Source organism: Kribbella rubisoli (assembly GCF_004217145.1).
In the GTDB taxonomy this organism is placed as follows: domain Bacteria; phylum Actinomycetota; class Actinomycetes; order Propionibacteriales; family Kribbellaceae; genus Kribbella; species Kribbella rubisoli.
Genome location: NZ_SHKR01000019.1, coordinates 169,193 through 225,807 on the forward strand (window position 1 = coordinate 169,193; position 56,615 = coordinate 225,807).

Here is a 56,615-nt window from a genome sequence, read left to right on the forward strand (position 1 = left end):
CCTGCTCCGCGGCGAACGGACCGTCGGCGATCCCGACCCGGCTGCCCGGCACGTCGAACGTCTCCAGCCGGTCGAGCAGCTTCTCCGCCGCCCGCTCCTCGCTGCCGTAGAACCGGGCCGGACCGCGTGCCTTCAACGCGCACATGCCCGGGCGGATCGCCTGCACGCCCGGCGTGATCGCCTCCAGGCACGCGATCACCGGGTCGAACGCGCGCGCGTCGATCACCGGGTCGTACTTCAGCACGACCAGCTCCGGGCACCGCGACTGCGCGTCCCGGGCCCGCTGCCCGCGTCGCACCCCTTCGGCCCGCGCGGCCGCCGAGGTGGCGAGCACCTTCCCCTTCTCCAGCACGACGATCGGCTCGTCCGGCGAGCGTCCGGTCGCCACCGCGGCCGCCGTCACCGGCCAGTCGGGCACCCAGATCACCATCGTGCGGGTGAGTCCGCGGCCGCCCATCAGCCCACCGCGCCGATCTGGTCCGCCCACTCTTCCTGCCAGCCCGGAGCTTCCTCACGCGCCGGCTCCGCGGGCCGGACAGCGCCGTCAGGGCCGGGAAGCCAGAGCTCATGACGACGAGCGCGCACGCCTGCCCGTCGACCGGTCACCGCGACCGTTGCCCGGCGGGCGGTGATCAGCCCCTCGCCGTCGCCGAGACCGGTCCAGGTGTTGCTCTCGATCTCGAACCGGGCCTCGCTGCCGGGCCACGACCCGTACGCGATCAGCATCGCGCCGCGGGTCCGGAGCCGGGCGGCGAGCCGGGACGCCTCCCCCGGTGTCACCTCCCCGGGCGGCCGGACGACCACCACCGTCAGCGCGTCCACCAACGCGGCGACGACGCTGAGCCATTCGCGGCCCGGATCCGGGACCAGCACGAGCCGCTCCAGATCGACCCCGAGCCCACGCGCCGCCTCGGCGCCGAACGACGGCACCCCGACGACGCCGCACCAGGCACCCTCCGCGGACGGACCGGCCATCAACGCCATCACCAGGGCGGCGCTGCCGCGCACGGAGTACACCGAGCCGCCGCGCAGGCTCGCCCCCGCCAGCAACTCACTCACCGCCGGATGCGTCGGCAGCTCCCGATCCACCCCCGCCGTATCCAACGCCTGCTGCACCCGCGCAACCGACGGCACCCGGCCGGTGACAGGAGCCAGCCGGGCACCCTCCTCATCGTCGTCCTCAGCCGCCTTCCGAGCCTTGACCTGGGCGAGGAGCAGGCGTGCCTGATCGAGCGCCGTGACCCGGCTCGCCGCTGCTTCGATCCCCGTCATGAATCCATGTTCGAACACCTGTTCGAACATGTCAATCCGGTCGTCCACACCCCCGCAGGGAGCTCCGGGCGGACGCATAGGGTGGGGCCTATGCCGAGGACTATTGCTACCAACACCAAGGTCGACATCGAGGGGCTGCTGGAGTTTGTGCGGCCTCGTCATCACATGTTGCTGATCACGTACCGGGCGGACGGGACGGCGCAGGCGTCGCCGGTGTCCGGGGGTGTGGACACCGAGGGCCGCATCGTCATCTCGTCGTACCCGGAGCGGGCCAAGAGCACCAACGTGAAGCGGACCGGCAAGGCCGGTGTGCTCGTGCTGTCGGACGAGTGGAGCGGCGCGTGGGTGCAGGTGGACGGTACTGGCGAGGTGATCGAGCTGCCGGACGCGGTGGAGCCGCTGGTCGACTACTACCGTGCGATCTCCGGCGAGCACCCGGACTGGGACGAGTACCGCGAGGCGATGGTGAAGCAGGGCAAGTGCCTGATCCGCATCGCCCCGGAGCGCTGGGGTCCGCTCGCCACCGGCGGCTTCCCGGCCCGCCTGGCCGACTGAACAGCTCATGCGTACGGCGCTCGTCGTCCACGCACACCCTGACGACGAGGTGTTCGCCACCGGCGCCGCGACCGCTGTGCTGCACGAGCAGGGTTGGCACGTCGTACTGCGTGTTGCCACCGCCGGGATGCACGGAGCCGCGGACCACCTCACCAACTCGTGCGCGCTGCTCGGGATCGACGAATGGGGCTGGCTCGGCGCTGCGAACCAGTGGATCGACGACGGCGGTCACAAAGGCCCGCAGACGCCGGCAGCCGCCGATCCGGCCGAGCTGGCCGCAGAGGTCGAGAAGGCAGTCCACGAGCTCCAGCCGGAGCTCATCCTCACCGTCGGACGGGACGGACTCACCGGGCATCCGGACCACATCGCCATCTCACAAGCAGTCCAGCGAGCACTCCGGCACGTCCCCTGCCGCACGCTCGGTGCACGCGTACGAGCACAGGACGTGCGTGCAGGTGAGCAACTGGTCCAGCAGCTAGCCCCAGGACAGCAGATCGGCTCAGGCCACCTCACCGGATGCGCCACACCGCTCGAGGAGATGAGCGGAGGGTCCGAGCAGCGCAGGCGGCAAGCACTGGACGAGTACTACGAAGGTTTGGGCAGCAAGCCGCTCGAAGAGCTCATCCGGGTCCACCGCGCGAGCAGCGACGGCCTGCTGCTTCGCGCGGTCTTCGACGCAACGGGCTGGCAGCACGACCGGTTCGAAGAGCTCACGGCTTGGCCGAGCGACGCTCCATCGTCTCGGTGATGCGCTGCATCGCACCTTCCAGGTGTTCGCGCAACGCGGCCTCGGCGCCTGCCTCGTCGTGTGCGACGCAGGCGTCGAGGATCGCCTGGTGCTCCCGCCGGGTCTGCTCGATCCGAGCCTTGGTCTGCCGGGAGCCGAACCGGTAGCGCTCGCTGTTCTGCCAGACCGGCTCGATCGCTCGCGGCAGCCACCGCGAACCGCCGGCCCGGTAGATGGCGAAGTGGAACTCGGTGTGCGCCTGCCGGGACGCGATGTTGTCACCCAGCTTCGACAACCGGACATGCTCGGCCAGTGCGTCCCGCGCGGTCGAGGCGTCCGTGTCGGAGAACCGCGTCGCGGCCGCACGCACCGCAAGAGACTCCAGCGCCAACCGGGTCGCGTGGGTGTCGCGCAGGTCCTCCATCGACAGCTCACGGACCCAGGCGCCCTTGTGCGGGACGATTTCCACCAGTCCGAGCGCAGCCATCCGGCGCAGCCCTTCCCGGATCGGCATCTGGCTCATGTCCAGCCGTTTGGCGAGCTCCTCGAGCCGCAGCGCCGTACCACTGGGGAGCTCACCGGACAGGATCAGTTCGTGCAGTTCGGCGGCGGCTTCCTCGGCGAGCGTACGACGGCCGGTAGGCCCCCCAGGCGTGAGCTCGAGTCGTCGGATCATCAGTAGCGGGCTGCCTCTCTCCTATTCAGCTCTGGAGGTACCGTAGCCGCCGCTCGGGTATCTGCGGGCCTTCGACGACGGATTGCTCAGCCCAGGACCCCACAAAGACAAGTGGTCTAGGCCAGCCGGAGAGTGTCAGCGCAACACGGTCAGATCCAGCAACACCCGCCCGGCCTGCCGATCCAGCGCGTCACCGGCCCGGTCCGCGGGCACCACGTCGTACTCCGCTCGCCAGGAAGCCGGTGCGATATCTGCGAGTGCCTGACCGACCGCATCCGGTGCCAGAGCAGTGCGCTGCAGGTTCACCGGCAGCACCCGGAGGTCGCGGCCGATCAACTGATGCAGATCGATCGTGGTGAACTCACCGGCCTTATAACCCAGTACGGCGATCCGCCCGCCCGGAGCGATGTGCCCCAGCACCCCGCCGGCCACCGGACCGCCCATAGTGTCGATCGCCGCGTCACACCACTGCAGCTCCCGGCCAACCTGTCCGAGTCCGTCTACGCGAACGATCTGGTCCACCAGGGCGGTCGCGGCATCAGCAGACGCCTCCATCGACACCAGACCAATCACCCGCTCCGCACCGGCCGACCGTGCGATCGCAGCGCACATCCGCCCGAGCACACTGGTCACGCCGGTGACGACAACGGTCTCGCCCTTCAGTACGTCGGCCACCCGCCGTACTGCGGTGTGCGCAGTCAACGCCTGCGACAGCAACGTCAGCGCCGCTCCCGGCTCCAACGACGACGGCAGCCGATGTACGGCGGCATCCGGCACGACGGCGTACTGACCCCACACGCCCGCTCTCGTGACGCCGACGCCCTCGCCGCGGACGAGCACAGCCGTCCCGGCCTCGACCGCATCTGAACTGACGACCACACCCGTGCCCTCGGAGCCCGGTACGAACGGCACCGACGGCTGCTTGCCGGCCAGCGTCGACCGGTCCTGCGAAGTCACGGCGGCCAGCCGCATCTCCACCAACGTCTCACCCGGACCGGCGGCCAGCTCGACCTCTTCGGCCTTCAGCTGCTCACCCGGCCCGTGACTGTGCAAGACAGTCCCCCGTGTACTCACGCCTCATCCCCGTTCACGATTTGATATCTGATCACAACCTCGACCAGACAGAACACCCGTCTCACCACGCGGCGACCTCCTTCGCCAGCGGCCGGGTCAGCACCTCGGCCGTCGCGGACCGCGCGGGGGAAAGCCCGTCACTGCCCATCGGGAACGGCCAGTCACTCCCGGCCAGCACCCGCTCGGCACCGAACGTCGAAGCCAGCAGTTCCAGTACGGCGTCGTCGTGCACCAGGTCGTCGACATAGAACCGGCGCAACGCCTCCGCGACCGGCAACGACACCGGCTCGATCCCGGGCCGTTCGGTGTCGATGCCACGCTGCCACCGGCCGGCAACGGCCGCCGTCACACCACCCCCATGGCACAAGCAGAACCGGATCCCTGGAAACCGCCCCGGCACGTCGGCGAAGACGAGCGAAGCGGCGGCCACCCCGGTCTCGTACGGATTCCCCAACAGGTTCGACAAGTAGAACGAATCAAGCCGCTTGTCGTCACTGCTGCCGGGGTGAATCAGCGTGAACGCCTCCAGCGCGTCCAGCACCCGCCAGACCGGATCCAGCCCGGCATAGCTCGGCGTACCCACTGCGAACCCGCCGAACACGCCTTCACCGGCCAGACCGGCAGCCACGGCCGGCGCTGCCGGGTCCAGCAGCGGCAGATGCGCCAAGACGCGCAGTTGCGGTGTGGCGAGCTCCCGGAGCCCCTGGTTGACCAGCTCGGACCACTCGACGCCGGCGTCGTACCGGAAGAGCGCGGGCGGCACGGAGACGACAGCACCGTCCAGCGACTGCTCGGTGATCCAGTGCAGCAGTGCGGCCGGGTCAGCGAGCCGACGCAGCGGCAGTCGCTGTCCGTCGATCACCAGGAAACCGCTGTCGACGGACAGCCCGAACTCACCCCGGTGCGCCGCCGACAGTACGGTCGGCGGGATCAGGTGCGTGTGGATGTCCCAACCGGCCATGTCAGCGGGCGTCCTCGTCGTTGTCGTAGAAGTCCGGCCGCTCCGGGTAGTGCGGCCCGTCGTACACCTCCAGCAGGACAGAGATCTCCTCTGCCCGCGTCGGTCCGTGCGTTACGCCCTTCGGGTTCCAGTAGAAGCTGCCCTTGGTCAGCGTGGTCCCGGTCGGCAGGTACACGTACCGGCCCGACAGGCAGAACATGAACTGGTTCGACGCGTGCTTGTGCACGGACGGAATGCCGGAGCCCTTCTCGAAACGCACCAGTGCGATCGAGGCCTCGGTCTCCGGGTCCCGCCACAGCATCTTGTGGGACAAGCCGTCCAGCGACTTCTCCACCCACTCCAGGTCGTCCGTCTGCAGCAGGATCTCCCGCAGCGGCTGGTCAAACCCGGTCATGGCACCTCCCGACCAGTAATGCGGCTGTAGAGCTCCTCGGCAACACCAGTACCCATCGGAGCGACAGCAGCCACGTGTCCGTCCGGACGGAGCAGTACGACGGTCTCCGGCGGTACGCCGTACCGCTTGGTGGCAACGCTTCCCGGGTCGAACAGCGCACGGTCCCGCAGACCGGAGTCGTGCGGCGCGTCCCACCGGGACACCGCATAGTGCTGCAGCGCAGGCGATCCGTTCACCGGGATCTCCGGGCGCCGGCGGACATCTGTGAAGTACAAGGCAACGAACGAGTCCCGGCACAGGTCGTGGATCGTCACCCGGCCCGTCGGGCTCTGCAGCACCAGGTCGGGCGCCCGGTCGCCGGCGCGCACCGTGGGCGGTTCGGCCGAGGTGGCAACCATCGACCAGTCACCGGAGCCGTCCACATCCAGCCGCACACTGAGCAGTGTCCGCGTGTACGCCGTTGCCCAGTCGCTCGTTCCCGCTGTGACAGCACCCTGCTGGAACGACATGTACTTCCGCGCAGCCTCGGCCATCTCGCCGGAGCCCTCGATCGCCACCGGACGCTGCTCCTGCTCGTACCCGTCCAGCAACGACGGCTCGGCCCAGCCGCGCAGTACCCAGGCCAGCCGCCACGGCAGGTTCGACGCGTCCAGCGCTCCGGTGTTCAGACCGAGCGCCCACATCGGCGTGATCAGGTGGGCCGCATCGCCCATCAGGAACACCCTGCGGTCCTTGGTCCACTGCTCCGCGACCCGGTGGTGCACGTTGTAGACGACCGAGCCCAGCAGCTCGATCCGGTCCACCTCGCCGATGAACTGCTTCACCTTCACCAGCAGGTCCTCGTCGTCCGGTGCGTCGGCGCCCGGCGCCAGCGGGAACAGGAACCGCCAGTTGTCGGGCTGCCGGATCAGGACCATCCACTCGGACTTGTCCGCGAAGTACGCGAGGTACGGGTAGTCCCTGGCGTTGTTGACGTCCAGGTCCACCACGACATCGATCAGCATGTACCGCTCAGGCAGGGTCTCCCCCACCACCTTTACCCCGAGTGCATCGCGGATCCGCGAACGCCCGCCGTCACAGGCCAGCAGGTACGACGCCTCAAGCTCCTGCGGTCCGTCCGGCGTCTCCACCTGCAGTACGACGCGGTCGTCGCGTACGTCGAACGACGTCATCCGGTGCTGCGTCCGCACCGGCGTGGACAGAGCGGCGGCGAGCAGCGGCTCCATCTTCTGCTGCGGCAGGTTGATGACGAACGGGAACTGCGTGTCGTTCGCCAGCTCGGCCAGCTGCACCGAGGCGCGGGGCGTGTTGGTGGCCCGGTCGATGTCACCGATCTCGTCGATCCGCAGGGCCGCGCCGAGGATGCGGTCCACCGCACCGTACCGGTTCCAGATCTCCAGGGTCCGGCTGAGCGTCGTACCGGCCTTGGTGTCGGAGGAGAGCGTGGCGTCCTCCTCCAGCAGCACATACGGGATGCCGTAGTGCTCCAGGCCGAGGGCCGCGGTCAGACCGATCGGTCCGGCACCGACTACCACAACAGGAAGTTGAGTCACTCCATGCTCCTAGATGAAGCTCGTGAGCTTGGCAAAGGCACGTTCCCGGGCCAGCACCGACCCGGTCATCGCGGCCGCGTCGGACAGCAGGAACAGCAACGGCCCGACCACGTCGTCGGTGTCGCCGATACCTATGGTGTCGTGCCAGTGCTCCCGGTCCGCACCGCCGTTCGCAGCACGGAACTGTTCGGTGTCGATCACACCTGGCGCGACCACGTTCACCCGGACCCGGTCGCCGGCCACCTCAACCGCCAGCGACTTGGCGAACGCCACCAGCGCCGCCTTGCTCGCCGCGTACGCCGACGCGCCCGCGTACCCGGTCGACGCCAGCCCCGACGTGAACACCACTACCGAACCGGACTGCCGCTCGACCATCTGCGGTACGACGGCCTGACACGCCCAGACCACGCCGTCGAGGTTCACCTGGAGCGTGCGGGTCCACTCGGCCGGATCCATCCCCAGCACGGTCGACCGCGGCTGCACGGCCGCACCGGCGACCAGGCCGTCGATCCGCCCGTGCCGCTCCAGCACACCGGCAACCGCAGCCTGTACGGCGGACCTGTCCGCTACGTCGACCTCGATGTACTCGACACCGTCGGCCGGGGGCGTGACGTCGAAGACGACCGCAGTACCGCCGGCGGCGTTGAAGGCATGTGCGAGTGCCGCACCGATGCCCCGTGCGCCGCCTGTGATCACCAAGACCTCACCGGTCGCGTCGAAGCTCACCTTCATGACGTCTCCTTCTGCTTCGACGTCATCGTCTCGGTGATCCGCTGGAACGCGCCGGCCAGGTGGCTGCGCAACGCCTGCTCAGCCGCATCAGGGTCCTGCGCGACGCACGCGTCCAGGATCGCCTGGTGCTCCTGCCGGCTCTTCTCGATCAGGAACGCTGTCGGCCGGCTCCCGAACCGGTAGCGCTCGCTGTTCTGCCACACCGGCTCGATTGCTCGCGGCAGCCACTGTGAACCGCTCGCCCGGTAGATCGCGAAGTGGAAGTCCGCATGGGCCTCACGGGCCCCCGCCGAGTCCTCTGCCCGCGACAGACGCAGATGCTCAGCCAGCGCGGCCCCTGCCTTCGTCAGGTCGTCGCCGGTGAACCGGGCCGCAGCCGCCCGTACGGCGAGGCTCTCCAACGCCAGCCGGGTCTCGTGCGTGTCGCGCAGATCGGACAGTGACAGGTCGCGGACCCATGCGCCGCGGTGCGGGATGATCTCGACCAGCCCGAGCGCCTCCAGCCGACGGAGTCCCTCGCGCACGGGCATCTGGCTCATCTCGAGCCGGCTGGCCAGCTCGACGAGACGCAGCGGCGTACCGCTCGGCAGTTCGCCGGACAGGATCAGCTGGTGCAACTCAGCGGCAGCGTGCTCGGCGAGGGTACGGCGTCCGCTCTTGCCGCTACCTGGCAGCAGTTCCAGGGGCCCGCTCATGCGCGTGCCACTGTGTTGCGCAGCTCGCCGAGTTTGTCGGAGCGGGTGACGACCAAGTCGCCATCCTGGAGGAACACCTGTGGCTCACGGGCGTTGCCGATGCCGGCCGGCGTACCGGTCAGCAGCAGGTCGCCCGGACGCAGGGTCATGCCGAACGAGAGCTCACTGATCAGCGTGGCGACGTCGAACGCCATCTGCCGCGTGGACGCGTCCTGGCGTACCTCACCGTTCACCAAGCACTGCAGGTGGATGTCCTGCGGGTCGCCCACCTCGTCGGCGGTCACGATCCACGGACCCAGCGGCATGGTGCCGTCGATGCTCTTGCCCTTCAACCACTGGCCGCCGTGCGCGCGCTGCAGGTCCCGCTGCGACACGTCGTTCGCCAGCGTGTAGCCCCAGACGTGGTCCAGTGCGTCGGCGACAGCGATGTTCTTGCCGGTCTTGCCGATCACCAGCGCGACCTCGGCCTCGTAGTCCCACTTGGCGGAGATCGCCGGATCCCAGGCGATATCGTCGTAGGGACCGATCACGACGTCCGGGCCCTTGGTGAAGAACGTCGGGTGCTTGGGCCGGTCGACATCCTGGCCCTCGCGCTTGCCCTTGCTCTCCTCGAAGTGGTCCCAGTAGTTCCACCCGGTACACAGGATGTCCCGCCGGAACCGCCGCAGCGGAGCCCGCAAGATCCCTTCGTCATAAGGGATCTTGTCCACCACCGAGGCCTCACCAGAGATCACCCCGGTCAGGTCGGTTGCTGATAGCAACAGAACCGAATCCCCGTCGAGTACGCCGGGCACCTCGCGCCCGGCGTACTCCACCATCGCGTACTTCATCTCAGGTCCACTCGACACCGCGCATGGCTTCACCCCCGGTCATGCGACCACAGCGATCGCGTTGATCTCGATCAGGTAGTCGGGATGTGCGAGCTTGCTGACCTCGACCATCGTCGATGCCGGCAGCGGCTCGGTGAAGTACTGCGCCCGGATCTCGTGGATCTTGGCGAAGTCCTCCATGTTGCGCACGTACACATCGACCCGGCAGACATCCGCGAGCGTGCCGCCGGCGGCCTCGACCGCCGCCTTCACGTTCTCGCACACCTGCCTGGTCTGTTCCCGGACGTCCCCGACCCCGACGATCTCGCCGTCCGGCCGCCGGGCGGTCATCCCGGAAACGAACACCAGCCGCCCGGTCGCTTCGATCGTCGTGGCCTGCGAGAACACCCCGTTCGGGCTCCGCAGCGCCTCCGTCGACACCTGTGTCTTTCCCATCAGCTCAACACCCCTCCCGCCGGTACGACGGCGCCGACCGCGCGCGCCGCCTCCAGCAGCCCGTCCAGTCCGGACCGCTCGATCAGCACGCCGTGCCGGCGCTGGTACGCCGCACGCTCGGCCTCGATCTCACCCGGCAGATGCAGCCGGCTCACGCCGGGAGCCGTCGCGCTCCCCCGGACCCGCGCGGCCAGCCCGGACGAGCGCAGGCGGAAGCTCTCCACGCCGCCCATCAACTCCGGGTCGATCGCCAGGAACAGGTGCGCGCAGTCGTTCGGCCGGTCCGGCTCGCGGTACAGCGGGCGGACCTGGTCGCCCCAGCCGCCGCCGCTCAGCACACCGGTGAGTACGTCGATCATCAGCGCCAGCCCGAAGCCCTTGTGACCGGCCGCCGGCAACAGCATGCCGAGCACGGCCTCCTCCGGGTCCGTGGTCGGCGTACCCGACGGATCGGTCGCCCAGGTGTCGGGGATCGATCGCCCGGCCGAGGCCGCCAGCCGGATCTTGCCCAGGGCAACAGCCGACAACGCCATGTCCAGCACGATCTCCACGCCGGCCTTGGTCGGGACCGCGATCGCGAGCGGGTTGTTGCCGACGATCCGCTCGGCACCGCCCGGAGCGGGCATCAACGGGGTGGTGTTCGACATCGCGATACCGATACACCCGGCCTGACCGGCTTGCATGGCCCAGCGGCTGGCCGCGCCGAAATGGTGCGCATTGCGGACCGAGACCAGGCCGATGCCGTACCGGCCGGCGCGCTCGATCGCGTGCCCCATCGCCTGCGGGCTGGACAGTTGGCCCATCCCGCCGCGGGCGTCCGCGACCATCGCCGCGCCGGCGTCGTACAGGACGTCGAGCTCGCGCTCGCGGGTCACACCGTCGGCGTTCAGGCGTTCGACGTACATCGGAACCAGCATCACGCCGTGCGAACTCACCCCGCGCAGATCCGCCTCGACCAACGCAGTGGCGATCTTGCCCGCGTCCGCAGGGTCGAAGCCGACCGCCGTGAAGACAGCCGAGACAGTGGCCTGAAGCCAGTCCGGCCGGACCAGCACGCGTCGGTCCGCGTCGGAAGCTTGTGCGGTCATCGGGCCTCCCGTCCTGGACTGAGGAGCGGAAGGAGCGAAGCGACCGGAGCGACGAGGGAAGGACGGGAGCAAAAGCCCGATGACTCGCCGCGCCGGAGGCGTGGCATCAGTAGAGTCACCGCTTCTCCTGGGCCCATGGGAGCAGTAGGTGCTCGAGTAGCACCAAGCCGTAGAACAAAACGATGCTCATCACGCTGAGCAGCATGATCGCGGCGAACGCCAGCGTGGTGTCGGCGCTCGCGCCGGACTGCTGGATCACGTACCCGAGTCCCTTGGTGGCGCCAACGAACTCGCCGATCACCGCACCGATCACCGCCAGCGAGATCGCCACCTTGAACCCGGTGAAGATCTGCGGCATCGCGTACCGCAGCCGGAGCTTGAAGAACTCCTGCGCCCGGGTCGCGTTCAGCGACCGCATCAGCTCGACCAGCTCGGTCGGCGTCGACTTCATCCCCTGCGCGGTCGAGATCACGATCGGGAAGAAGCACATCAGCAGCACCATCACGATTTTCGGCCACTGACCGAAGCCCATCCACACCACCAGCAGCGGGGCGATGGCGACCTTGGGGATCGAGTTCACCATCAGCAGCAGCGGGTAGACCAGCCGCTCGAGGACCACCGAGCGGACGATCAGCAGCGCGATCGGTACGCCGATCACGATCGCGAGCAGGAAGCCCTCGATCGTCTCGAGCAGCGACGTACCGGTCTCCGACAGCAGGGCACCGGGCTGGTCGAAGAACTTGACCACCACGTCCCACGGCGTCGGCAGCAGGTACGGCTGGATCGAGAACACGACCGTCGCGAGCCACCACAGCGCGATCGCGGCCGCCAGCCCGATGATCGGGAGGATGACGGCGGCCGCCGGCGAACCGGTCAGCCAGGAACGCTTGGTCATCGCCGGTCCTCGCTGTCCTTCTCCGAGAGCAGCGCGTGCAACCGAGCGCTGATCTTGGCCACCTCGGTGACGTACGCGTTCTGGGCCAGGCTGCGCGGCCGCGGGATGTCGATGTCGACGACCTCGCGCATCCGCCCCGGCCGCGGCGTCAGTACGACGACCCGGTCCGCGAGGACAACGGCCTCCTCGATCGAGTGCGTGACGAACACGATCGTGGTGGCCAGCTCCATCTTGATCCGCTGCAGCTCCTCGGACAGCTCGGTCCGGGTGAGCGCGTCGAGTGCGGAGAACGGCTCGTCCATCAGCATCACCTGCGGATCGCGGATCAGCGACCGGCACAGCGACACCCGCTGCTGCATGCCGCCGGACAGCTCGTGCGGCAGCCGCCGTTCGAAACCTTGCAGACCGACCAGCTCGAGCAGCTGGTGAGCCCGGTCCCGATACGCCGCCTTGCCGCGGTCGCTGCCCTTGTCGATCTCGACCGGCAGCATCACGTTCGACAGCACCGAGCGCCACGGCAGCAGGGCCGGACGCTGGAACATGAACGAGACGTCCCGGCGCGGTCCGGTGACGGGTTCCTCCGCCACCTGGACCGAGCCGGAGGTCGGCGGCAACAGTCCCGCGATCAGCCGGAGCAGAGTGGACTTGCCACATCCGGACCGGCCGATCAGCGTGACGAACTCACCGCCGCGGACGTGCAGGTCGATCTTCTCGAGGGCGGTCACCCGGCCCTCGCGTCCGTCGAAGACCTGCCCTACGCCGTCCAGGCGAATCATCAGTGGTCAGACGCCCCTAGCTCTTCGGAGCCAGGCTCATCGTGACGACGTCGTCGGGGGTGACGGATCCCTTCGGCATCGCGTTGGACTGCTCCAGCAAGCCGATGATCGTCTTGACCCGCTCTAGGTCGACGTCACCGAGCGGACCCTTGAAGGTGTCCGGCTTCGTGTACTTCTTCATGATCTCCAGCTCGCTGGTGGCAACCGCGAGATCGGTGTCAGGCACGTACTTCTTCAGGATCGCGGCGGACCCGGCCGGGTCGTCGACGGTGTCCTGCAGGCCCTTGAGCAGCGCGCCGGTGAACTTCTTCACCTGATCGGGGTGGTCCTTGGCCAGGTCCGACCGGGTGATGATCGCGTTGCCGTACAGCTGCGGCAGCACGTCGCCGTAGGCCAGCGTGACGGGATCGCGGTGGCTCGGGTCGGCCTTCTTGATCAGCGGTTCACCGACCACGAACTGGCCGATGCCCTTGACCTTGCCGGAGGCAAGCAGCTTCGGCAGCGCCGGCGGCGGCGACGGGAGGAACGTGACCGACTTCGGGTCGATGTTCACGGCCTTGGCGTAGACCGGGAACATCACCGTGTTGGTGGAACCCGGCTGGTCGGCGATGGTCTGGCCGACCAGGTCCTGCGGCTTCTCGATGCCGTAGCCCTTGAGCGACATGATGGCCGCCAGCGACCGCTGGTGGATCATGCCCACGGTGGTGACCGGCAGCTTCTGCTTGCCGAGGGTGATCACGATCGCCGTGAAGTCGCCGATGCCGTAGTCGGCCTGGCCACCGGCCACCAGCTTCATCACGTCGACGGTGCCGCTGCCCGGGGTGATCTTGACGTCGAAGCCGGCGTCCTTGAAGTACCCCTTGTCCAGCGCGACGTACGCGTACGCCTCGCGGCCGAAGGTGTTGAACGACGTCAGGTAGTTGACCTTCGTCAGGCCATTGTCGGCCTGACCGCCTTTGTCGTCACCGTTACATGCACTGACCAGGGCGAGCCCCAGGACCGCCATCAACGCGATGACGGAACGCCTCAACCTCATATCGACCTCTCTCGTCCCGATATTTGATCAAACATCAAATATGGAAAGGTGGTCAATCCGCCCGCGGGGTCTTCACGGGGACTTAACGTCCGCCGTGCCGGGTCCTCGCAGAGCATGCTGGCCACCCGTCCTGGAGCCGTTCCCCATACCTGTCCGTAGCCGAACGGGCACCCGCCCCGACCACAGACCGTACCTGCCTGAGCAGCAGATCGCGACGCCCGCGAGGGCACAACCCGGCCGCACAGCGTCAAATTTGCGTAAACCCTCAACTTTCTTGGTGAGGCATGCCACTTCCGGGTACGGAGACGCAGGGGTTTCCCCGCACTCACTCCGCCGAGGGAGGTGACTCCGGCCCGGCTTTGACACGATGTGACTGTGAAAGCAGTGGCACACGCGATCGGGAGCCTGTGGCGTACGTCGACGTACCTGCGCTGGGTGTACCTGCTGCTCGGTTCGGCGCTGGTGCTGGCGTTCATCCTGGTGGACAGCGCGCTCGGCGCGGTGGTCACCGATCTCGGCCTGCCGAAAGTTGCCACCGGCATCATCTGGGTGCTGATGGGGCTGGTGCCGCCGGTCGTGCTCGGGCTGCTGCCCGCGGTCCGCGAGGTGGAGGGCATCGCGGTCGAGTCGCTGCTCGCGGTGCGGTTCGACGAGCGGCCGCTCGGTCCGGCGCGGACCTGGCCGCAGCGACGGCGGACCGTCGCCTGGTTCTGCCTGCACCTGGTCGCCGGCGGGGTGATCGGGATCCTCAGCACAATCGTGTTCGGCGTCGGCGCGATCTGGCTGGCCGCGCCGTTCCGCTCGGCCGGATCGCGCGACATCGTGCCCGGCTGGTCGTACGACATCCGCGGCAACTGGACCGACCTCTGGATGCCGGCGGCCGCGATCGGCGGTCTCGCCGGGCTGTTCCTGCTGTCGGCCGCGGTCGGCGCACTGCTGGCGTACCTCGCGCCGCGCGTCCTCGGACCGACCGCGGCGGAGCGGATCGAACTGCTCGAGCAACAGACCGCAACGCTTGCCGAGCGCAACCGTCTCGCCAGGGAACTGCACGACAGCGTCGGGCACGCACTCAGCCTGGTCACCATCCAGGCCGCGGCAGCACGCCGAGTACTTGCCAGCGACCCCGACTTCGCCGAGAACGCGCTGGCCGCGATGGAGACCTCCGCACGGGCAGCACTCGCGGATCTCGACCATGTGCTCGGCCTGCTCCGCGACGACCGTCGGCCGGGCTCCCGGACCACGCCGCAAGCCACGCTCGGCGGTCTGGACCGTCTCGTCGAGGCCACCCGAGCCGGCGGCATCACGATCGAGGTCGATCGGTCAGGTGATCTGGACCAACTGCCGGCCGCGGTCTCCCGGGAGGCGTACCGCATCGTGCAGGAAGGTCTGACCAACGCGATCAGGCACGCCGGTCGTCCGGCCGGTGAGCTGGCCGTGGATCTGTCGATCCGGCTGGACACGTCCGGGCTGCGGCTCGCGGTCACCAATCCGATGAACGGCAAGTCCGATCAGTCCGGCGGCGGCCGGGGCCTGGCCGGGATCCGTGAAAGAGTCGCCGTACTGCGCGGCACCGTTGACGCCGGCCCGGTCCCGGAAACCGAGGGCCGGTCCTGGCGCCTCGCGGTCCGGTTGCCGGTCAGCATGACGAAGGGATGACATGAATCTGTCGGTGGTCGTGGTCGACGACGAGCCGCTGATCCGGAGCGGGCTGCGCGCGATCATCAACGCCGAGCCCGATCTCACGGTAGTCGGTGAGGCCGGTGACGGCGCGGAGGTCCTGCCGCTCGTTCGTCGTACCGGGGCCGACGTCGTACTGATGGATGTCCGGATGCCTGCGGTCGACGGCATCCAGGCCACCCGGCTGCTGCTGGACAACCTCGACCCGGCTCCGCGCGTACTGGTCGTCACCACGTTCGAGAACGACGACTACGTGTATGACGCGTTGCGCGCCGGCGCGTCCGGGTTCTTGCTGAAGCGGACTCCCCCGGACGACATCATCGCGGCGATCCGGACCGTCGCGCGGAGCGAGTCACTGCTGTTCCCGGAAGCGATCCGGGCGTTGGCGCTGGCCCATGCCGGACCGCAGACTCCGAGCGGCCTGGACGAGTTCCAACTGACCGAGCGGGAGCAGGAGGTGCTTCGCTTGATGGCGCGCGGTCTGTCGAACGCCGAGATCGCCACGGAGCTCATCCTCGGCCTGCAGACGGTCAAGACCCACGTCGCGAACGTGCTGTCCAAGCTCAACGCCCGGGACCGGACCCAGGCGGTCATCCGCGCCTACGAGTCAGGCTTCGTGCCGCTGCACTAGGTGCTGGCGGGGTCGTCCGCCTCGGCCAAGGTGCATGCGTTGTGCAGCGGGTCGATCGCATTGGCCTTCATCGCCACGCGCTGTAGGAGCATCCGGAAGCTGGCGCGCTCCGACTCCTCCAGGATGCCCAGCACCTCCTCCTCGGTGCTGCGCAGGCGGCGCTCCAGGTCGCACAGGGCCTCGACGCCCTCGTCGGTCGGCGCGATCAGCCGCGCGCGACGGTCGGCCGGGTCAGGCCGGCGCTGCACAAGCCCCGCCTTCTCCAGGTCGTCGAGCAGATAGGTCATCACGGTCCGGTCGACGCCGAGCTGTGCAGCCAGGTCGAGCTGCCGCTTCGGTCCCTCGGAGTTCGTCGTCGCGAGCACCTGGTACCCGCGCGGGCCGCCGGGAAGACCCTCGAGCGCCGCCGCGGACGCCTTGACGTACCGCCGGAAGACGACGCCCAGCGCCCAGCCGAGGTCCGACTCCACCGGCGCGGCACTGGCGCCCGACGGCTCGATCCCACGGGTGGCCCGGGTCGCGACCTCAGGCGAAGTACTGGACATGTCCCCATCGTACGTGGTGTACGCCACCCGGAATACGATCTGACTTGAATATGTTCTGCTCAACAGATTATCTTCAGTACAGCTCAACACGAGCACGCCCCCTCAACTCGATGGAGACAGAACCTATGAGCACCCTGCTACGCGTCGACGCCAGCATCCGGCTGGACGGTTCGGTGTCCCGCGCGCTGGCGGACAGCGCCGAGGCCGCCTGGAAGGCGGAGCACCCGGACGGTGTCGTGGTACGGCGGGACCTCGGACAGCACCCGCTGCCCGCGACCGTGTGGCCGACGCTGGCCGCCGCCCAGGTGGGCCAGGAGCCCGTCGCCGATTCCGACCGGATGCCGCTCGCCGAGGCGCAGGCCATCGCCGCCGACCTGGCGGCCGAGGCCCGGAACGCCGACGCGATCCTGCTCGCCGTCCCGCTCTACAACTACGGCATCGCGCAGAACGTGAAGACCTGGATCGACCTGCTGCTGATGGACCGGGACCTCGCCTTCGGCTCACGCCCGCTGGTCGGCCGCCCGGCCATCTTCGCCATCGCCCGCGGTGGCGGCTACGCCCCCGGTACGCCGAAGCACGGCTGGGACCACGCCACGCCGTACCTCGAGCGGGTCTTCGCCGACCTCTTCGGGATGAACATCCGCACGGCCGCCGCCGAGCTCACCCTGGCCCCGGTAACCCCGGGCATGGAAGAGCTGATCGACGCCTCCAAGGTCTCGGAGTCCGAGGCGCACGTCGAGGCCGAGAACCACGGCACCGTCGTCGCCCGCGAACTGATCGGCCACGCGGCCTGATCGACCGCTGAGGCGGTCAGTGGTGCCGAGCTCGAGCCGGCATCACCGCGGCCGCCAGGTCGAGAGCGTGACCGACAACGTCGCGATCGCCGGCTCCCGCAGTACGGCGATCTGCTGCAGGAGCTCGCGGTAGTTCACGTGCCGCGCGCTCGGCGTCATCAGCACCAACTGCTCCACGGCCGTCTTGTCGAGCCGCATCGTCTCCTCGACGACCTCGCTGCTGACCCGGTCGAACTTCCCCGCCAGCGACTCCTGCAGCCGCCGTTCTTTGTCCTGGTCCACGCTGACCATCCCGAGCACGTGGACCAGCTCGGACAGATGTTGCTGGTTCGGTGTGACCACGAGCAGGCGGCCGTCCGGCGCGAGGACCCGGGCCATCTCCGCTGCGTTGCGCGGCGCGAACACGTTCAGCATCAGTCGGGCCGATCCGTCGACGAGCGGCAGTTCATGCCACGCGTCGCACACCACGGACGCGATCCGTGGATCCACTTTCGCCGCGCGACGGGCGGCGAACTTCGACACGTCCAGGGCGATCCCACGACGTCGCGGACCGAGGCCGAGGACTCCGGCCAGGTAGTAGCCGGTGCCTGCGCCGACCTCCACGACCAGGTCTTCCTCGCCGAGCTCGGACGCCAGGATCAGCGCATCCCGGATCGCCGCGTAATGCCCGGTACCGAGAAAGACCGTACGGGCGCCGACCATCGCGGCCGAATCGCCCTCGATACCGTTCGATGCCGCAGGCAACAGATTCAGGTAGCCCTGCTTCGCCAGGTCGTACGAGTGCCCGCGCGGACAGCGCGCCGTACGGTCGGCCAGCAGCAGCCCGTCGGCACAGACCGGGCAGCGCAGCGCGGTGACGAGATCGGCTCTCACTCGGCCTAGGTTATGTCGCGGCTCGTGATCCGTGCCCAGGCGGCGGTGTAGAACACGGCGACATATCCCGCTTGCAGGAGCAGGTTGCGGCCGATGTCGTGCCAGTACGGCGGGTCACGGAGCACGTCGGCGAACGACTGCCAGCGGTACATCAGCAACCACGGGTGGATCGCGTGCAGCTGCGGGATCGCGGTCATGATCCCGAGCACGATGAACGTGCCGAACGTCGCCGCCATCGCCGCCAGCGGGGTCGAGGTCAGCGACGAGACGAACAGGCCGATCGCGGCCAGCCCGAGCAGTGACAGCGAGATCACCACTGCGATCACGAGGGCCCGGAGCAGCCCCTCGCCGAGAGAGACGGTCGAGCCGGAGAGCAGGAGCACGTCGCCGACCGGGAACAGGATGAAGCCGACGATCAGCCCGGAGACCCAGATCGTCATCGTCGCGACCAGGCAGAAGACCGTGAGCGCGACCATCTTGGCCGCGAGCAGCCGGGACCGGCCGGCCGGTGCCGTCAGCAGGTTGCGCAGCGTGCCGAGACTGGCCTCGCCGGCCAGCGACTCCCCCGAGATGACGGTCACCGCGGTCGGCAGGAAGAACGGCAGCGACAGGCCGAGGCTGGCCACGATCAGGAACAGTCCGTTGCCGGCAACCTGGCCGATGAACCCCTCGGTGCCCCCGTCATTCCCGGAGAGCTTGATCGCGATCCCGATCAGCAGTGGGACGGCGGCCAGCACCCCGAGACCCACCTGCGTCCGGGCGCGGCCGAACACCAGCCTGAGCTCGGAGATGAACAGCGCCACCGCGTGCCGCCCGGCACTCGGCCTGACCTCTGTGACCTCTGTGACCTCTGCGGTCGCTTCACTCGGCGACATCGAAGCCCTCCCCGGTGAGTGCCACGAACGTGTCCTCCAGGCTCGGGCGTTCCAGTCCGAACCCGTGGATGCGTACGTCGGCCGCGACCAGCGCAGCCGCGAACTTCTCGATCGGCAGCTCGCCGGGATCGCCCTCGACAGTCTCCTCGGTCGTCTTCAGCTCGGTCACGCCCAGGCCTTGCAGCGTGTCGGCCGCCGCGCCGAGGTCCGGCGTACGCACGACCAGTCGTGGGCGGAGCTCGGCGCGGAGATCCGCCACCGTCGACTGTCTGAGCAGCTTGCCGCGGTTCATGATCGCGGCGTGCGTGCAGACCTGCTCGACCTCGGCGAGCAGGTGGGTCGACGTGAAGACCGTCGTCCCGTCACTGGCCAGGTCGCGGATCAGGTGCCGGACCTCGCGGGTGCCCTGCGGGTCGAGACCGTTGGTCGGCTCGTCCAGCACGAGCAGCTCGCGCCGTTGCATCAGAGCGACCGCGATCGCGAGCCGCTGGCGCATACCCAACGAGTACGCGCGGACCTTCTTACCGGCTGCGTTCGAGAGACCGACCCGCTCCAGCGCCTCGCCGGCCCTGGCCTTGCGGGTCTTCGGGTCGGCGGTGCGGTCGGCGGCGTCGAAGCGGAGCAGGTTCGCCTGGCCGGTCCAGAACGGGTAGAACGCCGGGCCTTCGACCAGCGCACCGACGCGCGGCAGGACCCGCAGGTGCGCCTTCGGCATCGGCTCGCCGAGCAACTCAACCTCACCGGAGGTCGGCGCGATCAGGCCGAGCAGCATCCGGATCGTCGTCGTCTTCCCCGACCCGTTCGGGCCGAGGAAGCCGTACACACTCCCGGCCGGCACCTCGAGGTCGACCGCATCCACCGCCACCTGCCCGCCGTGGAAACGTTTGGTCAGCCCGCGGGTGACGACCGGAGCGCTCGCCAGGTGGCTGTTCAGCGGGGGGCCTTCGCTGCAGCGGCCTGCAGGGTGTCCGGGGTGACCAGGCCGACGAAGACCCTGCCGTCGTCGGTGATCAGTGCGTTCACCATCTTGGTGGTCAGCACCTTGCCCTTACCCCACGAGCCCTGCACGGTCGGAGCCTTCGCCAGCAGTTGGGCGAGCGGACCGGCGGCCGGGTTCGACGCCAGGCCGGCGGTGTCGGCTCCGCGGATCATTGCGACGCTGTCCCAGCCCTGGCCGATGATGGTCGGCTCGTCCGCCTGCGCCGCACCGGGCTTGGCCGGCTTGACCAGCTTCGGCGGGACGCTGTGCGGACGCTCGCGCGTGGCCGGCACCTTCTGGTCGGTGACCTTCACGCCCTTCGGCGGCGTGAAGGTGAAGGAGCTCGCCGACGGTACGTCGAACGACACCGAGGTGAAGCCCAGCTCGACCGCCGGGTCGTTGCCGGTCCGCGGCATCACAGTCACGTCCAGCGGGACCCAGGTCTTGGAGTCGATCGCCAAGGTCACCGAACCGACGGTGGTCTTGTCGGTCTTCGGCACCAGGCGAAGCTTGTAGGCGTCGCGGCCGGCGACCTTCTCGGTGCCGCTGACCTGGACAGCCGTCGTCGGGTCGATCGCGTCGAGGAACTGCTTGGCGACCGCCTGCGGGTCGTAGGACTCCGGCAGCGCCTTCTCAGGCTTTGTGGTCTTGTGCGCCGGAAGGGTCAGCTTCGTGGCCTCACGCTTGGACGAGTCGTACGCCCACGCCGACTTGCCGTCGGTGGTCCAGAGCTGCTCAGCCTGGTTGTCGATCAGTGAGACCTTGGCCTTGTCCGGGCTGGCGAACGCGACCCGCGCGGTGTGCTGTCCGCCGAGCAGGTCGGTGAGCTCCCGGCTGCCGGGCGCCATGCCGGGGATCGAGGGCAGGCCGAGATCCGCGTTCGAGCGGACGGTGCCGCTCAGGCCGTCCACCTTCGCGGTCTGCACCTTGGCCAGCAGATCCTGCGCGGTGATGGTCGGCAGCTTCGGAGACGCATCCGCGACCACTGGCCCGAGTGCCCCCACACCTGCCACCACCGCGACCGTCGTCACCGGAACCAACCACCGTCGACTGCGCTGTGCTACGCCCATGAATACAGCCTCGCATCCGGTGCGGTGGGAACCAAGTGCTCTCCGTGGTCTCAGGGTAGGTTCACCCGAAAGAGTGAGTCCGGCGTACGACCCAGGTCGTACGCCGACGACTCAGCGTGACTGTAGGGCGTCGAGGGCGACCGTCATCGCCGCCGCGACGCGGAAGTCCAGGCGCTGATCCTGGACGGTGATCCGGTAGCGGTCCCGGACCGAGATCCTCCGCTCCACCGACAGCACCGGCTGACCGGAGCCGGCCTCGGTGAAGTCGAAGTGGAAGATGAACGGCAGCGGGATCTCGCCGACGAACGGGACGAACTCCCAGACCCGGCGGACGATCGCGATCGTCGGGTTCCGCTCGGTGCCGCTCGCGTCCACGCCGGGCGCGCTCAGCTGCCAGCTGGACCGGAGCAGGCTCTTGCCGAACTCCTTCTTGAACCAGCCGATCGTCTGCCCGTTCGCGTCGAACACGTCGTACCCGGAGCCCAGGTCGATCGTCTTGCGGGCCTTGAACGAGAACACCGGCTGGGTCTTGGTGTCGTCGGTGTAGAACGTCACCTGCTCCTTGAACGCCATCCGCTTCTGCTGCGCGAACGCGAGCAGCGCCCCGTCACTCCCGTCCGGGTTGGTGGCGATCAACTCGTACTTGTTCGCCATCAGCGTCACACGCTGCTTCATCGAGAAGGCGGGCACGTACATGGGCGGTTCGGCTGTCATGCGGAGGAGTGTGTCAGACCACAGGCCGACGCACCGACCTTCAGCCCGCGAGCCAGTGCCTCCGCGCGCTCCGAGGGTTCTTCGATCTGTACGACGAGTTGGCCGACGCCCTGGAGCGCCAAGTCGCGGGCGATCTCGACACCGAACTCGACGGCCTCTGCAGGCGTCCGCGCCGGCCGCCACAGCACGCCGAAGTCAGCTCTTGGCTTTTGGTCTCGGAGGTCAACGACCAGTGCATCTGCCTGGCGCAGATCTGTAGCGTCACCGCCGACGATCACCCGGACACGTTGTCCAGTTGCCGGTACTGCGTTCTGCCCGGCGTGGATCGCGTCGTCGACGATCGATGCGTCGCGGCGGCCCCATTCCTCGTGGTGGATCGCCCACTCGAGCGGTCGGCGCTTGGCCCATCCCGAACGCACCAGCTCCGGTGCGGCGGCGAACTCGTCGACGTACCCTACGCAGAGATAGCCGACGAGCTCGATGTGTGCTGGCAGGTCGAGGATGTCGGCGACCTCGACCGGTTCGAAGAACGAGACCCAGCCGACGCCGAGGCCTTCGGCGCGGGCGGCCAGCCAGAGGTTCTGGATCGCGATCGCGGCGGAGAACCAGGTCGTCCGCGGATCCGCGTGCCGCCCGAGTACGTGCCGTCCGCCGCGGCCGGGGTCGCAGGTCACCGCGATGTTCACCGGGGTGTCGAGGATCGCCTCGATCTTCAGCCCGTCGAACTTCGCTCGGCGGTCGTCTGGGAGCGAGGCGGCGAACGCGTCCCGCTGCGCGGTGGCGAGGTCATGCACCTTCCGCCGGGTCGCGAGGTCCCGGATCACCAGGAAGTCCCACGGCTGGCTCAGTCCGACACTCGGCGCTCGGTGTGCTGCTTCGAGGACTCTGGTGAGGAGCTCGTTGTCGATCGGGAGGTTCAGGAAACCTCGACGTACGTCGCGGCGCTCGGCGATCACGCGGTGGACGACGTCGCGGTCCGCCGGTTCGTAGCCAGGTGCAGGGAGACGGCCGACGGCCGCGGTTGCGTTGGCCGAGCGGCGTTTAGGGACGAGGAGCTCGGCGCCGGCGGCTAGGACGGCGGCTTCGGCGACGCTCGGCGTACCTGCCAGGTGTTCGACGCGCCGGCTCGGGTTGGGCGCCGGCTGCTCGGCCAGCTCGCTGGGCGAGATCGCTCGGAGCTCGGCATTCAGGTCGTCGGCGAGACGGTGCAGCTGGGCTTCTTTGTTGGCCACGGTGACGATCAGTTGCACGGTGCCCTGGCCGGCTTCCTCCAGGGCGCTGTCCACCAGGGCGCGGAGTTCGGCGTACGGCGTGTTTGCTCGGAGGCCTACTCCTACGACGAGGTTCATCGCTTCCGCGCGGCTTTCACGAGACGAGCTGCGACGTCGGGGGTGGCAGTCCAGTGCAGGTGCAGGTATGACGCGTGGACATGCGGTTGGGCGACGCCTTCTGTTCCGGTTGGGAGGTGCCAGGCCGGGCGTACGTCGGCGTCGAGGTCGACTGTGGTGCGGTGGAACTCGTGACCGCGTACGCGTCGCCCTTCGTCGAAGAAGTCGGTCGTGGTTGCGGCGATCGCGGTTCGGTAGCCGAGGGTGAGGCGGCTGGTCATGCGGCCGGTTGCCGGCAGTACGCCGGTCATCGGGTGGCCGTCGAGCTCGCGGCAGAGGTAGAGGAGGCCGGCGCATTCGGCGATCACGGGCAGGCCGGCGGCTACTTCGGCGGCGACCTGTTCGCGGAGTTTGGTGTTGACCGACAGGGCCTCCGCATGTAGCTCCGGGAAGCCTCCGCCGAGGTAGAGCGCGGAAGTTGCCTCTGGCAACATGTCGGTGAGCGGGTCGAAGGTCGCGACGTCGGCGCCCGCGGCCGTGAGGAGCTCCGTGGTCTCCGTGTAGCGGAAGGAGAAGACGGGCCCACTCGCAACCGCAACCACCGGTCGCCGGCCCCGAGCGGGCTCTCCGGCTCCGAGGCCAGTCGACCCGGCGCTCGGCGCCTCGAGGCCGGCGAGCTCGTTGGTCGGGTCCCAGGGTGTCGCCGCGTGGGACACGGCACCTCTGGCTGCGGCTACGAAGGCTGCTAGGTCTACGCCTTGGTGGACCAGCTCTGCGGCTGCTTCTACTGCTTGTTCGGCCTGTTCGCGTTGTTCCGCAGCGGGGACGAGGCCCAGGTGACGGCTGGGGACGGTCAGACGTGAGTCGCGGCGGAGGACGCCCAGGACGGGTACGCCGGTAGGCGCGATGCCCGCGCGTACCTCGGTTTCGTGGCGGTCGGAGCCGACCTTGTTGAGGATCACACCGACGATCCGCACTTCGGTGTCGAAGGCAACGAAACCTTGGACGACAGCGCCGACGCTCCGGCCCGCGGCGGATGCGTCCACCACGAGGACGACCGGCGCCTTCAGCAACTTCGCGACGTGGGCCGTCGACGAGAACCCTTCCGTGCCGAGCGCCCCGTCGTACAGGCCCATCACGCCCTCGACCACGGCGATGTCCGCGCCCTCGGACCCGTGCGCGAACAGCGGCTCGACGAGCTCCTCCCCCGACAGCATCGGGTCGAGGTTGCGCCCCGGCCGCCCGGTCGCGACGGCGTGAAACCCGGGGTCGATGTAGTCGGGACCGACCTTGAAGGCGGCCACGACATGCCCTGCCCGCCGCAACGCCGCCATCAGCCCGACCGCGACCGTCGTCTTGCCCGCGCCGGAGGACGGGGCCGCGACCACCACCCGCGGGATCAGGCTCACCACTCGATGCCCTTCTGACCCTTCTGGCCGGCGTCCATCGGGTGCTTCAGCTTGGTCATCTCGGCGGCGAGGTCGGCGGCCTCGACGAGATTCGGATGGGCGTCGCGGCCGGTGATCACGACGTACTGATGACCGGGCCGGTTGACGAGCGTGTCGACGACCTCGTCCACGTCGACCCAGCCCCACTTCATCGGGTAGGTGAACTCGTCCAGGACATACAGGTCATGCGTCTGAGCGGCCAGCCGGCGCTGGATCTCGCGCCAGCCTTCGAGGGCGTCGGCGGCGTGGTCCTCCTCGGTGCCGGCCTTGCGCGACCAGCTCCAGCCCTCGCCCATCTTGTGCCACTCGACCGGTCCACCCTGACCAGTTGCCTCATGCAACTGACCGAGGGCCTTGAACGCGCCCTCCTCGCCGACCTTCCACTTCGCGCTCTTGACGAACTGGAACACGCCGATGTTCCAGCCCTGGTTCCAGGCCCGCAACGCCATCCCGAACGCGGCGGTCGACTTCCCCTTCATCTCGCCGGTGTGCACCATCAGCAGCGGACGGTTGCGGCGCTGGCGCGTGGTCAGGCCGTCCTCCGGTACGGCGACAGGCTGCCCCTTCGGCATCTCAGGCCACCTTCCGCTCGGTCACCGTCCGGACAAGGTTGCCAGCAGCAACGTCTCCGAGGTCGAGGTACTCCGCGCCGAGGTCGGCCGCGAGCTCCCCCGCCAGACCGAGCCGGACACCACGATGCGGCTCGCAGTCCACCACCACGGTCGCGATCCCGTGCTGGGCCAGCCATCCGGCGGCCTGGCGGGCGCGGGCGAACGCGTTGTCGCCGTAGGTGGCGCGGCCGTCGGTGACGAGTACGAGGAGCGGGCGACGACGGGGATCGCGGATCGCGGCAATCCGCAGTGCCTCTGCTGCTTGGAGGAGCCCTTCGGCGAGCGGGGTGCGACCGCCGGTCGGGAGGGATTCGAGCCGTCGTACGGCGGTCTCCACGCTGCCCGTCGGCGGGAGGACGACCGTGGCCGTCGCGCCGCCGAACGTGACCAGGCCGACGGTGTCACGCCGCTGGTACGCATCGAGCAGCAGCGAGACGATCGCAGTCTTCACCTCGCCCATCCGCTTCTTCGTCCCCATCGAACCGGACGCATCGACGCAGAACAGCACGAGGTTGCCCTCACGCCCTTCGCGTACGGCGAGTCGCACGTCGGACGACCGTACGGTGAGCCCAGCGCCGACCCGCCCCCGAGCACGCTGATGCGGCGCCGCAGACCGAATAGTCGCGAGCAAGTGCGGCCGCCCGGACTCCCGTCCGGCGCGCGCCCGATCACCCACCACACGCCCAACCTCAGTAATAGCCCGAGACCGCCGCCCGGCCACTCCCGCACCAGCCGACTGAACACTCAGCAACCGCGCCTTGTACGGAGACGAACTCCCGACCACATCGCCCACAGGCGCAGCCCCCGGCCGCTCGCCCGACTCCGAGTCGCCCGACCGATCCTCCGCCGAGCCCGGCTGGCCCGCCGAGTCCGCCAGGTCGCGGTCAGCCGAGTCCTGCGCGAGATCGCGATCCGGCGAGTCCGCCGCCGGGTCTCCGGCGTCCGCCTCTCCACCCGACCCGCCTGGCCCGCCAGGGCCGGGCGGGTTGTCGTCGGGATCAGTCGGCGGGGGCGTGCTGTTGTTGATTGCTTCTTCCAGTTGGTCGTCGTCCAGGCCCGGGGCGTCGAACGGGTTGCGGCGTTTGCGGTGCGGGAGCGCCAGCTTGGCAGCGGCCCGCACGTCTTCGACCTCGACGACAGTGCGCCCGGACCAGGCCGCGTGTGCCACCGCCGTACGCGCCGTGACGAGATCCGCACGCATCCCATCGACATCGAACGACGCGCAGATCTCGGCGATCTGCCGAAGCGCCGAGTCGGTCAGGATCACCTCGGAGAGCAGGTCGCGCGCCTTGACGATGCGCTCGGCGAGCTTCCGCTGCGGACCGTCGTACCGCGCGACAAAGCCCTCCGGACCAGCCTCGTACGTGAGCCGCGCCCGCATCACCTCAACGCGCACCGCGGGATCCCGACTGGCAACCACGTCCACCGTCAGACCGAACCGGTCGAGCAGCTGCGGCCGCAGCTCGCCCTCCTCCGGGTTCATCGTCCCAACCAGCACGAACCGCGCCGGGTGGGTCACCGAGACGCCATCCCGCTCAACGGTCGCCCGCCCCATCGCAGCAGCATCGAGCAGTACGTCAACCAGATGGTCATGCAACAGATTGACCTCATCGACATACAGCAACCCACGATTGGCCGCCGCAAGCAGACCAGGCTCGTACGCCGTAACGCCTTCGGCCAAAGCCTTCTCCAAGTGCAGCGAACCGAGCACCCGATCCTCGGTCGCTCCCACCGGCAACTCGACCAGCCGCGCCGGCCGCACCGTCCCCTCACCCGTATGCGGACCATCCAGACAATCCGCGTCCGGCCGCTCGGGATCGCACGAGAAGCGGCACCCGGGTACGACGTCCACCGGCGGCAGGATCTCGGTCAGCGCGCGGACCGCGGTCGACTTCGCCGTACCCTTCTCGCCCCGGATCAGCACGCCGCCGATCGCCGGTGAGATCGCGGCCAGGATCAGCGCGAGCTGGAGGTCCTCCATGCCGACCACGGCGGTGAACGGGAAACCGGTGGAAGCTGCAGGCCGCATCGGCGGTGGGTCCCTTCGTCGAGCGGGTGTCCACGCCCGCTACGGCTGGTACGCCGTACCGCGGAGACCGCGACCCGGCGGACGACCGCGGATGTCCTGGCTTCCGGGAGGCAGCGAACTGCCTCCCGGTCACAGTGGCGGGACCGCCCCGGACTCCCAGCCTCAGCCAGTCACCGGTGTTCCTCCACAGCCGTCGCGCCGATCATGGCACACCTGGCCGACCGCCCGGGGCGCGGGTGATCAGCTGGGCCGTACTGCGTTCCACAGGTAGGTGTCGCGGCCGAACATGCCGCCGCCCGGTGTCAGTTGCTTGTCGTCGGACTCGAACGCCACGTGCTGGCCGTCGGCCGAGATGGCCGGGCCGACGCTGCCGATCCTGCCTCCGAACGGGTCGGTCTGGTCCTGGGCATGGGTGATCCAGACCAGGGAGCCGGTCTTGCGGTCGAGCCGGAACACGTCCGCGAGGATGCCTGAATCTCCACTCGTCAGGAGCGCGGGTGTCGAGAACGTCACATACCGCCCGTCAGCGGAGACGCCACTGCGGAAGACCGGACCGACGGCCGTCGAGGGATTGCCCTGGGAGTCGGCAGAGATCAGTTGCAGCCGGTTGGTCCGCAGATCACGCAGCCAGACGTTCGGGATCGGGTCGATGCCGACGCCGAGCCAGGAGATCTGGGTGAAGACGACGTACCGGCCGTCGTTCGAGAAGCTCGGATAGGCGGCCTCGACGATGATGGACCGCGGGTCGTGCGTCGCACCCAGCGAGACGGGTCGGGTCTTGTCCGCCGTGCGATCGCGGACGTACAGGATGATGTCGGTGATCGGCGGCGCCGGCGGGACGGGCACCAGCTCGGCCGGCGTTCCGAAGGCCACCCGGCGACCGTCGCCCGAGATCGCGGACAGGTTCGAGAAGGTGTTGAGCTGACCTCCGTCCGAGCTCACCGAGACCCGCTCGGTCCGCTGGGTCCGGAGGTCGCGGACGAACACGTCCTGCGTGTCGTTGGTGTCGCCAACGACGAGGTTGGTCGCGGCCGACGTGAACGCCACGTGGCTGCCGTCGGCCGAGATCTCCGACCCGACCGAGCTCAGGTTTCCCTGACCCTGGCTGCCCACCGAGACAAGCGTCGTACGCCCGGTCTTCAGGTCGCGCAGGAAGACATCGCCTTCGCCGCCGTTCGTGTCACCGGGGACCAGGTTCGAGGCGAACGAGGTGAAGGCGACGTACCGCCCGTCGGCCGAGATCGACCCCTCCCGGCTCTCGCCGTTCCCCTGCACGCCACCGTCGCCGACCGAGACGCGGGTCGTCCGCCCACGCACCAGGTCCCGGACGAACACGTCCCGCTGACCGTTGGTGTCGCCGGGCACAAGATCAGTGGCGTACGACGAGAAGACGACGTACCGCCCGTGGGCCGACACCCCTAGCCCCTTCTGCGTCCCGGCGGCCGACTCACCATCACCGCCGACCCCAGCCGGCGTGACCGACACCAGGTCGATCGAGTCACCCAACTGATCACCGGCAACCGCCGGCGCACTGGCCCCTCCCCCGACAACCGCAGCGACGGCAACCACTGCGAGAACAGTTCGAATCGGCCTCTGGACAAGGCGAAAACTCTCCATGATGTCCCCCTTCGGACACCAACTGAGATGCGTCGCACAACGCTGAAGTTATGCCCCGAAAACACTCAAACGCTTGCAATCGCCGGCGGGTGGTGCGAACTGGGGCTGAGGTGTTCACTGAGTATGCATGGGGGGTCTGCGGCCCGATCATCGATTCGCCGGACGCGTTGCCGAACAACAGTTTCTCGGCGAGGTACTGCGTGATGCCGTGGCCGGCCATCCGCGGGCGGTCGTCGTTCATGGCGAAGCCGGTATCGGCAAGACGCGCCTGATCCGTGAGATCTGTGGAAGTTCGGAGCTCCAGGTCCTCTGGGGTTCCTGCGTACGTTTCGGCGGCGCCTCGGTTCCGTTCGCGCCGATCATCGGGCTGCTGCAGGACTGGCTGGCTCGGGCGGATGCCGGCGAACGAGCCGAGGTGCTCGACGGGATCGATGGTCTGGCGGCTTTGCTGCCCTCGCTCGGAGGCAGCACTGTCGCCACGACCCGGCTGCCGGTCCTGGTCGATCTGGCGACCAACCGGATTGCGCAACGACGTCCGACAGTCCTCGTCGTCGACGATCTGCAGTGGGCCGACGTCGCATCGCTCGACGTGTTGTCGTACCTGATCGCAGGTTTCCGGGACCAGCCGTTGGTGCTGATCGCGACCAGCCGGACCGAGGAACGACCCGAGGGTCATCCGCTCCATGCCTGGCTGGCGGACATGCGGCGGATGCCGTTGTTCAGCGAGATCCGGTTGGAGCCACTGGACCTGGATGCCACCAGCGCTCAGATCGAAGGCTTGCTGGGCATGGCGCCTGACCCCGGGCTCGTCGCCGAGGTTCTGGCCAGGTCGGACGGAAATCCGTACCTGATCGAGCTGATGGTTCGCGGTCTGTCCGGATCGGAACACACCCTCCCCGCGATCGTCCCGGTGGCGCTGCGCGAAGCCCTGCTCGCCGCCTGGCACAGCCTGTCCGACGAGGCGCGGCTGGTAAGCAGGATCCTCGCCGTCGGCGGCCGGCCGACGTCATCCGCCGTACTGACCGAGGTCTCGGCCGGCCACGGACTCAAGGCGGACCTGATCAGCCACTGGCTGTCGGAGGCGCAGGATCGCGGCGTGACGACCACCGCCGGTGGCGGCAGCTGGTGGTTCCGGCACCCGCTGCTTGCCGAGGTGCTGTACGACGGACTCTCGCCGGACGAAGCCGCCGACCTCCACGTCCGCTACATCCGAGTGCTGGACGAGCGGCCCACTGAGGTGACGGCCGCTGACCTCGCCGTCCACCACGAGAAGGCCGGCAACATCGATGCCACGTATCGCTGGTCACTCGTTGCGGCAGATCAGGCGGCGCGGCTGAGGGCGCCCGCGGAAGAGGCGATCGAGCTCCGCCGGGCGTGTGCGGTCTGGCAGTCGGTGTCACCGGCCATCCGCGGAACGCTCGACGACAGGATCGGACTGCTACGACGGACGAGCCTGGTGTGCGACCGAGCCGGCCTGCCGGAAGTCGTCGTGACGCTTCTCACCGAGGCTTTGAGCCTGGTGGACGAAGCGCAGGATCCAGGGCTGGCCTGCGAGCTGATGATCGTGCTGGCAAACGCCCGCTGGCAGTTGACAACGCCCGGGGCGGTGCACCTGGAAGAGATCCGCGCAGCGATTGCGCTGACCGAGGACATCCCGGACAGCGCTGGGCGCGCCGTCGCATTCGCCGAGCTGGCGGAGTACGAGGACATGTACGGCATGCCGGACAGCACTGGCCATGCGGAGGAATCCGTCCGGGTCGCGTTGCGGTCGGGCTCGCCGGCGGCTCTCGGCAGAGCACTCTGCGCCCGCGCGGCCGTGTACGACAGGTCAGCACCGCTGGATTCGCTCGCCGACGCGGATCGCTCGGAGCAGTTGGCACGGTCCTGCGGCGATCTCGACACCTCCGTCAACGCCGGCATCTGGCGCTTCGACGCCCTGCATGCACTCGGCCGGCGAGACGAAGCAGCTGACGTCACGCGCGCGGCCTACCACGACGCCGTCGCCGGCGGCGCCGGCATCTGGGCCTACTTCCTCGCCTACCAGGCTGCCCTCGAGCTGATCGACCTCGGCCGCTGGGGCGAGTGCCGGGCGATGCTGCGATCAGCCGTGGCGGCACGTTGCAACGGCATCCCCGGAGCAGGGATCAGGTTGGCCGCGAGCCTGCTGGCGGTGCGATCGGGGCGGATCGAGGAGGGGCGGCAGCATTTCGATCGGGCGCTCGAGCTGGTCTCCGAGGACTTCAACCCGCTCCGCCCGGTGATGACCGTCACCGGTATCGAACTGATGAGCGCCGAAGGTCACGTCGCCGACGCCGTGAGCTGGGCTCGCCCCCGGCTGTCGGTTCCCGAATATCCCGAGCCGGACGACGACGAGGCGCTTCCGGTGTATGCGTTCGCAGCGGCCGAGACCGCCCGGAACGCCGGTCAGCACGGCCTCGCGGCCTCGGAGTCGGTCGACGGCGTTCTTGCCGACTGGGCGTGGGAGCCGTTCGCCCACGCCCTCGGTGGGGTGGATGCCCAGTCGATGAAACGGTCGCTGGTGGCGGCCGAGCTGGCCCGCTGCCGCAACACCGCGGATCAATCGGACCTGTGGCGTCAGGTCATCGAAACCGCGAGTACGGCGGGAAGTCGCTGGCACGAGGCCGTGGCCCGGTGGCGCTGCGCCGAGGCGGGCTTGACGAGCGGCTGGCCGCCGTCGAAGGCGGGCGAGCTGCTGCGGCAGGCGCATCTCCGCGCGGTCGAACTCGGTGCCCGGCCCTTGCAGACCGAGATCGAGTCGCTGGCCCGCCGGTCGAAGATCGATCTCAGCGCGCCGATCCCGGTCGTGCAGGATGCCGGCGACGCACGGTTGGCGGGGCTCACCGAGCGCGAGCGGGAGGTGCTGTCGTTCCTGGTGGCCGGCCGGTCCAACGGCGAGATCGCGAAGGAGCTCTTCATCAGCGACAAGACGGTCAGCGTGCATGTGTCCAACATTCTTCGGAAGACCGGGACGACGAGCCGGGTGGCGGCCGCCGCTCTGGCTGAGCGACGGCCGCCGGGTCAGTGAACCTGCGCTGGATGGCGACGCCGATAGGCCCAGAGGACTGCCAGGGCGATGCCGGCGCCGCCGATGGCGCTCGCACCGGCCTGCACGGCCTCGGTGACGGCGTCGTCGACCTGGATCGTCGCTCCCGGGTCGTGGACAACCACGACAGGCGTGCGGTAGTCGTCCTCCGGGTCGATCGGGTACGCCGATGCCTGGACCGCGCCGGCCACGGCGAACCCGCAAGCTACGACGGGTACTGCGATGAAGGTGCAGATGTGCTTCACGGTTCCTCCTCACGGCGCGGATCGCCGTCTGCATTCACCGTGCGGCCGGACCACCGGTCACCACATCCGGCGTTCCCCCTCAGATCCGCGACGTACCCCCTTAGCCGCCTCAGGCGAGGCGTTTCGCGAGGGCGGTAGCGGCTGCGTCGTCCTTGACCTCGCCGATGCCGACGATCGGGGTGACGGTGACGAAGCCCTCGGCCAGGAGCGCCTCGTCGGTGTCGGGGATCGGGTTGGCGCGTGGGGGTTCGAGTTCGATCATCGGCTCGCCTGTGGGGGCGGTTGCGCCGATGACGCGGGAGCGCTTGATCGGGGCCAGGGAGGCGTGCCGTACGCCGGACAGCTGGTCGAGGGGGCGGTCAGGGACGTTGATCGTGAGCACTGTGCCGGCCGGCTCGTCGACGATCCAGCCAAGGGCCTCTCCGGCGATCGTCGCGGCGGTCGGCCAGTGGCCCGGGTCCTCGGAGTCGATGCTCACGGCAACCGCCGACGTACCCTGACCGGCCGCCGTCAGCGCCGCGGCCACCGTCCCGGAGTGGAAGATCGGTACGCCGATGTTGTGCCCGCGGTTGATCCCGGACAGCACCAGATCCGGCGCCCGACCGAACGCTCCGACGTTCGCCAGTGTCACCGCGAGTGCCGGCGTCCCCTCGATCCCGGTGAACGTGACGCCGTTCTCGACGTCCGACTCGGTCCGGATCGGCCGCCCGACCATCCTGGCCCGCGCGGAGCCGACACCGCTCTCGTCGAGCAACGGCGCGACCACGACTACGTCGTACCCGAGCTCGGCGATCGCCGGCGCGAGCGCACGGATCCCCGGTGCGAGATAGCCGTCGTCGTTGGTGATCAGGACTCGTAGCTGCTCAGCGGGCATGCGTCCACCCAATCAGCCGCGGTCCTCGATGTCACCCTCCGTCTCAAGTACTGCGCTCCGCAGCGTCTCCAGCGCCTCGGCCGACGGCTCCGCCCACAGCCCGCGCTGAGCCGCCTCCAGCAGGCGTTCCGCGATGCCGTGCCGCGCCCACGGGTTGGACTTGCGGAAGAACTCCGCCATCTCCGGATCCTTGACGTACTCCGTTGTCAGCGTCTCGTACATCCAGTCGTCGACCACGCCCGCGGTCGCGTCGTACCCGAACAGGTAGTCGACGGTCGCCGCCATCTCGAACGCGCCCTTGTACCCGTGCCGTCGCATCGCGGACATCCACCGCGGGTTCACCACCCGGGCCCGGAAGACCCGCTTCGCTTCTTCCTCGAGCGTTCGCGTCTTCACCTGCGCGGGTACGGCGGAGTCGCCGACGTACGCCTTCGGGTTGGAGCCGGTGAGGTGGCGGACCATCGCGATCATGCCGCCGTGGTACTGGAAGTAGTCGTCGGAGTCCATGATGTCGTGCTCGCGGGTGTCCGCGTTCTTGGCCGCGACCTGGATCCGGGCGTACGCGCGTTCCATCGAACCACGGGCCTCCGCGCCGTCGAGGTCCTTGCCGTAGGCGTACCCGCCCCAGACGGCGTACACCTCGGCCAGCTCGGCATCGGTGCGCCAGTTGCGCGCGTCGACGAGCGGCAGCAGGCCGGCGCCGTACGAGCCGGGCTTGGACCCGAAGACGCGGGCGGTCGACTGCCTCACATCGTTGCCCGCAGCAACGTCCGCGTCGACGTGGGCCTTGAGGAAGTTGTCCTCGGGCGACTCGTCGAGGGCGGCGACGGTACGCACGGCTTCGTCGAGCAGCGCGACCACGTGCGGGAACGCGTCCCGGAAGAAGCCGGAGATCCGGATCGTCACATCGATCCGCGGGCGACCGAGCTCCTCCAGCCCGACCACCTCGAAGCTCGTCACCCGCCGTGACGCCTCGTCCCACACCGGGCGGCACCCGAGGAGCCACAACACCTCGGCAAGGTCATCACCCTGGGTGCGCATCGCCGACGTACCCCAGATCGTCAACCCGACCGACCGCGGGTACTCCCCCGTCTCGGCCTGGTGTCTCGCGAGCAGCGAGTCCGCGAGCGCGACGCCGACGTCCCAGGCGTTCCGGCTCGGGATCGCCTTCGGATCGACGGCGTAGAAGTTGCGTCCAGTCGGCAGAACGTTGACGAGCCCACGAGTCGGCGACCCCGACGGACCTGCCTCGACGAACCGCCCGTCGAGAGCCCGCAGCACGTTCGCCACCTCATCGCCCGTGCGTGCGAGGCGCGGCACAACCTCCTCAGCCGCGAACGTCAACGACTGCGCGACGTCGGCAGAGTCCCGGGCCAGCACCTCGGCGACCACGACCGGGACCTTCGTCGCGTCCCAGCTCATCGTCTCCATCCCGACAACAAGCTTCCGCGCGACCGACTCGAGCAGGTCGACACCGTCGGCGCCACTCACCGCCGGCAGGTCGGCAAGCGTCGCCAGATCGGCGAGGTCAGTGGCCGCACCCGGGTTGGCCAGCAGCTCAGCTTCATCCACCCCGAAGGCCGAGCCCAGCGCGGTCCGCAACCCGGGGATCGAGTACGAACCACCCCACAGTTGCCGCGCCCGCAGGATCGCGAGCACCAGGTTCACCCGCGCCTCACCCATCGGTGCCCCACCGAGGATGTGCAGCCCGTCCCGAATCTGCACGTCCTTGATCTCGCAGAGATACCCGTCGAGATGCAGCACGAACTCGTCGAACTCGTCGTCTGATGGCTTGTCCGACGTGTGCAGATCATGGTGCAGCTGCGCCGCCTGGATCAACGTCCAGATCTGCGCGCGCAACGTCGGCACCTTCTCCGGATCGAGTGCGGACACCGTCGCGTACTCATCCAGCAAGTACTCCAGCTTCGCCATGTCGCCGTAGGTCTCGGCCCGCGCCATCGGCGGCACCAGGTGATCGACGACCGTCGCGTGCGCCCGCCGCTTCGCCTGCGTGCCCTCGCCCGGGTCGTTGACGATGAACGGGTACACCATCGGCAGATTCCCGAGCACCGCGTCCGGCGCGCTGTCGGCCGCCATCCCGATACCCTTGCCCGGCAGCCATTCCAGCGTCCCGTGCTTCCCCAGATGTACGACGGCCTGCGCACCGAAACCGCCCTCGTCGCGCGACGACTCCAGCCAGCGGTACGCCGCCAGGTAATGGTGCGACGGTGCCATGTCCGGATCGTGGTAGATCGCGACCGGGTTCTCGCCGAAGCCCCGCGGCGGCTGGATCATCAGCACGACGTTCCCGAACCGCAAGGCGGCCAGCGCGATCGCCGGCTCGTCGCCCGAGGAGTCGACGTACAACTCGCCGGGCGCCTCGCCCCAGGCCTCGATCATTGCCGCCTGCAACGACTCGGGAGTGCGACCGAACCAGGTGACGTAGGTGGACAGCGGGACCTTGGCGACGGCGTTGGCGAGCTGCTCGTCGGTCAGCCAGTCGACGTCGTGCCCACCGGCCGCGATCAAGCGATGGATCAGCCCGTCGGCCCCGTCCGCGCCCTGCAGTTCACTGAGGTCGAGCCCGCCGAGGTCGTACCCGGCCGCTTCCAGCTGACCGAGCAGGACGACGGCCGATGCGGGCGTGTCCAGACCGACCGCGTTCCCGATCCGCGCGTGCTTCGTCGGGTACGACGACAACACCAGCGCGATCCGCTTCTCCGCCGCCGGCACGTGCCGCAGCCGGGCATGCGCCACCGCGATCCCGGCCAGCCGCGCACACCGCTCGACGTCGGGCACGTAGCGCGCCAGCCCGTCGGCGTCGTACGACTTGAACGAGAACGGGATCGTGATCAGCCGCCCGTCGAACTCCGGGATCGCCACCTGCGTCGCCGCGTCCAGCGGGCTGATCGCAGCGTCGCTCTCGACCCACTGCTCGCGGGTCGACGTCAGCGCGAGCCCCTGAATCAACGGGATATCGAGCGAGGCCAGCGCACCGGCGTCCCAGGCGTCGTCCGCGCCACCTGCACTGGCGTTCGCCGCCACCGCCCCGCCGGCTGCGAGCAGTGTCGTGACGAGTACGTCGCACTTCCGCAGCAGGTCGAACAGCCCGACGTTCTCGGCGGGGTCGAGCCCGCGCAGCGTTCCGCAGTACACCGGAAGAGGCTGCGCACCGGCCTCGACCACCGCATTCGCGAGTGCGTCGACGAAGGCGGTGTTGCCGGAGATCTCATGCGCGCGGTAGTAGACGATCCCGACCACGGGGCGCTCGTCCTCGACAAACGTCCCCCGCAGTCCGTACGCCGGGAGCGCGCGCGGCGGCTCGAACTCGTCACCGGTCAGCAGCAACGTGTCCCGCAGGAAGCCGGCCAGGTTGCGGAGGTTGTCCGCGCCGCCCTCGCGCAAGTACGCCAGCGCCTCAGTGACCGCACCCGCCGGCACGGTCGACAACGACATCAGCTCGGCGTCGGGCGCAGCCTCACCGCTGACCACGACAACCGGCTTGCCCGACGCGAGGACCGCGTCGAGGCCCTCTTCCCACGCCCGGCGACCACCGAGGAGCCGGACGACGACGATCTCGGCGGCGTCCAGCAGCGGTCCGAGCTCGGTGAGCTCGAGGCGGGCAGGGTTCGCGACATTCCAGCCGGCGTCCGCCTCGGCGGCCGCGAGCAGGTCGGTGTCGGCGGTGGAGAGCAAAAGAAGCACGAAGGCGTTCCTTCCCCGGGGTATCCACGCCCCGAACGGAGGTACGACGGCGGCAGTTCCTGACTCCCCTTACGGGTCACAGTGGCGGGACCGCCCCGGACTCACACCGGGTTCCTGCTGATGCCGTCGATGACGCTCGTGACTCTAGCCGACGGTCGCGGCGTACCGGGTGCGAAGTCGTCCCACGTTGTCGCGTTGACCCTCGCGGTGCATTGGTATAGGGCGGAATCACAGGGTTTGTACTGCGGACGCCCTCCGGCGTCGCACGACAGCGTCTTTCTTCAGCACAGGCCGAGCCGGTTCTAGCTGAGCTGAAGGAGACAATCATGCGCTTGAAGGCCTGGAGACTTCTGGTCGTCGTACTGACCACCGGCCTCATCAGTCCTGCCCTGGTCGCCGCGCCGAGCCAGGCCGGCGGCGTCCGGGCAGGCCCGGCGGTGATCATCCAGTGGAACACCATCGCCGGCCGGACGATCTACGCGGAGAACGCCTCCCCGGTCCCGGTCGGGAGCCTGTACTACGGCTTCGTGTCGCTGGCCGTGTACGACGCGGTGGTGGCGATCGAAGGCCGCTACCAGCCGTACCTGAAGCAGCCCAAGGTCCGCGCGAAGGCGTCCTCGGAGGCGGCGGCCGCGACCGCGGCGTACGAGGTGCTGCGGTACTACTTCCCGGCCTCGGCCGCGAACCTCGCCACCGACTACACCGCATCACTCGGCGCTATCCCGGACGGTCGCGCGAAGACACGGGGAACCGAGGTCGGCAGGCACGCGGCGCAGACGCTGATCCAGGAGCGGGCCGACGACGGCAGGGGTGCGAACATCCAGCTGACGGTGACGCCCGCGCCCGGAGTCTGGCGCCCGACCCCGGATGCCCTCGCGCCGATGCTCGCCCCGTGGCTCGGATTCGTCGTACCGCTCGCGCTCCGATCGCCGACGCAGTTCCGGCTGCCCGGCCCTGATCGGATCACGTCCAAGGCCTACGCCCGGGACTTCGCCGAGGTGAAGGCGATGGGTGCGCTGGTCGGATCCGCCCGGACCCTGGCACAGACCGAGACCGCGGTCTTCTGGAACGCGAACGCCGTCCTGCAGTACCAAGCGGCGCTTCGAGGCCAGGTCACCGCACGAGGAATGGACATCGTCGACAGTGCCCGCGCGTTCGCCCTGCTCAGTACGAGCGTGGCCGATGCGCTGATCGCCTGCTGGCGAGCCAAGTACGACTACGCCTACTGGCGCCCGATCACCGCCGTACGACTGGCCGACACCGACGGGAACCCTGCCACCCAGGCCGACCCCAACTGGATGTCGCTGCTCCAGACGCCGCCCTATCCGGACTACGTCAGCGGCCACGCATCCATCACCGGAGCGGCAAGCGGAACCTTCAGCTACCTGTTCGGCGCCAGGTCGCTCGATCTGGACATCCCCGCCTTGGTGTCAACCGCGTCCCGGCACTTCGACAGCGCGGCGGCCCTCGATGCGGAGACCATGAACGCCAGGATCTGGCTCGGCTTCCACTTCCGGAAGGCGATGACCGACGCCAACCGCCTCGGCCACCGCACCGCGTCGTGGACGATCGGCCACGAGTTCCGGCCACGCCACCACTGAGCTTTGCTCGCCGCGCGCTGCGTCAGCGGTGCATCGCGTAGTGCGCGGCGAGCAGGTCCTTGCCCCAGTCGTTGCGGAGGTCGCGCCAGACCGAGTGGATGTGGTTGGCGTTGTCCTGGGTGTTGTCGTACTCGGCGAGGAAGCTCGGGCCGGCGATCGAGTAGTAGTGGCGGTGCCCGATACCCGGCTCGGTCTCTCCGGCCCATGCGAACGTCAACTGCTCGATGCCGTGCTCGGTGATGTCCTGCCAGGTCTGCAGGCCGATCGGGCCGGCCGCGCGTCCGACGTACTGGCCGATGAGGAGGCTGAGGATCTGACGCTGGTCCTCGTTCATGTCGCCGTACGACAGGCCGCGGTGCAGCAGCGACGCGTCGGCGACCGGGTCGTGGCGGGTCAGGATGTCGTCGGGCGCTTCGTCGGAGACCAGGGCCGTGGTCAGCTGACCCGGCTCGAGCGCGTGGAGGAGCTGGAAGCCCAGGTCCTGTTCGGCGGCCAGGAAGCGTCGCCCGGCCTTCGGACCGCTGAGGACCTCGGCCGGGTTCGACCCGATGAACTGCGGGGTGAACGCGATCGCACCCTCGACGAGCGTGACGTGCAGCGCGAGGTGGTGCCCGTTCAGCCGCCAGGCCCACGGGTCGGTCCCGTTCGGGTCGCCGAGCACCCGGAGGAAGTACCGGTCGCCGACGATCGAGCCCTCCCACTCCCCCGACGGCGGCAGGTCCGGCAGCCCGCGTACGACGACCTCCGCGTCGAGGACCGCCCAGATATCGGCCGCACCCCGGTCGCTGCACCCGGTCGCGACCAGTCGCTCGACCAGCTTCTGCTGGGTCGGCGTGAGCTCGGTCAAAGCGAGCCCGGGCACCGCGCCGGGCAGATACGTCCACTGCTGGTGGTCCGGTGTGTCGAACGGAGCGCGGATCTTCTCGAGCTGCGCCGGCGTGAGGCTCGCCAGCAGTTCGAGGACCGCGTCCCGTGTCTGCGCTACAACCATGCCGATCGCTCCCGTTCCGTCGGTTCGTAAGGCGTCCACTGCTCGAACGGCCGATCCAGCTTGTACCGGAAATCGGGTTGCCGCAGCAGGACGCGTGTTTCCGCGTTGCCAGGATTACGCAGCGACTCGAAGAACCGGACCGACCAATGGAACCAGCGTGTGCAGAACAACCGCATCGTCAACCCGTGCGAGACCAGTAGCACGTTCCGCGGCGCGTCCGGGTTCTCGAAGTCGCGGTGCATCGTCTCCAGGAACGTCGACACCCGGTCGTAAACGTCCGCACCCGACTCGCCCTGCGTGAACCGGTAGAAGAAGTGCCCGAACGAGTCCCGCAGCTTCTCCTGCCGCTCGATGTCCGCGGTGTCCTGCAGGTTGGCCCAGTCCTGCTCGCGCAGCCGCGGCTCCTCGCGCGGCATCTCGATCAGGTCGTCCAGCCCGAGCGAGTCGAGGGTCTGCCGGGCCCGCAGGTACGGCGATACGTACACGCGAACCGGCTCGTTCTCGAACAGCTCCCGCAGGTCCTTACCCGCCTTCACCGCCTGCTCGTGCCCGTGCTGTGTCAGCGGTACGGCGTGATCGGGGATCCGCTCGTAGACGGTCTTGTCCAGATTCGCCTCGGACTCCCCGTGCCGCATCAGAACGATCCGTGCCGGCCGATGACTCAACCCCATCGCTTTCCCTTCGTGATGGCGGTGATGGCGGCGACGGCTGCCGCAGCCACCCCGACCCGGCGGGCCAGCGCGGCCGTCCTCCGGACGTCGGCGACTGTCGGCGCAGGCCCGTCCCCCAGCGTGCCACGGTCTTCCTGGTAGCTGCCGTAGTCGTTGGTCCCGCCGAGCGTGAGATCGAGTGCGCCGGCGAAGGACGCCTCGACGGGGCCGGCGTTCGGGCTCGGATGCTTGACTGCGTCGCGCCTCCAGACAGCTGTCGCCTCGCGCGGCCGCCCGGCGGCGAGCCCGGTGAGGACCGCGCATACCCGCGCCGGCACCAGGTTCAGTAGGTCGTCCAAGCGCGCCGCCGCCCATCCGAAGTTCTGGTACTTCGGTGACCGGTAGCCGACCATCGCGTCCAAGGTGTTCGCCACTCGGTAACCGAGGAGGCCGGGGATGCCGAGGACTCCGCCCCAGATGAGTGGCGCGACGCAGGCGTCCGAGGTGTTCTCGGCGATCGACTCGACCGTTGCGCGGGCCAGCTCGTCCGCCTCCAGGTCGGTGGCGTCGCGGGCGCACAGGTGGCTCAGGCGGTCGCGGGCGGCCGGGATGTCCTTGTCCTCGAGGAGCGCAGCCATCGCCTCGGCTTCGCGCTCGAGACTGCGTGCGCCGAGCACGGTCCAGGTCGCGGCGGCGGTGGCTGCGGTGTGGAGGATCGGATGGTTGCGGGTCATTCGCTCGACCACGAGTCCGAGGACTGTGGTGGTTCCTACGAGGATTGTGGTGTGGACGGCGCCGGCTGCGCGGGAGTCGGCGTACAGCTGGCGCTCCAGGCGAGCGGCCGTCTGGCCGAAGCCGGCAACCGGGTGGAAGCGCCGCGGGTCGCCGAGCACACGGTCAGCAACAAACCCGAGAAGAATCCCCAACGCCCTCGACGCAGCCGAGTGGGTGGTCGTGGAGCGCACCTCAGCAGTCTGACAGGTCTTGGGTTGTGATTGGGTGACGGCATGGGAATCGCGGAGCTGCTCCAGGGGGTCGACGGGAGCGGGGAGTTCGGGGTGTGGCTCGGCCGGCTGGACGGCGTACCGGTGTTCGAACACGAGGCGGAGCGGGCGCATTACTCGGCCAGCACGATGAAGCTGCCGGTGGCGATCGCGATGATGCGCAAGGTCGAGGCCGGTGAGCTGGCGCTCGACCAGCCGGTGACCGTGCACAACGACTTCGCGTCGGCGGGCAGCGGCCGGTTCGCCGTGGATGCGGACGAGGACGAGGCGCCTGCAACCTGGGAGAAGCTGGGCGCCGAGGTGCCGCTCGGCTGGCTCGCGACCGAGATGATCACCCGCTCCAGCAACCTGGCGACCGACCTCGTGCTCGAACAGGTCGGGATCCCCGCGGCCCACGCCGTACTGAGCGAAGCGACCCTGCCCAGCTCGCCCTCCCCCGCATCGAAGATCCAGCGCGGCATCGACGACGGTCCGGCCCAGCGGGCCGGCATCAGCAACCTGATGAGCCCGGCCGGACTCGCCGGCGTACTCGTTGCGGTGGGCAACCAAAAAGGTGCCTCCGGCGACTACCTGCGCGACCTGCTGGCCGGCAACCAGTGGAACGGCGAGATCCCGGCGCTGCTGCCGACCGGGACCCGGGTCGAGCACAAGAACGGCTGGGACACGCGGATCCGGCATGACGGCGGGATCGTGCGGCCGGACGACGCGGATCCGTTCGTGCTGGTGGTGTGTACTACGTCCGACCTGCCGGATGCCGATGCGCAGAAGTTGATCGCCGCGATCGCGCTGGAAGCGTGGAACAACAGACACGACCTCGGAGCGGTGCGGTGAAGATCACGACCCATCGGGTGTCTGCTCCGCTGCACACCCCGTTCATCACCGCGTTGCGTACGGCGACGCACGTCGAGTCGCTCCTGGTCGAGGTGAGTGACGGCGAGCTGAGCGGCTGGGGCGAGGCGCCGCAGGTGTGGAAGGTGACCGGCGACTCGCTCGCCGGGTCGCAGGCGTGTATCGAAGGCCCGATCACGACCGCGCTGGACGGGCTCGGTCCGGACGATCTGACCGAGGCGCTGCGCCGGGTGCAGGGTGCGGCCGTCGGCAACTTCGGCGCTAAAGACGCGGTCGACGTCGCGCTGCACGACCTCGCGGCGCGGCGGCGCGGGCAGACGCTGCACGGGTTCCTCGGGTCGACGGTTGACCTCGTACGGACCGATGTGACGTTGTCGGTCGGTGATGCGGCGGCGCTGGCGACCGCCGGGCGGGATCGGGTCGCGGACGGGTTCGACGTACTCAAGATCAAGGTCGGTACGGACGCGGTCGGCGACATCGAGCGGGTCCGGCGAGTCCGCGAGGCGATCGGGCCGGAGCCGCGGTTGCGGCTGGATGCCAACCAGGGTTGGACGCGCCGCGACGCGGTCAGGGTGATCCGAGCGCTCGAGGACGCCGGGTGCGCGATCGAGCTGGTCGAGCAACCGGTCGCCGCAGCCGACCTCGACGGGATGGCGTGGGTGACGGACCGGGTCAGTACGCCGATCCTCGCCGACGAGTCCGTGTACGGCGTACGCGATCTGGTGGCCGTGATCCGCCAGGGCGCGGCCGATCTGGTGAACGTGAAGCTGGCGAAATGCGGTGGGCTGGCACCGGCGCGGACGCTGCTCGAACTGGCCCGCGAGCACGGGCTGGGCGCGATCGTCGGCTGCATGATGGAGAGCCACGTCGGCGTCGGGGCAGCGGCCGCGCTGGTGTCGGCGTACCCGACGACAACCGTCAACGACCTGGACGCCGCCTGGTGGCTGCGCGAGGCGCCGGTGACCGGGATCCGGTACGACGGCTCGCTGATCCACCTGCCTTCTGCTCCTGGACTCGGCGTGACAGGCTTGACCGCATGAAGTTAGCCGCTACCAAGGTCCCGATCAGCACGGTCTGGACCGCGCCGGACGCGCCGCGTGACATCGACGCTCCGGCGACCGCCGCACAACCCGACGTGGCCGCCTGGGCCAAGTCGATGGACACTGAGACCCGGCTGGGACTGCACGGCCGGACCCTGACCCAACTGCTGTTCGCCGAGCCGGTGCTGGTGCGCACGGAACGCGACGGCTGGTCCGAGATCCTCGCACCGTGGCAGCCGTCCTCCCAGGACGAGCTGGGGTACCCGGGCTGGATCCCGTCGAGTCACCTGGGTGAACTGCCGCAGAGCGCGACCGACCCGGTGGCGATCGACGTACCGACCGCATCGCTGCTGGCCGAGCCTGGTGGTCGCCTGCTGGCCGAGCTGTCGTTCGCGACCGTGCTGTCGTCGGTGGAGCACGCCGACGGATACACGCGGGTGGCAACGCCCGACGGTGGGTCCGGCTGGATCGCAGACGACGCACTGCGGTCCGTGCTGGAGCCGTCGGGACCTGAGGACCGCCTGCGGCTGGGTGAGCTGTTCCTCGGCCTCGAGTACCTGTGGGGCGGTACGTCGGCACACGGGCTCGACTGCTCCGGACTGATCCACACGGTCAGCCGGGTCCTCGGCATGCGGACCCCCCGCGACGCCCACGACCAGGCCGACACCCTGCCGAACATCCCCATCGACGAGGCCCAGCCCGGCGACCTGTACTTCTTCGGCCGCCCCGGCAAACAGGTCCACCACGTCGGCTTCGTCTCCGCAACCGGCATGCTCCACGCCTCCGAAACCGGCAAGCGCCTCGAAGAAGGCCCCCTGACCGACGACCGCCGCGCAACCCTGGTCACCGCAGCCCGCTTCTAACCCCCACCGCCCGCGCCAACCACAGGCGCCGCCCGACCCACCGCGGAACGGCGCCGTCCATCCACCCCGCCCCGAGCGAAGCGAGGGGCGGGGTGGATGTTGTTCAGGACTCTTTGTGGTGCAGTTCCGGCTGCTCCGCGGGCTCCTCGGCCGGCTCCTCCGACTTGAGGGTGCGGGACTTGCGGAGGCTCAGGATCGTGGTGATGCCCAGCGTCACGATGATGAAGCCGAGGGAGAACCAGATCGGGATCTCCGGCGCCCACCCGATGTGATGACCGCCGTTGATGAACGGCAGCTCGTTCACGTGCATCGCGTGCAGGACCAGCTTCACGCCGATGAACGCGAGCACCACCGAAAGACCGAGCGACAGGTACACCAGGCGCTTGAGCAGGTCGCCGAGCAGGAAGTACAGCTGCCGCAGACCCATCAGCGCGAAGACGTTCGCGGTGAAGACCAGGAACGGCTCCTGGGTCAGGCCGTAGATCGCCGGGATCGAGTCGAGCGCGAACAGCAGGTCGGTGGTGCCGAGGGCAATGATCACGATCGCCATCGGAGTGACGAGCCGCTTGCCGTTCTTCTTCAGCGTGAGCTTGACGCCGTTGTACTCGTCAGTGGCGTTCAGCCTCTTCTTCGCGAACCGGATGACCGCGTTCTCCTTGAAGTCGTCATCGTCGTTCTCACCCTGCTTGGCCAGGTGGATCGCGGTGTAGACCAGGAACGCGCCGAAGATGTAGAAGACCCAGGAGAACTCGTTGATCGCGGCGGCGCCGATCGCGATGAAGATGCCGCGGAACACCAGCGCCAGGATGATCCCGACCAGCAGCGCGGTCTGCTGGTACTTCCTGGGCACGGCGAATCTGCTCATGATGATCAGGAAGATGAACAGATTGTCGACGCTCAGGCTGTACTCGGTGAGCCAGCCGGCGAAGAACTCCCCGGCGTACTGCCCGCCGGAGAAGAACCAGACGCCGAGGCCGAAGACCACCGCGAGGCCGACGTAGAACGCGATCGCGGTCGCCGACTCGCGGGTGCTCGGCTCGTGCGGGCGACGGCCGATGACGAAGACGTCGAACGCCAGCAGCGCGAGCAGCACGCCGACGGTGATGTACCAAACGTAGTCAGCTACGTGCACAGAATCCTCCGGAGCTCAGATGAAATATCGACTCCGAAGGTCTCTTCCGCTGCACTCAGCCAGCGAGTCCAGCCGGGGCACCGGGCGCGGGGCACAAGCCCTTGACCGTGATGACGATGCCGCCGCGAAGGAATACTCCCCTTCTCCACCATCATTGTGACGGGTGAACGTCCTAGTCTCCAAATCCTCGGAACCGTGTCGGCCCGTCGAAATGATCACAGTCGGTTCAGCAGATAGTTGCAGTGAGTGATCAGTTGCCGACTGCCGGACGCTTGCTCTTCGGCAGCTTCGCGACGATCGTCTCGTACGACGTGTCGATCAGCTCGCAGATCTCGTCGTCGGGCACCGCTCCCCCGAGCCGCACCGTGTTCCAGCCGGAGCGGCCGATGTACGCCATCTTGCTGACGTCGTCCGGGTAGGTGTCGACCAACTCGTCGGCCTCCTCCCGGTTGGCGCCGCACTTCAGGCCGACCCCACTGCCACCGCCCAGGAACGCGAAGATCTTGTCGCCGACCTTCGCGACCACGTCGCCGTCCCACGGCTCGTCCTGCCACGCGCCGGGCTTTCCCAGGCAGTACTCGAGGAGCTCGTCCCCGCTCATCCGCGCCACCGCAGGCCTCCGTCAGCTGTGAGAGACGACCTCGACGTTGTTGCCGTCGGGGTCGCGCATGAACACCGCGTAGTACCCAGGGTGGTACTCCGGCCACTCCTTCGGCTCGTGCAGCACCTCCGCACCAAGCTTCTGGACGGCTCGATGCACGGTGTCGACGATCGAGCGGTTCGCGGCCGAGAACGCGAGGTGGATCTCCCGCTGGGTCCCACCCGTGGTCTGCTTCCCGAGCCAGAACTTCGGCACGCCGTCCGGCCCCGACATCCCGAGCACATCCCCGAAGTCCATGCTCACCGTGATCCCGAGCGGCGCCAGGACGGTCTCATAGAACTCCCGCGCAGCCCCGAGGTCGTCACACTGCACCGACACATGATCAAGCATGTCTGTCCTCCCCTGATTACCCAGCACCGCACAGTACCGCCGTCGTACGCTGCTCGGCATGGCTTCTGTTGTGGTCGCTGCGGTCCAGGCGGGGTCGACGCTCTTCGACACACCCGCGACGCTCGTGAAGGCAGAGCAGTACATCCGGCAGGCGGCCGCGGCAGGCGCTCGGTTGATCGTGTTGCCGGAGGCGTTCCTCGGCGGGTACCCGAAGGGGTTCGACTTCGGCATCACCGTGGGGTCGCGATCGCCGGAGGGACGGGAGCTGTTCCGCCGGTACCGCGAGGCCGCCGTACAACTCGATGGACCGGAGATCGCCCGGCTTGCTGAGCTGGCGGCGGAGCTTGAGGTGCACCTGGTCGTTGGTGTGATCGAGCGCGACGGCGGGACGCTTTACTGCACAGCGGTGTTCGTTGACCCGCGTGACGGGTTGGTGGCGCATCACCGGAAGCTGATGCCGACCGCGGCGGAGCGGTACCTGTGGGGGCAGGGCGACGGGTCGACGATGCCTGCCGTTCGGACTGATGTCGGCGTCCTCGGGGCGGCGATCTGCTGGGAGAACTACATGCCGCTCTTCCGGCAGTCCATGTACGCCAAGGGTGTGCAGATCTGGTGCGCGCCCACGGTCGACGATCGCGATCAGTGGCAGGCGACGATGCGACACATCGCCCTTGAAGGCAGGTGTTTCGTCGTCAGCGCCAACCAGTATCTGACCGACGGCGACACCGTCCTCATCAACGGCGGCAGCACGATCATCTCCCCGCTGGGCGAGATCCTGGCCGGCCCGCTCCGCGCCGAGGAAGGTGTCCTGCTCGCGGAGCTCGACCTGGCCGAGCTGGATCGCGGGTACTTCGACTTCGACTCAGTCGGCCATTATGCGCGCCCGGACATCTTCACCCTGACCGTGGACGAGACGCCGCGCCACACCGTCGTACGCCGGAGCTGAGAGAGCCGGCGTACGACGGTCCGGGGCTACTTGGCGCCGGCGTTGGTCATCTGGCGGAGCTCCTTCTTCAGCTCGGAGATCTCGTCGCGGTAGCGGGCGGCGACCTCGAACTGGAGCTCGGCGGCGGCGTTGTGCATCTGGTCGGTGAGCTGCTGGATGAGGTCGGCCAGGTCCGACGACGGGAGGCCGCCGGCCAGCTCCTTCGCCTTCTCGCCGGCCTTCGCCTTGCCGCCACCGGGGACCGGGGCCTTGCCGCGGGACTGCGTGCGGCCGGAGCCCAGCAGCTCGGCGGTGTCGGCGTCCTCGCGGGCCAGCATGTCGGTGATGTCGGCGATCTTCTTCCGCAGCGGCTGCGGGTCGACGCCATTCGCCTCGTTGTAGGCGTTCTGCTTCGCGCGGCGCCGGTTGGTCTCGTCGATCGCCTGCTCCATCGACGGGGTGATCTTGTCGGCGTACATGAACACCTGGCCGGACACGTTTCGCGCGGCACGGCCGATGGTCTGGATCAGCGAACGACCCGACCGCAGGAAGCCTTCCTTGTCCGCGTCGAGGATCGCAACCAGCGACACCTCCGGCAGGTCGAGGCCTTCACGCAGCAGGTTGATGCCGACGAGTACGTCGTACTCACCCATCCGTAGTTCACGCAGCAGCTCGACCCGGCGGAGGGTGTCGACCTCGCTGTGCAGGTACCTCGTCCGGATGCCCATCTCGAGCAGGTAGTCGGTGAGGTCCTCGGACATCTTCTTGGTCAGCGTGGTGACCAGGACCCGCTCGTTCCGCTCGACACGGAGCCGGATCTCGTGGATCAGGTCGTCGATCTGGCCCTTGGTCGGCTTCACGATCACCTCGGGGTCGACCAGACCGGTCGGCCGGATGATCTGCTCGACGAACCCGTCGGACTTGTCCTGCTCGTACTGCCCCGGGGTCGCGGACAGGTAGACGGTCTGGCCGATCCGCTCGAGGAACTCCTCCCAGCGCAGCGGCCGGTTGTCCATCGCGGACGGCAGCCGGAAGCCGTGCTCGACCAGGGTCCGCTTGCGGGACATGTCGCCCTCGTACATCCCGCCGATCTGCGGGACGGTCACGTGCGACTCGTCGATGACCAGCAGGAAGTCTTCGGGGAAGTAGTCGAGCAGGCAGTGCGGCGCCGTCCCGGCCTCGCGGCCGTCGGTGTGCCGCGAGTAGTTCTCGATGCCCGAGCAGGTCCCGATCTGGCGCATCATCTCGATGTCGTACGTCGTCCGCATCCGGAGCCGCTGGGCTTCCAGCAGCTGTCCGTTGCGCTCGAGCTCGCCGAGTCGCTCCTCCAGCTCGGCCTCGATCGAGGTGATCGCGCGTTCCATCCGCTCCGGCGCGGTCACGTAGTGCGTGGCGGCGCCGATGTAGACCTCGTCCTCCTCGCTGATGACCTCGCCGGTCAGCGGGTGCAGCGTCATCACGCGCTCGATCTCGTCGCCGAAGAACTCCACCCGGACGGCGAGCTCCTGGTAGACCGGGAAGACCTCGAGCGTGTCGCCGCGGACCCGGAACGTGCCGCGGGTGCCGGCCAGGTCGTTGCGCGCGTACTGCACGCCGACGAGCTTGCGGAGCAGGCCGTCGCGGTCCATCTCGGCGCCGACCTTCACGTGGATCATGCGGTTCAGGTACTCGTCGGCGGAGCCCAGGCCGTAGATGCAGGACACGGTCGCGACCACGACCACGTCGCGGCGGGTCAGCAGTGACCAGGTCGCGGAGTGGCGGAGCCGCTCGACCTCCTCGTTGATCGAGGAGTCCTTCTCGATGTAGGTGTCCGTCTGCGGTACATACGCCTCGGGCTGGTAGTAGTCGTAGTACGACACGAAGTACTCGACGGCGTTGGCGGGGAAGAACTGGCGCAACTCGTTCGCGAACTGGGCGGCGAGCGTCTTGTTCGGCTGAAGGATCAGCATCGGGCGCTGGATCTTCTCAGCCAGCCAAGCGATCGTCGCGGTCTTACCCGTACCGGTTGCGCCCAGCAGTACGACGTCTTGCTCGCCGGCGTTGATCCGCCGTTCCAGGTCCGCGATCGCGGCCGGCTGGTCACCCGCCGGATCGAAATCCGACACCACCTTCAGCGGGGCGACCATACGCTGGAGATCCGAGACCTGTCTCATGCCCTCCACCGTACGGCCCCGCTCCGACAGTTTCTAAAAACACACCCGCCTCGCTCCGCTCGGCGGGTGGTTGGGGGCGTCGGCCCTCACCGACAGTTTCTGAAAACCCCAGGTCAGAAGCTTTTGACGACGCTGTTGTTCATGTAGATGAGTTCGTTGACCCGGCGGGCGTAGACGCGGGCCTCGAGGGCCGCGTCGGTGGCGGTGACTCGTTTGAACTTGTCCTGGTAGGCGGTCACGAAGCCCTTCATCGCGATCTTCGCGCCGGTCTTGGTCACATAGGTGCCGTTGTACTGGACCGCGTAGCAGGCGGTGATGTTCGGGTTCGGGATCCGGCAGGCCACGGTTTTGCCGATCTTCACGCCCTGGTAGCTGGCCGACTCGATGTCGACGAGGTGTTCGGCGAAGCTCTTGGCGTCGTACAGCTCGGTCTGCCGGACCCAGTAGTACCCGTCGATCAGGCCGCGAGCGTTGAACTGCTGCAGGATCCAGTTCTGCCCGGCGTAGGTCTTGTCCGGGGACTTCAGCCAGCCCTTGGACGGGGTGAACCAGATCCCCCAGCCGACCTCGACACCGACGTCGTTCGGTCCCTTGGAGTCGTTCGGGGTCGGAGTCGGCGACGGCGTGTACAGCGTGCCGACCGGGTCCGGCGTCTGCTGACTCACCGGCTTGTCCTTGCCGCCGCCGTTCACGAGCAGCACCACACCGGTCGCGACCAGCAGCACTGCGACGATCGCACCGGCCATGATGATCCACGCCGTCTTGTTCGACTTCGGCGGTTGGTGCGGCCGCTGCGGGCCCGGTCCCCAACCGCCAGGACGCCCACCACCAGCACCACCAGCACCACCAGGCCCGGCCAGCCCCCAGCCGCCAGGCGCCGTACCCGGCCCGCCCTGCGGCGCAGTACCCCAACCACCAGGAGCGGGAGCAGGTGCGGGCGGCGGGCCCGGGGGCGGACCGTACTGCTGACTCATAGTGTTTCCTCGCGGTAGTTCCGGTGGTTCGTCACAGGCTGTCGATCACGGATTTCTTCATGATCGCGGCGTCCGCCAGGGCCTTCTGGGCGAAGTCGACCCGGGTCCGGAAGTCCAGTGCGGTGACCACGTTGTCCTTGCGCCGGTACACCTCGACCGAGCCCTGGACCCGCACGTCCTGGCCGTTCTCCTTGGCCGTGGAGGTGTAGTCGATCGCGACGCACTCCACCAAGACGTCCTTCGGGCACGGCAGGTTCCGTACGTTGCCGAGCTGCGCAACCTCTTCCCCGGTCTCGCCCTCGACGATCCCCAGCAGGTACGCGTTCGCGGTGACGTTCTGCTTCTGCCGCACCCACAGGAACGCGCGCGCGTGGATGTTGTCGTTCGGCGGGTACGTCGCGACCTGCTTGCCCTGCGTCTCCTTGGTGAACAGCGACCACCCCTGCACCGGGACGATCGAGACACCGAATCCGACCTGGATCGCGTTCGGCGGCGGCTGGTACGACGACTTCGGCGCGGTCGGCGTACCCACCGGCGTACTGGGCGTCGGATCGGCCTTGTCGTCACCGCCCCCGGACAGCAGCACCAGCGCGACTGCCACCAGCGCGACCACGATCAGGCCGGCGCCGACCGGGATCAGCAGCGGCGGGATCCGGAAGCCACGCTTCTTCTCCGGCACCGGACGGCGCAGTGATGGCGGCCCGACGTTCTCACCCCAGGCCGACGACGTCTGCGTGGCCGGACCGGGGCCGGGACCTGGTCCCGGACCAGGTGCACCACCGTCGCCCCAGGGCGACGGTGGTGGTGGCACCTCGAGGTTCCACGGCGACGGCGGGAGCTGCTCCTCCGGCTCGGTGTCGTCAGCCTCCGGCCCGGGCTTGGGGACCCAGGGGTTGCTGCTGGAACCCTTGTCGCGTTTTCCGCTCACTGACTCTTGACCACCGACAGCAACATCGCGTCCGAGTCCGTCTGGATCGTCGCTACCTTGTCCTTGCGCCCGTACACCCGGACGATCGTGATCACGCCGTCGTTGCGCTCGATCACGCCGACGAAGCCGACCACCGGCAGGCTGCCGTTCTGGCTGCTGGAGATCGCGCTGAAGTTCTGCGTGGTGACGACCTTGACCGGAGTCTTGTCGTCCGGCCCCGGCTTGGTCACCTTCGGCTGGCCGGTCTTCACCGAGGACAGGTCCTTGGTCTCGGCGTTCAGCAGCTTCGGCAGCACAGTGTCGGTGGTCTCGTCGGCCGCGGCCTTCCACGCGTCGACCATGAAGTACGCCTCACCCTGCTTCAGCAGGTACACGCCGTCGAACCCGTCCAGGCTCTTGCGGATGTAGCCCGGCTGCGGCTTGACGTAGACGCCCTGGGAGACCTCGATGCCCTCGTCGACGTTCGTCGGCTCGGTGCTCTGGCCGGTCGTCGGCTGTGTGGTCGGCGTCGGGCTCGGGTCGGCCTTCTTGTCGTCACCCTGGAAGACGAGCGCCAGTACGACGCCGATGATGGCAACCACGGCGAACGCACCGCCCGCGATCAGGAGGGTCTTGCTGCCACCGCCTTTGCGGCGCGGCTGCTGGTTGTACTGACCCCACTGCTGCTGGCCGCCGTACTGCGGCTGCTGGCCTGGGTACCCCTGCTGGTACTGCTGCTGCTGACCGGGGTAGCCCTGTTGCTGCTGCGGGTACTGCTGCTGAGGCTGGCCCTGCTGAGGGGGCTGGCCCTGGGGCGGGTACGGCGCCTGCTGGGGACGCCCGTAGCCGGGCTGCGCCTGGGGCGGCTGCTGCCCATATCCAGGCTGCCCGTGCGGCGGCTGCCCGTACCCCGGCTGCTGGCCATACCCAGGCTGTTGCCCCGGCTGGCCCGGCTGGCCGCCGTACGGCTGCTGTCCGCCCTGGCCACCGCCGTACGGCGGCTGCTGGTTGCTCATGCCTGCGTCTCCCCAGTCGTCGCGGCGGTCGGTGCGGATACCCCGCGGGCGGACTTCGGCACGGATCGCACCGAGTTGCCACAGGCGGAGCAGAAGTCGGACTGCGGGAGCAGCGGCATCTCACAGCGCGAGCAGAACGCCAGGTCGCCCGACGCGTGGTTGGAACCGCCCCGCGCGGCCGACTCGAGTGCAGCCTCGAGCAAGCCCTTGTGGAGCACGGTCCGCACCCGGATGATCAGCGCGCCGAGCAGCAGCAGGCCCCAGACCACACCGAGGACCGAGCCGATCGTCGAGCCGTGTCCGCCGACGAAGCCGAGCAGGTAGACACCGCCCTGGAAGAGCGCGTTCACCGCCATCGCCTGGAGCAGACCGGCCACCCAGCGGGGCGTGAACCCGTCGTACCCCTCGCCGAGGCCGGAGAACTCCGCACCGGCCAGACCGGTCGCCGAGCCGTACACCAGCGGCTTGATGAAGCCGTGCAGTACCACGATCGAGATCCACGTGCCGGCACTGCTGCCCGGACCGGCGAAGCCGCCGCTGATCCAGCCCCAGTGCAGCACCAGCGTCTCGAAGCAGGCATAGCCGACACCGGCCACCACACCGAAGGTGAAGCCGTCCATCAGGTCGTCGTACCGCGGCCGGGAGGCCAGGTAGAGCGGGCCGATCTGCCGGATGAGCTCCGACACCACCGGCACCAGCAGGAGCAGGATCAGCAGGTCCCGCCCGGACGGACCGGCACTGTTGCCGCCGATGGTGTCCAGCGAGAGCGCCAGCTTGTCCTTCCACAGCCAGGTGAAGACGGCCGCGAGTACGCCGGTCAGCACGAAGGCCGCGGCGACCACGGGGATCGGCTCGTCCTCCCAGAGGTTCACGTCGTACAAGTAGATGATGTAGACGATCGGGATGGCGAAGGCCGCGATCATGATCGCCACCGGCAACGCACCGAGTGCGGCCGTCACCACGGTCAGCAGCAGGGCGATGCCGAGCGCGACCTTGTAGGTGTACGGCTGCTGGCCGGACCCCTGGGGCATGATCGTCGAGACCAGTTTGAACGACGCCACCGGCTCATCGGGTTTGGCGGCGTACGCCTTCTTGCGCTCGGCATCCCCGGTACGCATGTCGTTGCCACAGTGGTGGCAGAAATGCGAGACCTCGGGGACGTCAGAGCTGCAGCGCGGACACACCACGCCATCCTCCCTACATCGGACGTCCGGGCCGGCGCAGGGCGCGCCGTCGGTGGCCGGCCTGCAGGAGTCACCCCGGGCCGGACCGGGACAGATTGTTGTACAGCTGGTCCCGGATTCATCATTTACCGCGCGAGGGTCACCTTTTCGTGTCCGGACCGTGGCCTGTGAGTTGTTCCCACACCTGGTCGACCCGGCGGTCGAGATCCGCCGGACTCCCGGCGTTGTCCACCACCACATCCGCGGCCGCGAGCCGGTCCTCCCGGGATGCCTGGCTGGCGATCCGCTGATTGGCTTCCGCGTCAGTCATCCCGCGCTGCGACGTCAGCCGCTCCACTTGCACCTCGACCGGTACGTCGACCACGAGTACCACGTCGAACCGGCCGGCCTGCCCGGTCTCCACCAGGAGCGGGATGTCGTGCACCACGATCGCGTCGTCCGCCGCCTGGTGCTCGATCTCGGCGGCGCGCGCCCGGACCCGCGGATGGACGATCGCCTCAAGCTTCCGCCGGGCGGTCTCGTCGCCGAACACGATCTTGCCGAGCGCCGGCCGGTCCAGGTCACCGTCAGCAGTCAGTACGCCGGAACCGAACGCCGCGACCACCTCGTCCAGCCCGTCGGTCCCCCGTGCGACCACCTCCCGAGCCAGTACGTCGGAGTCGATCACCACCGCGCCCCGCTCAGCCAGCCGCGACGACACCGCACTCTTCCCGGCCCCGATCCCGCCAGTCAGTCCCACTCTCAGCACCCCAGCACCCTATCGGCGGGCCTAGCATGGCTTATGGGGTGGTGGCGACGGCGGTCGGACGGGCAGGAGCTGAGACACGTCCGGAGGATGGCCGAGGAGGACGTCGTTCAGTTCGGGGAGGAGCTGACCCGGCTCGGTGAGCTGCTGGAGGGCAGTGCGCTCGACGCGGAGGCCCGGCACGACTACCAAACCGCTCTGGACGCGTACGAGACCGCCGAGCGGCTGGTGGACCGGCTGAGCTCGTTGGAGGCGATCAGTGCGATCGTCGACACCCTGACCGGGGGACGCTACTCGCTCGCGTGTGTCCGCGCCCGGGTCGCGGGCGATCCGCTGCCCGAACGCCGTACGCCGTGCTTCTTCAACCCGCAGCACGGTCCGGCCGCGCGGGACGTCGTCTGGACACCACGCAGCGGCGGGACCCGGAAGGTACCGGCCTGCGCGCAGGACGCGGCTCGCATCCAGGCCGACGAGGACCCACCGGTCCGCCTGGTCCGGTACGGCGAGCAGCAGATCCCGGCGTGGGAAGCCGGCGCCCCGAACGAGCCGTACCGCATCGGCTTCTTCTCCGCGAGCGGCGCCCGCGCCCACGTGATGGAGCTGAAGATGCGCCTCAAAGGCGAAGGCCGCGGCCAATGGGGCACCGACCTGGGCAAACCCCGCATCCGCCGCCCCTACGACTGAAAAGCTCAGAGCAGAAACAGAAGAAGGGAGATTTAGAGTGGTGGCTGGCTTGAATGGTCGGCCGGGGGTTCTCCGGGCGGGCTCGATCGCGACGAAATCATCGAGGTGCGCGGTCGGGTTTACCAGGTAGCTCAGGGCCGGCTGTCGGGTGTGGGGTTGGGCAGGCGGTGCGTCCCGGTGGGACCGACCTCGAACATGAAGCCGTGGGGTGTGGTCCATTCCAGGGTCTTGTGGTCGATGCGGCGGACGTTCCAGCCGCGGGCGTGGGTCTTCACCCGGTGGCCGAAGCGGCTGAGCGGTGCGAGGTTGCGGGTGCTGGTCTGGCCGGTCGGGCCGTGCGGGTCGTAGGGCTCGATGTGGTCGAGGTCGATGGTGCGGTGGGTTTCGCGGGTGCCGTACGGGAACAGCTCGACCGGGTAGCTGAGCCGGACGCGTTCACGGATCCGGGCCGGGATCTCGTACACGTCAACGCTGACGGCGTCGTTCAGGTCGATCACGGGCTTGACGGTGTACGGCGCATGGCCGACGAGTTCGGTGAGCTGGTCAGCCAGCAGCGGACCGATCCCCTCGGCACGCAGTACCCCTTTGCCGGTCGAGAGCGTGAGGTCGGTGAGGTGCACGAAGACCTCGGTCTGCCCAGGACGCACCTGTCCGCCGGCGCCCGCGAGGCTCGTGGGGTTGGCGTAGGCGTCTTGTTTGATGGCTGCGAGGCGCGCGTCGAGCGCCCGCTGGGCGGCGGTGTCCATCGGCACGCCGTCGTCGGGCTCGCTGCGCGGGCCGGGGATGTACTCGATCGGCCGGCTGTCGAACGGGTCACTGGGCGGATCGGGATCGTACGGCCCTGCGCCATCGGCTAACGGCGGATCCCGCAGCTCGACCGGGTCAGCGACCGGCTCAGCGACCGGATCAGCCAGGTAGGCGTCACCGCCATCCGCGCGTTCGCACGACGGGCTCGCCGGGCGCACCGTAGTACCACCGCGGGCCGGGTCCGCCGACACACACGATGCGTCGTTCGCCCGATCGAGCAGACCGAACACGTCGCTACCCGCAGCCGGCGACCGCGCGCCGACACCTACCTGCGAGCCCGCTGCTGCGGATCGCGCACCGACGCCTGCTTGCGGGTCGACTGCTGCGGGCCGCGTACCGCCGGGCGCCTGCGGGCCTGCTACTGCAGGTCGCGTGCCGCCGGGTGCTGGCGGGTCTACTGCTGCAGGCCGCGTACCGCCGGGCGCTGGCCGGCCTGCTACTGCAGGCCGCGTACCGCCGGACGCTGGCCGGCCCGCTGCTGCGGAGCTCGCCTTCGCCGAGTGCCGGCCAGGGGTAGAGGTCGCGGCGGTTGAGGCGGCGGTGCCCGTGGAGGTGCCTGTGGAGGTGTTTGTGGAGGTGGTCGTTGGGGTGAGGTGATTGCGGGCTTGGGACAGGAGTTCTTGGGTGAAGCGGGGGTCGGCGATGATGCCGATCGCGTCGGCGCGGCGGTGTTGGAGGTGGCGGGTGTCGCCGATGGTTTTGAGGGCTTCGGCGATGGCGGCGATGGTCGCGTCGTGGCGGATCACCGCGCCGGCCGGAGCCTTCACGTAGATGGTCTTGTTGCCGTGGTTGTCGCTGCGGCCGACGAACACGCCCCGCTCACGGGCGGCCTCGGCGGCCTCGTCGCGGGCCAGGTCGGGGTCGGCGTGGAATTTGGCGGCCTGGATGATCTTGTCCAGCCGGTACGGCGTGATCGAGTCGATCAACGGCGCGACGCGCTGATCGACATAGCGGGCGGCCTCCTCAGACAGCTTCATACACAGCGAGGCGAGTTGGCGGGCCTTCCAGGGGGTGGCGTCACCGGACTGGACGCGGGCCCAGGTGAACGGGAACCGGTGCCGCAACGCCAGCGCCTCACCCAGCAGCCCGGCCGCCACCATCGGCGAGATCCCGAGCATCACACCGAACTCCGCGACAGCGAACTCCGCGATCTCCGGACAGCCCTCACCGCCCAAAACCACAGCCCGCTCACGCCCATCGGCGGAGCGGCGACCAGGCCGGACGCCGCAGACCGACGGGTGGAACCGGTCGGCATAGATCTGAGCGTGCTGCAGCAGCCGTGCGTCGGCCCGGTTGGCCATCGCGCGGTGCTCGGCGGCCG

The 56,615-nt window shown here is 68.9% G+C and carries 54 protein-coding genes and 2 riboswitches (2 of these 56 running past the window's edge); of the genes, 12 read left to right on the top strand and 42 right to left on the bottom strand.

The window, feature by feature from the left end; all coding sequences use genetic code 11:
- Positions 1-457 carry the 5' portion of a DNA polymerase Y family protein gene (locus EV645_RS40890; protein ID WP_130450592.1) on the bottom strand. The gene continues 1,148 nt to the left of window position 1, outside the view, so the window shows 457 of its 1,605 coding nt (coding positions 1-457); it begins with the start codon at positions 455-457; its stop codon lies off the left edge, out of view.
- The gene (locus tag EV645_RS40895) at positions 457-1,272 is read right to left on the bottom strand and encodes a hypothetical protein (protein WP_242000975.1); all 816 of its coding nucleotides are present in this window, start codon (positions 1,270-1,272) and stop codon (positions 457-459) included. The genes EV645_RS40890 and EV645_RS40895 overlap by 1 nt, the downstream gene beginning before the upstream one ends.
- A 90-nt stretch (positions 1,273-1,362) precedes the next feature.
- Between EV645_RS40895 and EV645_RS40900 the strand changes: the two genes are divergently transcribed.
- Both EV645_RS40900 and EV645_RS40905 read left to right on the top strand, forming a co-directional pair.
- On the top strand, positions 1,363-1,827 hold the full coding sequence (locus tag EV645_RS40900; protein ID WP_130450594.1) for a PPOX class F420-dependent oxidoreductase: 465 nt from the start codon (positions 1,363-1,365) through the stop codon (positions 1,825-1,827).
- Between the two features lie 7 nt (positions 1,828-1,834).
- The gene (locus tag EV645_RS40905; RefSeq protein ID WP_130450596.1) at positions 1,835-2,575 is read left to right on the top strand and encodes a PIG-L deacetylase family protein; all 741 of its coding nucleotides are present in this window, start codon (positions 1,835-1,837) and stop codon (positions 2,573-2,575) included.
- Here EV645_RS40905 and EV645_RS40910 read toward each other — a convergent pair.
- From EV645_RS40910 to EV645_RS40970, 13 genes are all read right to left on the bottom strand, one after another.
- Positions 2,538-3,230, bottom strand: a complete 693-nt coding sequence (locus tag EV645_RS40910) for a GntR family transcriptional regulator (protein ID WP_130450597.1) — start codon at positions 3,228-3,230, stop codon at positions 2,538-2,540. The genes EV645_RS40905 and EV645_RS40910 overlap by 38 nt on opposite strands.
- Positions 3,231-3,365: 135 nt before the next feature.
- Entirely contained in the window at positions 3,366-4,304 is a 939-nt protein-coding gene (locus EV645_RS40915) for a quinone oxidoreductase family protein (RefSeq protein ID WP_130450599.1), read from the bottom strand.
- Between the two features lie 61 nt (positions 4,305-4,365).
- Positions 4,366-5,265: an amidohydrolase family protein gene (locus EV645_RS40920; protein ID WP_130450601.1), complete on the bottom strand. Its 900-nt coding sequence runs from the start codon at positions 5,263-5,265 to the stop codon at positions 4,366-4,368.
- 1 nt (position 5,266) lies between these two features.
- On the bottom strand, positions 5,267-5,659 hold the full coding sequence (locus EV645_RS40925) for a cupin domain-containing protein (RefSeq protein ID WP_130450603.1): 393 nt from the start codon (positions 5,657-5,659) through the stop codon (positions 5,267-5,269).
- Complete coding sequence (locus tag EV645_RS40930; protein ID WP_130450605.1) at positions 5,656-7,212, bottom strand: FAD-dependent monooxygenase; 1,557 nt, start codon at positions 7,210-7,212, stop codon at positions 5,656-5,658. Before EV645_RS40930 ends, EV645_RS40925 begins: the two co-directional genes overlap by 4 nt.
- A 9-nt stretch (positions 7,213-7,221) precedes the next feature.
- Complete coding sequence (locus EV645_RS40935) at positions 7,222-7,944, bottom strand: SDR family NAD(P)-dependent oxidoreductase (RefSeq protein WP_130450607.1); 723 nt, start codon at positions 7,942-7,944, stop codon at positions 7,222-7,224.
- Complete coding sequence (locus EV645_RS40940) at positions 7,941-8,639, bottom strand: GntR family transcriptional regulator (protein WP_130450609.1); 699 nt, start codon at positions 8,637-8,639, stop codon at positions 7,941-7,943. The genes EV645_RS40935 and EV645_RS40940 overlap by 4 nt, the downstream gene beginning before the upstream one ends.
- Positions 8,636-9,469, bottom strand: a complete 834-nt coding sequence (locus tag EV645_RS40945) for a fumarylacetoacetate hydrolase family protein (protein WP_130450611.1) — start codon at positions 9,467-9,469, stop codon at positions 8,636-8,638. Before EV645_RS40945 ends, EV645_RS40940 begins: the two co-directional genes overlap by 4 nt.
- A 39-nt stretch (positions 9,470-9,508) precedes the next feature.
- The gene (locus tag EV645_RS40950) at positions 9,509-9,904 is read right to left on the bottom strand and encodes a RidA family protein (protein WP_130450613.1); all 396 of its coding nucleotides are present in this window, start codon (positions 9,902-9,904) and stop codon (positions 9,509-9,511) included.
- Positions 9,904-10,992: an Ldh family oxidoreductase gene (locus EV645_RS40955; RefSeq protein WP_130450615.1), complete on the bottom strand. Its 1,089-nt coding sequence runs from the start codon at positions 10,990-10,992 to the stop codon at positions 9,904-9,906. Before EV645_RS40955 ends, EV645_RS40950 begins: the two co-directional genes overlap by 1 nt.
- Before the next feature lie 115 nt (positions 10,993-11,107).
- Positions 11,108-11,887, bottom strand: a complete 780-nt coding sequence (locus EV645_RS40960) for an ABC transporter permease (protein ID WP_130450617.1) — start codon at positions 11,885-11,887, stop codon at positions 11,108-11,110.
- A complete protein-coding gene (locus EV645_RS40965) occupies positions 11,884-12,663 on the bottom strand; it encodes an ABC transporter ATP-binding protein (RefSeq protein ID WP_130450619.1) in 780 nt (259 codons plus the stop codon). Before EV645_RS40965 ends, EV645_RS40960 begins: the two co-directional genes overlap by 4 nt.
- Before the next feature lie 16 nt (positions 12,664-12,679).
- Positions 12,680-13,699: an ABC transporter substrate-binding protein gene (locus EV645_RS40970; protein ID WP_130450621.1), complete on the bottom strand. Its 1,020-nt coding sequence runs from the start codon at positions 13,697-13,699 to the stop codon at positions 12,680-12,682.
- Positions 13,700-14,074: 375 nt separating this feature from the next.
- Here EV645_RS40970 and EV645_RS40975 point away from each other — a divergent pair, with 375 nt between their 5' ends.
- Both EV645_RS40975 and EV645_RS40980 read left to right on the top strand, forming a co-directional pair.
- Entirely contained in the window at positions 14,075-15,355 is a 1,281-nt protein-coding gene (locus EV645_RS40975; RefSeq protein ID WP_242000976.1) for a sensor histidine kinase, read from the top strand.
- A gap of 1 nt (position 15,356) precedes the next feature.
- A complete protein-coding gene (locus EV645_RS40980) occupies positions 15,357-16,007 on the top strand; it encodes a response regulator transcription factor (RefSeq protein WP_130450623.1) in 651 nt (216 codons plus the stop codon).
- Here the strand turns inward: EV645_RS40980 and EV645_RS40985 are convergent.
- The gene (locus tag EV645_RS40985) at positions 16,004-16,552 is read right to left on the bottom strand and encodes a MarR family winged helix-turn-helix transcriptional regulator (RefSeq protein ID WP_130450625.1); all 549 of its coding nucleotides are present in this window, start codon (positions 16,550-16,552) and stop codon (positions 16,004-16,006) included. The genes EV645_RS40980 and EV645_RS40985 overlap by 4 nt on opposite strands.
- Positions 16,553-16,677: 125 nt before the next feature.
- Between EV645_RS40985 and EV645_RS40990 the strand changes: the two genes are divergently transcribed.
- Positions 16,678-17,346, top strand: coding sequence for an FMN-dependent NADH-azoreductase (locus EV645_RS40990; protein ID WP_130450627.1), 669 nt, complete (start codon positions 16,678-16,680; stop codon positions 17,344-17,346).
- A 42-nt stretch (positions 17,347-17,388) separates the two neighbouring features.
- Here EV645_RS40990 and EV645_RS40995 read toward each other — a convergent pair whose 3' ends face one another.
- The 10 genes from EV645_RS40995 to EV645_RS41040 all read right to left on the bottom strand — a co-directional run bounded on the left by EV645_RS40995 (position 17,389) and on the right by EV645_RS41040 (position 28,779).
- Positions 17,389-18,219: a putative RNA methyltransferase gene (locus tag EV645_RS40995; protein WP_130450629.1), complete on the bottom strand. Its 831-nt coding sequence runs from the start codon at positions 18,217-18,219 to the stop codon at positions 17,389-17,391.
- A 5-nt stretch (positions 18,220-18,224) separates the two neighbouring features.
- On the bottom strand, positions 18,225-19,094 hold the full coding sequence (locus EV645_RS41000; protein WP_130450631.1) for an ABC transporter permease: 870 nt from the start codon (positions 19,092-19,094) through the stop codon (positions 18,225-18,227).
- Positions 19,081-19,953, bottom strand: coding sequence for an ABC transporter ATP-binding protein (locus EV645_RS41005; RefSeq protein WP_198682182.1), 873 nt, complete (start codon positions 19,951-19,953; stop codon positions 19,081-19,083). The genes EV645_RS41000 and EV645_RS41005 overlap by 14 nt, the downstream gene beginning before the upstream one ends.
- Positions 19,954-20,024: 71 nt before the next feature.
- Positions 20,025-21,143 (bottom strand): LolA family protein, encoded by a 1,119-nt coding sequence (locus EV645_RS41010; protein WP_242000977.1) that lies wholly within the window; start codon positions 21,141-21,143, stop codon positions 20,025-20,027.
- A 111-nt stretch (positions 21,144-21,254) separates the two neighbouring features.
- Entirely contained in the window at positions 21,255-21,857 is a 603-nt protein-coding gene (locus tag EV645_RS41015) for an LURP-one-related family protein (RefSeq protein ID WP_242000978.1), read from the bottom strand.
- The gene (gene bluB / locus EV645_RS41020) at positions 21,854-23,206 is read right to left on the bottom strand and encodes a 5,6-dimethylbenzimidazole synthase (protein ID WP_130450635.1); all 1,353 of its coding nucleotides are present in this window, start codon (positions 23,204-23,206) and stop codon (positions 21,854-21,856) included. The genes EV645_RS41015 and bluB overlap by 4 nt, the downstream gene beginning before the upstream one ends.
- Positions 23,203-24,594 carry a cobyrinic acid a,c-diamide synthase CobB gene (locus EV645_RS41025; protein WP_242000979.1) on the bottom strand — a complete coding sequence of 464 codons (1,392 nt, stop codon included), beginning with the start codon at positions 24,592-24,594 and terminating at the stop codon, positions 23,203-23,205. Before EV645_RS41025 ends, bluB begins: the two co-directional genes overlap by 4 nt.
- Positions 24,591-25,205, bottom strand: a complete 615-nt coding sequence (gene cobO, locus EV645_RS41030; RefSeq protein ID WP_130450639.1) for a cob(I)yrinic acid a,c-diamide adenosyltransferase — start codon at positions 25,203-25,205, stop codon at positions 24,591-24,593. Before cobO ends, EV645_RS41025 begins: the two co-directional genes overlap by 4 nt.
- Position 25,206: 1 nt before the next feature.
- The gene (locus tag EV645_RS41035) at positions 25,207-27,273 is read right to left on the bottom strand and encodes a magnesium chelatase subunit D family protein (protein WP_130450641.1); all 2,067 of its coding nucleotides are present in this window, start codon (positions 27,271-27,273) and stop codon (positions 25,207-25,209) included.
- Between the two features lie 69 nt (positions 27,274-27,342).
- A riboswitch (cobalamin riboswitch) is annotated at positions 27,343-27,480 on the bottom strand.
- A gap of 33 nt (positions 27,481-27,513) precedes the next feature.
- The gene (locus tag EV645_RS41040; protein ID WP_206751470.1) at positions 27,514-28,779 is read right to left on the bottom strand and encodes a TolB-like translocation protein; all 1,266 of its coding nucleotides are present in this window, start codon (positions 28,777-28,779) and stop codon (positions 27,514-27,516) included.
- A 238-nt stretch (positions 28,780-29,017) separates the two neighbouring features.
- Between EV645_RS41040 and EV645_RS43275 the strand changes: the two genes are divergently transcribed.
- The gene (locus EV645_RS43275; RefSeq protein ID WP_130450645.1) at positions 29,018-31,936 is read left to right on the top strand and encodes a helix-turn-helix transcriptional regulator; all 2,919 of its coding nucleotides are present in this window, start codon (positions 29,018-29,020) and stop codon (positions 31,934-31,936) included.
- On the opposite strand, the gene EV645_RS41050 is transcribed toward EV645_RS43275, so the two are convergent.
- From EV645_RS41050 to cobN, 3 genes are all read right to left on the bottom strand, one after another.
- The gene (locus EV645_RS41050; RefSeq protein WP_130450647.1) at positions 31,930-32,199 is read right to left on the bottom strand and encodes a hypothetical protein; all 270 of its coding nucleotides are present in this window, start codon (positions 32,197-32,199) and stop codon (positions 31,930-31,932) included. The genes EV645_RS43275 and EV645_RS41050 overlap by 7 nt on opposite strands.
- A 109-nt stretch (positions 32,200-32,308) precedes the next feature.
- The gene (surE, locus tag EV645_RS41055) at positions 32,309-33,073 is read right to left on the bottom strand and encodes a 5'/3'-nucleotidase SurE (protein WP_130450649.1); all 765 of its coding nucleotides are present in this window, start codon (positions 33,071-33,073) and stop codon (positions 32,309-32,311) included.
- A 12-nt stretch (positions 33,074-33,085) separates the two neighbouring features.
- On the bottom strand, positions 33,086-36,778 hold the full coding sequence (cobN, locus tag EV645_RS41060; RefSeq protein ID WP_198682183.1) for a cobaltochelatase subunit CobN: 3,693 nt from the start codon (positions 36,776-36,778) through the stop codon (positions 33,086-33,088).
- 33 nt (positions 36,779-36,811) lie between these two features.
- Positions 36,812-36,953: riboswitch (cobalamin riboswitch) on the bottom strand.
- A 151-nt stretch (positions 36,954-37,104) separates the two neighbouring features.
- Between cobN and EV645_RS41065 the strand changes: the two genes are divergently transcribed.
- The gene (locus EV645_RS41065; protein WP_130450651.1) at positions 37,105-38,379 is read left to right on the top strand and encodes a vanadium-dependent haloperoxidase; all 1,275 of its coding nucleotides are present in this window, start codon (positions 37,105-37,107) and stop codon (positions 38,377-38,379) included.
- A 22-nt stretch (positions 38,380-38,401) separates the two neighbouring features.
- Here EV645_RS41065 and EV645_RS41070 read toward each other — a convergent pair whose 3' ends face one another.
- The 3 genes from EV645_RS41070 to EV645_RS41080 are packed head-to-tail and all read right to left on the bottom strand — an operon-like array spanning position 38,402 to position 40,985.
- Entirely contained in the window at positions 38,402-39,370 is a 969-nt protein-coding gene (locus tag EV645_RS41070; protein ID WP_130450653.1) for a DUF3500 domain-containing protein, read from the bottom strand.
- On the bottom strand, positions 39,361-40,005 hold the full coding sequence (locus EV645_RS41075; protein ID WP_242000980.1) for a histidine phosphatase family protein: 645 nt from the start codon (positions 40,003-40,005) through the stop codon (positions 39,361-39,363). Before EV645_RS41075 ends, EV645_RS41070 begins: the two co-directional genes overlap by 10 nt.
- Positions 40,006-40,031: 26 nt before the next feature.
- On the bottom strand, positions 40,032-40,985 hold the full coding sequence (locus tag EV645_RS41080; RefSeq protein WP_242000981.1) for a cobalamin biosynthesis protein: 954 nt from the start codon (positions 40,983-40,985) through the stop codon (positions 40,032-40,034).
- Positions 40,986-41,027: 42 nt separating this feature from the next.
- On the opposite strand from EV645_RS41080, the gene EV645_RS41085 reads away from it, so the two are divergent.
- The 3 genes from EV645_RS41085 to EV645_RS41095 are packed head-to-tail and all read left to right on the top strand — an operon-like array spanning position 41,028 to position 43,776.
- Positions 41,028-41,855: a serine hydrolase gene (locus tag EV645_RS41085; RefSeq protein ID WP_130450659.1), complete on the top strand. Its 828-nt coding sequence runs from the start codon at positions 41,028-41,030 to the stop codon at positions 41,853-41,855.
- Positions 41,852-42,913 (top strand): mandelate racemase/muconate lactonizing enzyme family protein, encoded by a 1,062-nt coding sequence (locus EV645_RS41090; RefSeq protein WP_130450661.1) that lies wholly within the window; start codon positions 41,852-41,854, stop codon positions 42,911-42,913. Before EV645_RS41085 ends, EV645_RS41090 begins: the two co-directional genes overlap by 4 nt.
- Positions 42,910-43,776 (top strand): C40 family peptidase, encoded by an 867-nt coding sequence (locus tag EV645_RS41095; protein ID WP_130450663.1) that lies wholly within the window; start codon positions 42,910-42,912, stop codon positions 43,774-43,776. The genes EV645_RS41090 and EV645_RS41095 overlap by 4 nt, the downstream gene beginning before the upstream one ends.
- Positions 43,777-43,879: 103 nt before the next feature.
- On the opposite strand, the gene EV645_RS41100 is transcribed toward EV645_RS41095, so the two are convergent.
- The 3 genes from EV645_RS41100 to EV645_RS41110 all read right to left on the bottom strand — a co-directional run bounded on the left by EV645_RS41100 (position 43,880) and on the right by EV645_RS41110 (position 45,899).
- Positions 43,880-44,908, bottom strand: a complete 1,029-nt coding sequence (locus tag EV645_RS41100; RefSeq protein WP_130450665.1) for a TerC family protein — start codon at positions 44,906-44,908, stop codon at positions 43,880-43,882.
- A gap of 250 nt (positions 44,909-45,158) precedes the next feature.
- On the bottom strand, positions 45,159-45,509 hold the full coding sequence (locus tag EV645_RS41105; protein ID WP_130450667.1) for an MmcQ/YjbR family DNA-binding protein: 351 nt from the start codon (positions 45,507-45,509) through the stop codon (positions 45,159-45,161).
- 21 nt (positions 45,510-45,530) lie between these two features.
- Positions 45,531-45,899 (bottom strand): VOC family protein, encoded by a 369-nt coding sequence (locus tag EV645_RS41110; RefSeq protein ID WP_130450669.1) that lies wholly within the window; start codon positions 45,897-45,899, stop codon positions 45,531-45,533.
- 58 nt (positions 45,900-45,957) lie between these two features.
- On the opposite strand from EV645_RS41110, the gene EV645_RS41115 reads away from it, so the two are divergent.
- Positions 45,958-46,845 (top strand): nitrilase-related carbon-nitrogen hydrolase, encoded by an 888-nt coding sequence (locus EV645_RS41115; protein ID WP_130450671.1) that lies wholly within the window; start codon positions 45,958-45,960, stop codon positions 46,843-46,845.
- Between the two features lie 26 nt (positions 46,846-46,871).
- Here the strand turns inward: EV645_RS41115 and uvrB are convergent, their stop codons facing one another.
- From uvrB to coaE, 6 genes are all read right to left on the bottom strand, one after another.
- Complete coding sequence (gene uvrB / locus EV645_RS41120) at positions 46,872-48,977, bottom strand: excinuclease ABC subunit UvrB (protein WP_130450673.1); 2,106 nt, start codon at positions 48,975-48,977, stop codon at positions 46,872-46,874.
- 113 nt (positions 48,978-49,090) lie between these two features.
- Positions 49,091-49,951, bottom strand: a complete 861-nt coding sequence (locus EV645_RS41125; protein ID WP_242000982.1) for a hypothetical protein — start codon at positions 49,949-49,951, stop codon at positions 49,091-49,093.
- 31 nt (positions 49,952-49,982) lie between these two features.
- Positions 49,983-50,879 (bottom strand): hypothetical protein, encoded by an 897-nt coding sequence (locus EV645_RS41130; protein ID WP_130450675.1) that lies wholly within the window; start codon positions 50,877-50,879, stop codon positions 49,983-49,985.
- Positions 50,876-51,874 carry a hypothetical protein gene (locus EV645_RS42500; protein ID WP_198682184.1) on the bottom strand — a complete coding sequence of 333 codons (999 nt, stop codon included), beginning with the start codon at positions 51,872-51,874 and terminating at the stop codon, positions 50,876-50,878. Before EV645_RS42500 ends, EV645_RS41130 begins: the two co-directional genes overlap by 4 nt.
- Positions 51,871-52,992 (bottom strand): PrsW family glutamic-type intramembrane protease, encoded by a 1,122-nt coding sequence (locus tag EV645_RS41140; RefSeq protein ID WP_242000983.1) that lies wholly within the window; start codon positions 52,990-52,992, stop codon positions 51,871-51,873. Before EV645_RS41140 ends, EV645_RS42500 begins: the two co-directional genes overlap by 4 nt.
- Before the next feature lie 205 nt (positions 52,993-53,197).
- Entirely contained in the window at positions 53,198-53,806 is a 609-nt protein-coding gene (gene coaE / locus EV645_RS41145; RefSeq protein ID WP_130450679.1) for a dephospho-CoA kinase, read from the bottom strand.
- 87 nt (positions 53,807-53,893) lie between these two features.
- Between coaE and EV645_RS41150 the strand changes: the two genes are divergently transcribed.
- Positions 53,894-54,487, top strand: a complete 594-nt coding sequence (locus EV645_RS41150; protein ID WP_130450681.1) for a hypothetical protein — start codon at positions 53,894-53,896, stop codon at positions 54,485-54,487.
- A 131-nt stretch (positions 54,488-54,618) separates the two neighbouring features.
- Here the strand turns inward: EV645_RS41150 and EV645_RS41155 are convergent, their stop codons facing one another.
- Positions 54,619-56,615, bottom strand: the 3' portion of a protein-coding gene (locus EV645_RS41155; RefSeq protein WP_130450683.1) for a hypothetical protein. The gene runs 49 nt beyond the window's last position; 1,997 of the gene's 2,046 nt are visible here — the last part of the coding sequence; its start codon lies beyond the right edge, outside the window; it ends in the stop codon at positions 54,619-54,621.

Bases quoted from the DNA above. Each gene is read 5' to 3' on its own strand.
- EV645_RS40895 (WP_242000975.1), bottom strand. From the start codon at position 1,272: ATGACGGGGATCGAAGCAGCGGCGAGCCGGGTCACGGCGCTCGATCAG.
- EV645_RS40900 (WP_130450594.1), top strand. From the start codon at position 1,363: ATGCCGAGGACTATTGCTACCAACACCAAGGTCGACATCGAGGGGCTG.
- EV645_RS40905 (WP_130450596.1), top strand. From the start codon at position 1,835: ATGCGTACGGCGCTCGTCGTCCACGCACACCCTGACGACGAGGTGTTC.
- EV645_RS40910 (WP_130450597.1), bottom strand. From the start codon at position 3,230: ATGATCCGACGACTCGAGCTCACGCCTGGGGGGCCTACCGGCCGTCGT.
- EV645_RS40920 (WP_130450601.1), bottom strand. From the start codon at position 5,265: ATGGCCGGTTGGGACATCCACACGCACCTGATCCCGCCGACCGTACTG.
- EV645_RS40925 (WP_130450603.1), bottom strand. From the start codon at position 5,659: ATGACCGGGTTTGACCAGCCGCTGCGGGAGATCCTGCTGCAGACGGAC.
- EV645_RS40935 (WP_130450607.1), bottom strand. From the start codon at position 7,944: ATGAAGGTGAGCTTCGACGCGACCGGTGAGGTCTTGGTGATCACAGGC.
- EV645_RS40940 (WP_130450609.1), bottom strand. From the start codon at position 8,639: ATGAGCGGGCCCCTGGAACTGCTGCCAGGTAGCGGCAAGAGCGGACGC.
- EV645_RS40945 (WP_130450611.1), bottom strand. From the start codon at position 9,469: ATGAAGTACGCGATGGTGGAGTACGCCGGGCGCGAGGTGCCCGGCGTA.
- EV645_RS40950 (WP_130450613.1), bottom strand. From the start codon at position 9,904: ATGGGAAAGACACAGGTGTCGACGGAGGCGCTGCGGAGCCCGAACGGG.
- EV645_RS40955 (WP_130450615.1), bottom strand. From the start codon at position 10,992: ATGACCGCACAAGCTTCCGACGCGGACCGACGCGTGCTGGTCCGGCCG.
- EV645_RS40960 (WP_130450617.1), bottom strand. From the start codon at position 11,887: ATGACCAAGCGTTCCTGGCTGACCGGTTCGCCGGCGGCCGCCGTCATC.
- EV645_RS40965 (WP_130450619.1), bottom strand. From the start codon at position 12,663: ATGATTCGCCTGGACGGCGTAGGGCAGGTCTTCGACGGACGCGAGGGC.
- EV645_RS40970 (WP_130450621.1), bottom strand. From the start codon at position 13,699: ATGAGGTTGAGGCGTTCCGTCATCGCGTTGATGGCGGTCCTGGGGCTC.
- EV645_RS40980 (WP_130450623.1), top strand. From the start codon at position 15,357: ATGAATCTGTCGGTGGTCGTGGTCGACGACGAGCCGCTGATCCGGAGC.
- EV645_RS40985 (WP_130450625.1), bottom strand. From the start codon at position 16,552: ATGTCCAGTACTTCGCCTGAGGTCGCGACCCGGGCCACCCGTGGGATC.
- EV645_RS40990 (WP_130450627.1), top strand. From the start codon at position 16,678: ATGAGCACCCTGCTACGCGTCGACGCCAGCATCCGGCTGGACGGTTCG.
- EV645_RS41000 (WP_130450631.1), bottom strand. From the start codon at position 19,094: ATGTCGCCGAGTGAAGCGACCGCAGAGGTCACAGAGGTCACAGAGGTC.
- EV645_RS41010 (WP_242000977.1), bottom strand. From the start codon at position 21,143: ATGGGCGTAGCACAGCGCAGTCGACGGTGGTTGGTTCCGGTGACGACG.
- EV645_RS41015 (WP_242000978.1), bottom strand. From the start codon at position 21,857: ATGACAGCCGAACCGCCCATGTACGTGCCCGCCTTCTCGATGAAGCAG.
- bluB (WP_130450635.1), bottom strand. From the start codon at position 23,206: ATGAACCTCGTCGTAGGAGTAGGCCTCCGAGCAAACACGCCGTACGCC.
- cobO (WP_130450639.1), bottom strand. From the start codon at position 25,205: ATGCCGAAGGGGCAGCCTGTCGCCGTACCGGAGGACGGCCTGACCACG.
- EV645_RS41035 (WP_130450641.1), bottom strand. From the start codon at position 27,273: ATGCGGCCTGCAGCTTCCACCGGTTTCCCGTTCACCGCCGTGGTCGGC.
- EV645_RS43275 (WP_130450645.1), top strand. From the start codon at position 29,018: ATGGGGGGTCTGCGGCCCGATCATCGATTCGCCGGACGCGTTGCCGAA.
- surE (WP_130450649.1), bottom strand. From the start codon at position 33,073: ATGCCCGCTGAGCAGCTACGAGTCCTGATCACCAACGACGACGGCTAT.
- EV645_RS41065 (WP_130450651.1), top strand. From the start codon at position 37,105: ATGCGCTTGAAGGCCTGGAGACTTCTGGTCGTCGTACTGACCACCGGC.
- EV645_RS41070 (WP_130450653.1), bottom strand. From the start codon at position 39,370: ATGGTTGTAGCGCAGACACGGGACGCGGTCCTCGAACTGCTGGCGAGC.
- EV645_RS41075 (WP_242000980.1), bottom strand. From the start codon at position 40,005: ATGCGGCACGGGGAGTCCGAGGCGAATCTGGACAAGACCGTCTACGAG.
- EV645_RS41085 (WP_130450659.1), top strand. From the start codon at position 41,028: ATGGGAATCGCGGAGCTGCTCCAGGGGGTCGACGGGAGCGGGGAGTTC.
- EV645_RS41095 (WP_130450663.1), top strand. From the start codon at position 42,910: ATGAAGTTAGCCGCTACCAAGGTCCCGATCAGCACGGTCTGGACCGCG.
- EV645_RS41105 (WP_130450667.1), bottom strand. From the start codon at position 45,509: ATGAGCGGGGACGAGCTCCTCGAGTACTGCCTGGGAAAGCCCGGCGCG.
- EV645_RS41110 (WP_130450669.1), bottom strand. From the start codon at position 45,899: ATGCTTGATCATGTGTCGGTGCAGTGTGACGACCTCGGGGCTGCGCGG.
- EV645_RS41115 (WP_130450671.1), top strand. From the start codon at position 45,958: ATGGCTTCTGTTGTGGTCGCTGCGGTCCAGGCGGGGTCGACGCTCTTC.
- uvrB (WP_130450673.1), bottom strand. From the start codon at position 48,977: ATGAGACAGGTCTCGGATCTCCAGCGTATGGTCGCCCCGCTGAAGGTG.
- EV645_RS41125 (WP_242000982.1), bottom strand. From the start codon at position 49,951: ATGAGTCAGCAGTACGGTCCGCCCCCGGGCCCGCCGCCCGCACCTGCT.
- EV645_RS42500 (WP_198682184.1), bottom strand. From the start codon at position 51,874: ATGAGCAACCAGCAGCCGCCGTACGGCGGTGGCCAGGGCGGACAGCAG.
- EV645_RS41140 (WP_242000983.1), bottom strand. From the start codon at position 52,992: ATGCGTACCGGGGATGCCGAGCGCAAGAAGGCGTACGCCGCCAAACCC.
- EV645_RS41150 (WP_130450681.1), top strand. From the start codon at position 53,894: ATGGCCGAGGAGGACGTCGTTCAGTTCGGGGAGGAGCTGACCCGGCTC.